The organism is Lysobacter sp. Root494, from assembly GCF_001427225.1.
In the GTDB taxonomy this organism is placed as follows: Bacteria; Pseudomonadota; Gammaproteobacteria; order Xanthomonadales; family Xanthomonadaceae; genus Agrilutibacter.
The window spans coordinates 110,388-166,680 of the sequence record NZ_LMFH01000005.1 but is presented as its reverse complement, the minus strand read 5'-3'; the positions used below and the strand labels follow the sequence as shown (position 1 = coordinate 166,680).

Genomic DNA, 56,293 nt, shown 5'->3' with positions numbered 1-56,293 from the left:
TGGTTCCATCGTCCGTTCCGCGCCGACGACTGGCTGCTGTATTCGATCGACAGCCCGAGCGCGCAGTCCTCGCGTGGCCTTGCGCGCGGAATGATCTACGACCGCGACGGCCATCTCGTCGCGAGCACCGCACAGGAAGGCCTCATCCGCGTCGTTCACGCGGATGAGGAAAAGAATGCCCGCGCCGTCCAGACTGAAGAAAAGAAGTAGGCGATGCGCCAGGTATTCAGCAGTCTGCGTCTCGAAAACGTCGAATCCGTCGCCAAGCTGCTGCGCGATGCGGGGATCGAGGTGCGCATCACCAACGGCCGCTCGTACAAGGGCGCAATGCGCAGCCGCGCCAGCTACAGCGACCAGGACGCGCCCAAGCCGGGCGTGTGGGTCGTGCATTCGGAAGACCACATCCGCGCGCGCGACGTCCTGCGCGAAAACGGCCTGCTCGAATCCACCCGCCCGACCGACAGCTTCCAGCCGCTGAGCTTCCGCCAGGAAGAAGCGGTATACGAGAAGTCGCCGGCGCAGAAGCGCATGTTCCGCCTGAAGATGGCGCTGCTCGCCGGCATGGCGGTGATCGCTGTGCTGTCGATGGTGCGCGGCTGCTACGCGCCGAAGCAGGTGGCCGTGCCTGCGGCGCCCGTCGTGTCCGACAAGGCCGCGCGCGAAGGCGGAACGCCGGAGTCGCTCGCGCTGGCGGTGTTCGCGAAGGAAGTCGCCAGGGAACAGCTCGTGCTCTGCCTGTCGGTCGACGACGCCGATGCGTCGGGCGCGGTGATCGCGGCGATGAAGCAGCCTTCCAATGAAGTGGTGCCAATCTCGCAATGCGTGCGCGACTTCGATCCCGCACGTGGCAGCTACCAGGCAGCGACGGGCAAGCCAGCGTTGCTGGTGACGGTGCGTTCGTTCAAGGCCACCGGCAAGGATGCAGCCACGGTCGAGTTCGAGTCCTTCCACCATGGCCAGTACGCGCACTACAAGACGCTCGAAGTGAAGCGTATCGGCGGCGCATGGGAGGTAACGAAGGTGCTGAAGCACGTCGCATCGTTCGGCACGGGCGGCTGAGTTTTCGTCCTGTAGAGCCGAGCTTGCTCGGCTGCTTTCAACAGAGATATGCATGGATGACCGCAGCGGACGGGCTGGGCTTCTAGCTCGCATCCCTGCGAACGCAGGGATCCAGTGACTTGGCTTTTTTGCTTCTTTGCTTCTTTGCGCCCAGCGAAAGACACTGGATTCCTGCTTTCGCAGGAATGACGAGCAAAAATCGACGCCGGACGCATGCTGCCCCGAGCAAGCGCCGTTCCACGCGGCCTTCATTCCCCGCACGCGGAGTTCAGCACGCGTCACCAACAAGCTCGCGATGTGTACGCACCAACCACGCATCCCGGCGCTATGCTGCCGCCATGGGCACCGACCCCGGCCAGCACGCAGACGACTTCCGCCTGTTCCAGACCACCGAGCACGCCTGCGGGTACTGGCCGGAGCGCGCCGCGCGCGACCTCGTCTTCGATCCGCGCGATCCGCGCATGAAACAGTGGTATCCGCTGGCGCTGGGATGGGGCTTCCGTCGTTCCGGCGACATCGTCTACCGCCCGCATTGCGCGCATTGCCGCGCCTGCGTCGCGGTGCGCATTCCGGTCGATCGCTTCCATCCCGACCGCAGCCAGCGCCGCTGCCTCGCGCGCAACGCCGATGTGGAAATGCGGGTGCGCCCGGCCGAACGCACCGAGGAACAGCTAGCCCTCTACCGCCGCTATCTCGCCTCGCGCCATCCCGGTGGCGGCATGGACGGGCATGGCGCGACCGAGTTCGACCAGTTCCTGGTCGGCAGCTGGAGCGAAGGCCGCTTCATCGAACTGCGCGAACATGCGGATAACGGCAGCGGCCGGCTGCTGGCCGTGGCCGTCACCGACGTCGTCGACTCGGCGATTTCAGCCGTCTACACCTTCTACGACCCCGATCTCGCAGATCGCGGCCTCGGCACGCTCGCCATCCTCAGGCAGATCGAATGGGCGCGCAGCACCGGGCGCTCGCACGTGTACCTGGGTTACTGGATCGGCGGTCACCAGAAGATGGACTACAAGCGTCGCTTCCATCCGCTCGAGGGTTTCGACGGACGCGAATGGCGCGAACTCGATTTTGCGGCACGAGGCATCGCCATCCCGGTGCCATGATCCGGTAACACGCGCGACGTGAAGTACGCGGCATTGCCGTAGTCCGCGGCCTGACGCGAATCGCCTGCATGAAACCCGAACTTCCGTTCCTCGGCACCGCCCTGCTCTGCCTTGGCCTGGCTGCGTGTTCGCAGGCTGAAAGCCGTAACGCCACCACCGCCGCGGACAACGTCGTCGGCATCCTCCAGTGCGACGACTACCTGGCCAAGGTGAACACCTGCATCCACGAGCGGGTGCCCGCGGACCGGCGCGCGGCGCTCGCCGCCGAAGCGCACCAGATGTTCGCGACATGGAAGGAAGCAGCCGCGGATCCCGAGCATCGGGCGACCCTGCCGCAGGCCTGCGGCATCACGCTCGAAGTCGCGAAGGAAGACCTCGCGCGTTACGGGTGCACGTTCTAGGGCGAGCACCGCAACCTGGCTGGCCACGTTTGACTGGTGGCCTTGTTCATCATTCCCGCCGGCTTCCCACAGGTGCAGGCGGGTCATCCCCTACGTCCCTGAAATCCCGCCGCGCGGGAATGACAACAAAAATCAGGAAGTCCTCACGGCCGTGTCGGCGTCTGCGTCGGCGCTTCCTCCGGGGTGTCCGAAGAAGCAGGCACCGATTGCGGCGCGGCCTGCGCGGGCGCCGCGGTCGGCCCGACTGGCGGCAACGTCTGCGTCGCAGTGGTGGCGACGCGCGGACGGAAACCGAACTCCTCGTCGTCGTGCGCCGACACGATCATGCGCACCATCGAGCCCGGCACCATCAGTTCGACCTGCACCGTCCTGCCGTCCTGCGTCTGCCCCGCCAGCGTCATCTCGATCAGTGCGCCCGCCGTGTCGACCTCGCGGCACAGGATGTGGCGGTTGTCGCCTTCGCCCAGCAGGTACGGCTGGATCGGCGCGCCCAATGCTTCGAGCGCCTGCGGGTGGAAAAAGACGAAGTAGCCGTGCGCTTCATTCATGGTCCGTGCTCCGTTCGATTCTCTGTTCGCTGCTGGCGGCGATGCGTCAGCGCAGTTCGATGGTGAGGGCCGCGGCGGCATCGCGGGCATAGCAGCGCGCGTGTTCGATGTCGCCGGCGAGCGCCAGCGTCACCGCCACGCGACGGTGCCCTTCAACGCGCGGCTTGCCGAACAACCGCAACTGGGTATCGGGGTGCACCAGCGCCGCATCGACGCCGCCGAACACCGGCACGCCGTATCCCTGCGCGAGCACCGCGCAGGAAGCCGCCGCACCCTGCTGCCGGATCACCGGTATCGGCAATCCAAGGATCGCGCGCGCATGCAGCGCGAATTCGCTCAGGTCCTGCGAGACCAGCGTAACCAGCCCCGTGTCGTGCGGCCGTGGCGAGACTTCACTGAACCAGACTTCATCGCCCTGCACGAACAGTTCGACCCCGAACACGCCCCAGCCGCCCAGATCGTCGGTGATCGCCTTCGCGACCTGCTGCGCCCGCTCCAGCGCCTTCGCCGACATCGGCTGCGGTTGCCAGCTCTCGCGGTAGTCGCCATCGCGCTGCAGGTGCCCGATCGGATCGCAGAAGCTCGTGCCGTCGCGATGGCGCACGGTCAGCAGGGTGATCTCGTAATCGAAGTGGATGAAGCCTTCGACGATCACGCGGCCCGCGCCAGCGCGGCCGCCGGTCTGCGCGTAATCCCACGCCACATCGATGTCGGCTTCGCTGCGTACCAGCGACTGGCCCTTGCCCGATGAAGACATCACCGGTTTCACCACGCATGGCAGGCCGATCGCCTTCACCGCCTCGCGGTAGTCATCCAGCGTGTCGACGAAGCGGTACTTTGATGTCGGCAGGCCCAGTGTTTCCGCGGCGAGACGGCGGATGCCTTCGCGGTCCATCGTCAGGCGCGCGGCGCGCGCAGTGGGAATCACGCGCGAATCGGTCCCACGTTCGGAGAACTCCTGTTCGAGTTCCACCAGTGTCTGCGTATGGATCGCTTCGATCTCCGGCACGATCAGGTGCGGCTTCTCTCGTTCGACCAGCGCGCGTATCGCGGCAGCATCGAGCATGTCGAGCACGTGGCTGCGATGCGCGACCTGCATCGCCGGCGCATCGGCATAGCGATCGGCAGCGATGACTTCAACGCCGTAACGCTGCAGTTCGATCGCGACTTCCTTGCCGAGTTCGCCCGATCCGAGCAGGAGCACGCGGAAGGCATGCGGTGACAGCGGCGTACCGAGCTGGGTCATGGGGGGCTGGAGGCGTGAGGGGCCGATAGTTTAACGGTCGAACCCGGCATGGCCGGATCGGCGGCCGCATGCGATCCTCTTTCCATGCCGCGCTACCGCCTGCTCACGCTGCTGCTCGTCTCCGCACTGTTCGCGTCGGGCTGTTCGCGCGATGCGCCTGCGGAGCCGGAACGTGAAGGCTCGCTGTCCGGTGTGATGCTGGACTCGCAGCTCGCGGAGATCAGCGGCCTCGCCGCTTCGCGGGCCCATCGCGGTGTGCTGTGGCTGCACGATGACGGCGGCAATCCGGCGCGCCTGTTCGCGATCAATACCAATGGCGACCGTCTCGCCACGCTGCGCATCGAAGGCGTGACCAAGACCGACTGGGAAGACATGGCGGCTTTCCGCCTCGACGGCCGCAACTACCTGCTGGTCGCCGATACGGGCGACAACGGCGGCTTGCGCAGGACGCTGCAGCTGCACGCGATCGAGGAACCGAAGAAGCTGGAGAACGCGCGCGTCAAACCCGCGTGGTCGATCGCCTTCCGCTGGCCCGACGGTGCGCGCGATTGCGAAGCCGTCGCCGTCGACGAACGCAGCAGGCAGATCCTGCTGATCTCGAAGAAGCGCCGGCCACCGGAAGTCTTCATGCTCCCGCTCGGCCCGCACAGCGGCGTGCTCATCGCACAACGCATCGGCACCCTCACCGGCATGCCCGAACCCAGTGCACAGGATCTGCGCGCCAACGAAAAACAGGCGCGCATCCTCAAGCAGGTCACCGCCGCCGACATCTCGCCCGACGACCGGACGCTCGCGGTGATGACCTACCGCGACCTGTTGCTCTACCGGCGCCGCGACAGCGGCTCATGGGCGCAGGCGATCGCCGCGAAACCGAAGCTCTCGGCACTGCCATGGTTGCCGCAAGCCGAAGCCCTGGGCTGGTCCGCCGACGGCAAGGCGCTTTACGCGACCGGCGAATTCATTCCGGCGCCGTTATATCGCGTGGAGCCGTAGCAGCTGCATCGCGCCGCTGCGTCGCGGCGACTCCACAGATCATCGAGACCTCTATTGCGCTTCTCTGCGTCGTCTCGTGAAACGCCACGCGAGCCACGTTATCAGCACCAGGACTGCAGGACAGACCCAGCCAAAAGCGCCGGCGATGGCCACGGATTCATGGGCGACAAAAGCCCATGCCACATTCATCGCCCAACCGGCTGCGACAGCAATGATTGACGCAACCACGCCGCTCAAGCGGGAGCGCGACCTTAGTAACCAGAACAGCACGACCGGCAGCGCGAGCGCCGTTATCAACAGAATGTTCGCCACGCACTTTCCCCTGGGTCCCGAGCTTGATGATGCCTAGCCGCGAAATGGCTTCGGCTTGGATGAATCACGCTTCGGCAGGCGGTTCCCACAATTCGACCTTGTTGCCTTCCGGGTCGATCACCCAACCGAACTTGCCCTGCTCGGATTCTTCCGTCCGTTCCACGACGTTGCAGCCTTCGCTTCTGAGCGCAGCGAGCAGCGCATGCAGGTCGGCGACGCGGAAGTTGATCATGAAGCTGGCGGTGCCTGGTTCCAGGTACGTCGTGTCGCTCTTGAACGGGCTCCAGATCGTCATGCCCTTCTCGCTGCCCGCCCCGCCCCACTCGAAAATCGCGCCGCCCCACTCGGTCACGTCCAGTCCGAGGTGATCGCGGTACCAGGCGCCAAGCGCCTGCGGATCTTTTGCCTTGAAGAAAATGCCGCCAATTCCCGTTACACGCTTCATGTGCTTCCCTGATTGATACGAAGGCTTCGGCTCGCGCCTGTCGTTGCAGATTGCACCGCGGTTCCGACAAAGAAAACCCCGCGCGCGCGGGACTTCCTTTACTGCTGCATCGGAAGTTTGTAATCGCGGCGGCGCGTTACGCGTTCACTGGTTTGGGGTCGGTGCGGCGGCTCCTGCTTCGAAGCGCTTGGCCAGTTCGCGGTTGACCTCGTCGAGGCCTTCGCCGCCGGCGGCCTGGATCCAGCCGGCTGGTTTCCGGATCCAGTCATTCCCCTTCAGAGGTCCCTCCAAGCCGCCCGCCGACCCGCCGTCCGTCGGCTACCGCTTGATCTGATATCAAATTGATATCAGTCTTCAAGCCCTCAACGGAGACGACCCATGAAAGAGAACCCGACCCAATCCCTCCCCGGCATCCCGGTCCTGCTCGTCCTGATCGTCGCGCTGCTGCTCGGGGCTTGGCTGGGGCTGAACGGCGTGCGCACGGCCGCGCCCGTTTCGGTCATTGCCGGCGTGCTGGTCATCGCGCTGGGCATCTTCGCCCTGGTCGGCCTGTACATGGTCGAGCCCAACCAGGCCGCGGTGCTGAGCCTGTTCGGCAAGTACGTGGGCACGGTCAAGGACAACGGGCTGCGCTGGAACAATCCCTTCTTCACCAAGCGCAAGGTCAGCCAGCGCGTGCGCAACTTCGAGAGCGGCAAGCTCAAGGTCAACGAACTGGACGGTTCGCCGATCGAGATCGCCGCGGTGATCGTGTGGCAGGTCGTCGACAGCGCAGAAGCGGTCTACAACGTGGACGACTACGAGAGCTTCGTGCACATCCAGTCCGAGTCGGCGCTGCGCACGATGGCGACCAGCTATCCGTACGACCAGCACGAGGAAGGCCAGGTGTCGCTGCGCAGCCACGCAGCGGAAATCAGCCAACACCTGCAGGACGCACTGGCCGAGCGCCTGGCGAACGCAGGCGTGCAGGTGCTCGACGCACGCATCAGCCATCTCGCCTACGCCCCGGAAATCGCGCAGGCGATGCTGCAGCGGCAGCAGGCGAACGCGATCATCGCGGCGCGCACGCGGATCGTCGCGGGCGCGGTCGGGATGGTCGAGATGGCACTGGCCGAGCTGCAGAAGAACGGCGTCGTTCACCTGGACGAAGAACGCAAGGCGCAGATGGTGAGCAACCTGCTCGTCGTGCTGTGCGGCGAGCGCGCGACGCAGCCGGTCGTCAACGCCGGCACGCTGTACTGAGGCGCGCGCGATGAACATCACCACGAGTGCCGCCGTTTTCGTCGTCATCCTGGTCATCGCCATCGCGGCGCGGCGCCGCCGGCAGCGGCGCAGGGACTGACGCGTGGCGGAGAAGAAGGCCTATCCGCTGCGCATCAGCGCCGACGTGCTGAACGCCGCGCAGCGCTGGGCCGACGACGAGTTGCGCAGCCTCAATGCGCAGATCGAGTACGTGTTGCGCGATGCGTTGCGCAAGGCGGGACGGTTGCCGAAATCGCCGCGGGAAGCACCAGAGGAGCACGACGAGTGACGTCCGGCGCCAGACAGGAAGACATGCAATGATCCGCGAATTCGCCGTCCCTGCTCCCGATGCACGCAAGATGTGGCTGCTGCTCGGACCGGTCCTGCTGGCTGCGGTCGTCGGCATCGGGATCGCAGCGCGCGAGCAGCCGCGTGCCATGTTCCTGTTCCCGCTGCTGCTGTTGCCGGCGCTGCTGCTGGTGGCGAAGTTCCGTCGCAGCCGCGTACTCCTGCGCGACGGCGAACTGGTCGTGCAGGCCGGGCTCAACTCCCATCGTGTCCCGCTGGATGCGCTGGACCTGGAGCATGCGCGCATCGTGGACCTCGCCGAACGCACCGAACTGCGGCCGATGCTCAAGACGTTCGGCACGTCGCTGCCGGGTTATCGCAGCGGCCACTTCCGCCTGCGCGACCTGAGCCGCGCTTTCGTGCTGCTGACGGGTGCGCGCCGGGTGCTGGTGCTTCCCGAACGCTCCGGGCGCCGGTTGCTGCTGGGTGTCGAGAAGCCGCAGGCGTTGCTGGATGCGTTGCTCGCGCAGCGGCGGCAGCTCCCGTCCGTGTAAGCGCGCTTGGTCCCTTTCGAAGCGGAGGACACCATGAAACCGTTCACGACGTTCGCCACCCTCCTGTTGTCCGCGATCTCGATCCTGCAACTGCTGCGCACCGTGATGGCCTGGCCGGTCACGGTGAACGGGTGGGAGGTGCCGGTCTGGACCAGCGGGATCGCCTGCGTTGTCGCCGGTGTCACGGCCGCGATGCTGTGGCGCGAATCCCGTCGCTGATCGCACCACGCGTGACCCGAGCAGCGCGCAAAGCTACCCTTCGCGCATGCGCCCCACTTCGCACCTGCTGCTGAATACGCCCGACATCGAGATCTGGCCGGGAGGCCTGCTGCGCGCGCGCAGCAATCACGACGCGCGCGCACTGTCGCGCGCACGCCATGTGTTGCGACGCAAGCGCGATGGCCAGTACCTCGCGGCGGAACTGCCTGAAGGGCTGCTGGCGATGGTGCCTCGGCTGCGGCACGAAGCGGGCGTCGAACTTGCGTTCGCGATGCTCGACCATCTCTCCGAACACCGGCGTGCGGGCGTCGATGCGATCGGTGAACTGCCGCTCGACCGCCTGCAGGACCGGCTCGCGGCACTCGGTCTGGACGACAGTTATGGCGAACGCACCGGACTGTCGCTGGTGCCCGAGCCCGCCGTGCTGACCTTCGCCGGCTTCGATCGTTTCCGGCGTGCGCTGTGGCTGGTATCGCCGGCCGCGCGGGCGTGGCGTTCGATGCAGACGGCGGCGTTGCGCGACGGCGTCGTGCTCGAAGCGATTTCCGGGTATCGCAGCCACGACTACCAGTTGGGCATTTTCGAGCGGAAGCTGGCGCGTGGACTCAGTGTCGAACACATCCTCACGGTCAACGCCGCACCGGGTTACAGCGAGCATCACTCCGGCTGCGCCCTCGACATTGGCACGCTGGACGAGCCTCCGGCGGAGGAATCGTTCGAGAATACCGCGGCATTTGCATGGCTGCGCGGGAACGCAGGCGGATACGGCTTCGTGATGAGTTATCCGCGCGACAATCCGCATGGGATCGTCCATGAACCGTGGCATTGGGCATGGCACCACGCCTAGCCGTGCCAGCATTGGCCGCGCCATGGCCGGCTTGCGCACCGGACACGGCGGACAGGCTGTAGCGTTCGCTGCGCACGCCGCAGGCATCGAACAGACTTCGCACGCATCACACAGGGAGATCGCGGCCCCTTCGTGCCGACAACACGCGGGGAAGCGCTACTCCTGCGACCGCTTCGTGGGCTCCTTCGCCTTCACGCCCGCATCGGCGATGCGCCACAGATACAGGCTCGCGTAAGTGCGGTACGGCCCCCAGCGCTCGCCGCGTTCCAGCAGCTCCCTGGGCTTGAGCATTTCTTCGCCCTTGTCGACCACCTGCGCGCCCTTGCGCACGCCCAGGTCGTCCACCGGCAATACGTCGGCGCGACCGAGCCGGAACATCAGCATCATCTCCACCGTCCACCGGCCGATGCCGCGGATGTGGGTGAGCGCGTCGATGATGGCGTCGTTGTCCATCGTGCTCATGCGGCGCAGGTCGGGGATCTCGCCGCGCTCCTCGCGCATCGCAAGATCCCGCAACGCGAGCGTCTTGTTGCCCGACACGCCGCAGGCACGCAGTCCGGCGTCGTCGATCTTCGCCAGGGTGTCGCAATGGAAACGGTTGCTGCTGATCGCGGCTTCCACGCGTCCCACGATCGTCGACGCCGCCTTGCCGCTGAGCTGCTGGTAGAGGATCGCGCGGGCAAGCGCGTCGACGGGATCGAAAGCCTTGCGCCAGCGCGGATCGGGGTCGATCGGGCCGAGCTTCTTCATCCAGGTGCCGAGCTTGCGGTCGCGCCGGGAAAGATGGTCGAAGGCGTCGGTGGTGTCGAAACCGCGGCGGTGTCGGGGCATGTCAGCGCCTCAGGGTGGCGGCGGCATGGAGCAGCCAGGAGAGGATCAGCACGCTGCCGCCGATCGCAGCGAACCGGACGGGCACCTCGAAGACGAAGCGCAGCGTGAGGCTGCCCAAGAACAGCACGGCGCCCAGCAGCAGGCCGCACAGCGCGATGAAATGGAATCGCCCGTTTGCCCGTGGCGCCAGCGCCGCGAGCGCGACGCCGTGGCCGAAGCCAAGCACAGCCGCGATGTACAGGAAATTCCGCGCTTCGCCGTGGGCGGCGTGCGTGGCATAGGCCGACAACGCGACGGCGGCGGCGGCGAGCACTGAACCAGCTGCGCCAAGCCATCGCGCAGTCGCGGGTATTTCGATTGGGGGTCTGGACATGCACGCACGATAAGGCGCGCCGCGCATGCTTTGTAGTGCCCGGTGCGGGCGGTGCGCAAAAAGCAGAACGCCGCGCGGTGCGCGGCGTTCTGCCTGAAGCAAATGGCGGTCGGATTACTTGATCGACCAGACCACGTCGTACTCGCCTTCCTGGCCCGCAGCAAAGCCCGCGTCGATGCCGTTCTTCCAGGACTCGTACGCACGGTCGGTCGTCTCGTAACCGCGGGTCATCGCCCAGGCACGCAGCGCGTCGCGCACGTTCTGCAGGTTCGACATGTGGCCCTTGAAGGGGACCATCGCGATCTTGCTCGGCGGGTTGTAAAGCAGTTCGACGTTGTTGCTGAGGTTGAGACCCTTCAGCTCGGCCGTCGCATCCGTGCCAGCCTTGCGGACCGGCTGCGCCACGTCGAACGAGTAGATCTGGCTGCCGTATTCGTTGGTGATGATGCGCACCGGGCCTGCGGCTTCGAGGCCATTGGCGGCCATGTTCTTCTTGATCCACTCGATGTTGGTCTTCATCTGGGTCTGGATCGTGATCTGGTTCAGCGGAACGGCGGCGTTCAGCACGAGCAGGTTCTCGCCCGGGCGATCGACGACGCGCGGCGCCATGGACGGATCGTCCTTGCCCAGCACGGTGTAGTCGATGTTCGGGATCGTGGCGAGCAGGTTGCTGAGGCTGGCGAGGCCGAGCTTCATCTTCTCGCCGATGTTGCTGGCGACATACAGGCCCGAATAGCGACCCAGCAGGTTCAGGCCGTAGTCGACGTCATAGCTCTGGGTGATCTGGATGTTGCGGCCGGCCTTGCCTGTCGGGGTGAAGGTGAACTCGGAGCGCTTGTTGCGGCCACGGTCGATGTCTTCGATCGCATAGGCGACGCGCTTGTTCGGCTCGCTCTCGGAGATGGTCCAGCTGCCCGCGCCCAGCGCCTTTTCTTCCGACGACCAGCTCACCTTGGCACCCGCGCCCGAATCCGGGCCCGAAAGGTTGATCCGGATGTTGGGATCGCCTGCAACGGAAGGATTCCAATCCTTGAAGTGACGCACGCTGTTCAACGTATCGAAGACGATCGTTACTTTGCGGTTGGTCTCAACCGAGTGTTCCAGGTGGCGGCTCGACGGCAGGATGAAGCCGACGATGGTGAACAGCAGGGCGACGATCGCCAGGGAAATCAGGATCTCGAGCAGACGGGTCATTCAGGTTCTCCAGGGCCCGGTCTCGGCAATCGGCCGGGGCGCAAGTCGGCAATCGTAACCCAGCCGGTGGCTGCCCCGCAGCACCGCGCCGCCACAAACTTGGGCGGCAACACAGTTTCAGCGCGCCGCAGCGCGGGGGGAAACAGGCATGCGAGCCTTGCCTTCATGACTCCATGCTCGCTGCCTTCCGGGGGCAGGACCGCGCCGCCAAAAAAATTCAGGCGGCGACGCAGTCCAATGCCCGCGCAAAACGCGCCGGCCTGTCGACTCCGGCAGCCGCCTTACCGGGCCGGTTCCCTTTCGAACGCAAGGTCTGACAACTCCAGGCGCGCCCCTCGCGCTGCGGCGGGCCGGCCCTCGGCTATCAGACCAGCTGCAGTTCGAAAGCCTTGAGCACCGCGCGCGTCCGATCGCGCACGCCCAGTTTCGACAGGATGTTGGACACGTGGTTCTTGATCGTGCCTTCGGCAACGCCGAGGGAATTGGCGATTTCCTTGTTCGAGAAACCGCCCGCCATCAGCCGCAGGATTTCAGTCTCGCGCTCGGTCAACGGATCAGGACGATCGAGGCTGACGAAATCGTTGCGCATGTGCTCCAGCCCCGACAACAGGCGCTGGGTCATCGCCGGCTGCACCAGCGAGCCCCCGTTGGCCACTGTCTGGATCGCGCCGACCAGTTGCTCCAGCGATACGTCCTTGAGCAGGTAGCCCTTGGCGCCGGCCTTCAGGCCCGCGAGCACGAGCTGGTCGTCGTCGAAGGTGGTGAGGATGATGGTCGGTGGCAGCGAATTGGTGCGGGCGAGCGCCTGCAGTGCTTCCAGCCCGGACATCACCGGCATGCGCATGTCCATCAGGACGACATCCGGCTGGATCTGCGGAATCACGTCCACCGCCTGCTTGCCGTCGCTGGCTTCGGCCACCACTTCGATGCCGTCGGCCAGGGCCAGCAGGGAACGCACGCCCTGGCGCACCAGGGTCTGGTCGTCCACCAGCAGCACACGGATGCTTTTTTCGGTCATGCAATCGCTCCTTCGCTTGCGGCCAGGGTGGCCGAGGCCGGCAGCGTGAGCCGCAGGCGGAATCCCGCTTCAGGATGAGGTCGGGGTTGGGTTTCTATACGCAGGTCGCCGCCGTACTGGGCCAGGCGCTCGCGCATGCCACGCAGGCCATTGCCGGCGACGAGCAGGTCGGCGCCGCGGCCGTCGTCACGCGCGTCCACGACGATGTTGCGCCCTTCGCGGCCCACGCTGATCCACAGGTTGTGCGCATTCGCGTGGCGAACGGCATTGGTGATGATTTCCTGCGTGCAGCGCAACAGGACGTGGGCGCGTTCGGGATCGTCGATGGTCAACGGCGCCTCGATGTCCATGTGGATGTCGATGGCGGGCACGTTCTCGGACAACGGCTGCAGTGCAGCGGCCAGGTCGATCGCACCGCCCTCGCGGAGCTGGCTGACGGCTTCGCGCACGTCGGTCAGCAGCAGCTTGGCCAGGGTATGGGCCTGCTGGACGTGCTCGCGCGCGCGGCCATCAGGGGTGAGGTGCCCCGCCACCTCGAGGTTGAGGCTGAGCGCGGTGAGGTGGTGGCCGAGCAGGTCATGCAGTTCGCGCGAGATACGGGTGCGCTCGTTCACGCGCACGCTCTCGCCCAGCAGGGCGCGGGTGGCACGCAATTCGGCGTTGAGGCGGCGCTGCTCTTCGCGGGCTTCGGCCTGTTGCCGGGCGACCAGTGCGGTGACGAAGACGAAGCTGGAAAAACCCATGTAGCCCAGTGCCTGCACCACGGCCAGCAGCGGGGTGAAGTCCAGTCCCACGAACAACGGAATCGTCGCCAGATTGCTGCCGATCAACCAGGGCACGGCGACCCGCAGCGAGAGCAACCAGGGCAGCAGCCCGGCCAGGACCATCAGCAGGATGCTGCCCAGGCCCGTGCCGGAAAAATACGTGACGCCGATGGCGCAGGCGGTCAGTACCAGGAGGAGCGCGTGATCGGCGAACGCCGGACGCCGCTGCCCGAGCGAACGGGTGATCCACCAATAGACGATGCCGAACGCGAGATACACCACCGACCAGCGCAGGATTCGCCATGTCAGGGTTTCGCCGGGCTCCGGAGGCAGGAACGCAGGATCGAGCCAGACGTTCAGCAACCACAGCCCGACCGCGCCCCAGGTGAAAAGACCGGCGTAGCGCAGCAGTTGCGAGTGGTTGAGTCGGGAAAGCATGAATCCATGCTAACCACTACCTGCTGTAGCCGAGCCGTCCGAAAGTCATGCCAACGCGTCTTTTGACGGCCTGATCGGTGTCGTTCGCGCACCAAGGACGAGATGAATCCATGCTCGCCCCACCCTGCCGCCCATGCGATAATCGCCCGGCCAACGGCACTGGGCCGCTGCTGGCCCGAAACCATGGAGTTACGACGAAATGTCGATCGTTGTCCGCGACGTGCGTGAGCACGAGCTGGATTCCGTCCTCGCTCTCAACAACGCCGCCGGGCCTGCCATCCTGCCGCTGGACGCGACGCGACTGCGCTACTTCTTTGAACACGCCGAGTATTTCCGTGTCGCCGAACGCGACGGAACGCTGGCGGGTTTCCTGATCGGCATGGGCTCGGGCGCGGAACACGACAGCAGCAACTTCTGCTGGTTCCGCGAGCGCTATCCGGAATTCTTCTACATCGACCGGATCGTCGTGGCGAGCCGCCGTCGCGGTGGTGGCGTCGGCCGCGCGTTCTATGCCGACGCGCAGAGTTATGCGGAACTTCGCTACCCGCACATGGCGTGCGAAGTGTTCCTCGACGGCACCAACGATCCGGTGCTGCTTTTCCATGGCAGCTTCGGTTTCCGCGAGGTCGGCCAGCACGTCATGTCCGAAACCGGCGTGCGCGCCGCGATGCTGATGAAGCCGCTGTGCAGCTATCCGTGGGTGTACGAAACCTATGGTGGTGCATTGCCGGAGGTTTCCTGGCTGCTGCGACCGCGCACGGCACTCGCCCACGTCGCGCCGCGCGCGACCGGGACCTGCCCATGAGCGTGGCGGTCGACTACGAACTGGCCGGCGATCTCAAGATCGGCCAGGTCGGCATAGCCAATCTCCGCATCCGCAGCCTCGACGTCGCGCGTCTCGTCGAAGAAATGCGCGGCCGCGTGCAGCGCGCGCCCAAGCTCTTCGCGCGCGCCGCGATCGTTATCGATTTCGGCGGGTTGACGCAGACGCCCGATGTCGCGACCGCGCGACAGCTCATCGAAGGCCTGCGCGACGCCGGCGTGCTGCCGGTCGCGCTCGCCTACGGCACCAGCGAGATCGAGCGCCTGTCCGAGCAACTCGGCCTGCCGCTGCTCGCGAAATTCCGTGCCTCGTACGAGCGCGATGGCGAAGCGGAGCCGGCACTGGCTGCGCCTGCGCCGCGTGCAAAGGCACAGCCGGCAAAAACCGAAGCCGCCCCGGCATCCGCGACACCTGCCCTCGCCGCGCCCACGATGCCCGGCCTGATCCACTCCACGCCCGTGCGCTCCGGCCAGCAGGTCTACGCCGCCAACCGCGACCTCAGCGTGCTCACCACCATCGGCGCGGGCGCGGAAGTGATGGCGGACGGCTCGATCCACATCTACGGCCCGCTGCGCGGCCGCGCGCTCGCCGGCGCGCAAGGCTGGGAGCAGGCGCGCATCTTCTGCCGCGAATTCCACGCCGAACTGGTCGCGATCGCCGGCCGCTACAAGGTGCTCGAAGACATTCCAAAGGAATTGCGCGGCAAGGCCGTGCAGATCTGGCTCGAAGGCGAGGAACTGAAGATCGCCGCGCTCGAGTGATTTCACCCACGATGCTTCCTGGCGCGCAGCAGGCGCCTTTTTTGCTGTAAATAGTGCTTTGAACAAATCACGGGCCATATGCCCGGCATTAAAAGAAGAACGGCGGCTCCTCGACTAAGTGATCCGCCGTCGCACAGGACTTGGGAGAAAAAACTTGGCAGAAATCATCGTAGTCACCTCGGGCAAGGGCGGCGTGGGCAAGACCACGACCAGCGCCAGCGTCGCCTGCGGACTCGCCCGTCGCGGCCACAAGGTCGCCGTCATCGACTTCGACGTCGGCCTGCGCAACCTCGACCTGATCATGGGCTGCGAGCGTCGCGTGGTGTACGACTTCGTCAACGTCATCAGCGGCGAGGCGTCGCTCAAGCAGGCGCTGATCAAGGACAAGCGTTTTGACAACCTCCACGTGCTCGCCGCGTCGCAGACGCGCGACAAGGACGCCTTGACCAAGGAAGGCGTGGAAAAGGTGCTGAACGACCTGTCGAACGAGGGCTTCGACTACGTCGTGTGCGACTCGCCGGCCGGCATCGAGAAGGGTGCGTTCCTCGCCATGTATTTCGCCGACCAGGCGGTCGTGGTGGTGAACCCGGAAGTGTCCTCGGTGCGCGACTCCGATCGCATCCTCGGCCTGCTCGCTTCCAAGACCCGCCGCGCCGAGAACGGCGAGCGCGTGAAGGAGTTCCTGCTGCTCACCCGCTACAGCCCCAAGCGCGTGGAAACCGGCGAGATGCTGAGTGTTGGCGACGTCGAGGAAATCCTCGGCCTCAAGACGATCGGCGTCATTCCCGAATCCGGCGACGTGCTCAATGCCTCGAACAAGGGCGAGCCCGTCATCCTCGAAACCGAATCCGACGCTGCGCAAGCGTACGACGATGCGGTTGCACGACTGCTGGGCGAGGACCGCCCCATGCGTTTCACGCAGGTCGAGAAGAAGGGCTTCTTCAGCAAGATCTTTGGAGCCTGACCATGGGTTTGTTCGATTTCCTGACCGTCAAGAAGCCCACCGCCTCGATCGCCAAGGATCGCCTCCGCATCATCGTCGCGCACGAACGCAGCGGCCGCGGTACCAGCCCCGACTACCTGCCGATGCTGCAGCGCGAATTGCTGGAAGTGATCCGTAAGTACGTCAAGGTCGAAGATGAAGCCGTCAAGGTCGACCTGATCGGCGAAGGCGACAACAAGGTGCTCGACATCTCCGTCGCGCTGCCGGAAAACCCCGCCCAAGCCTGATGTTTTCTCCCCTGCGCATTCGCGCAGGGGAGTTCGCCGCTTCCCGTGATCACCCTCGCCGACATCAATCCGGCCGACGTCGCGGCCCTGCTCGCGCGACACGAGCTCCAGTTGCAGATCGTTCCGGACGGCGAAGCCATTCCCGGCAGTTACTGGGGCGAACGCGAAGCGGGCCTGATCGGCAGCACCGTCTACGCGCGTTCCGACACACCGGTGCATTCGCTGCTGCACGAAGCCGCGCACCTGATCGTGCTTCCACCCGAACGTCGTGCGCAGGTCCACACCGACGCCACCGATTCGGTCGAGGAAGAAGATGCCGTGTGCGTGTTGCAGGCGCTGCTCGGCGATGAGATTCCTGGCGTCGGCCGCGACCGCATCCTCGCGGACATGGATGAGTGGGGCTACACATTCCGCCTCGGCTCGGCACGCGCCTATTTCGAACACGATGCCGACGCCGCGTGGCAATGGCTGATTGTCCGCGGGCTTGCGCATAGGCCATAAGGCTGCACTCAGGCACGCAGGAAAAACGAAAGACGGCCCGGGATCCACTTGCGTTTGAACCGGCGCGTCTAACGAAAGACGACAGTCATTCCGCTTGCGTTTGCGCACGCGCGTTCCGCACGGCACTGTGCGATCCGACTGCGCCCTACGCCGCTGGCCGGTGTAGTACGCATCCGTCCGCTGCAGAGCAATCGCCACATCGGACAATTCGGTCGCATCACGCAGCCACCGCGAGAACGCCATGGTTTCCGAACGACGCCGCCATTTCCTCAAGCTTTCCGCCGCCGCGGCAGCCGGCGCCGTCGGCGTGCAACTGCTGCCGAAGGTGATCCGCGACGCACTGGCCGTTGAACCGGCGATCGTCACCGGAACGATCCGGGACGTGCAGCACGTGGTGATCCTGATGCAGGAGAACCGCTCGTTCGACCACTACCTGGGCACCTTGCGTGGCGTGCGCGGCTTCGACGATCCGCGTCCGATCCCGCTGCCCGGCGGCAAGGCGGTCTGGTACCAGCCCAACCGCATCGGTGGTTCGAAGTACACGCTGCCGTTCCACCTGGACACCGACAAAACCGCAGCGCAATGCCTGGCGGACATCGACCACAACTGGAAAGGCTCGCACGCGTTGTGGAAGAACTACGACGCGTGGGTGCAGGTGAAGGGGCCGTTCGCGATGGGTCACTTCACCCGCGCAGACCTGCCGTTCTACTACGCGCTCGCCGACGCATTCACCGTGTGCGACGCGTACTACTGCTCCATCTTCGGGCCGACCAACCCCAACCGCATGCACATGTTCACCGGCACGAGCGGCCTGACCGTCGGAAACACCGGGACGCAGGCGGTGAACAACAAGGACGATGGCAACTGGACGGCGGACATGTCCAAGGACGATCCCGGCTTCGACGCCTACACCTGGACCACCTACGCCGAACGCCTGCAGGCCGCGGGCGTGAGCTGGAAGGTCTACCAGGAATACGACAACTACGGCGACAACTCGCTGCCGTGGTTCCGCAACTTCCGCAATCTCGACACTTCCTCGCCGCTGTACCAGCGCGGCCGAGCATGGGTCGCGGGTTCCAATGCCGGCAATGCGGCCGCTTCGCGCGGCGAACACATGGCCGATGCCTTCCGGCGCGACGTCGAGGCCGGCACGCTGCCGCAGGTGTCGTGGCTGGTCGCGCCCTACATCATGAGCGAGCATCCCGCAGCGACGCCGGCGTACGGCGAATCGCTGACCGCGCGCTTCCTCGAAGTGCTCGCAGCCAATCCCGAGGTGTGGTCGAAGACGGTGTTCATCGTCAACTACGACGAGAACGGCGGCTTCTTCGACCACGTGCCCGCGCCGCTGCCCGCGATCGACCGCAGCATGGGCCTGAGCACGGTCGACACCAGCACCGAAAACTACAACGGCGTGCCGGTGGGACTGGGAGCGCGCACGCCGATGTTCGTGATCTCGCCGTGGAGCAAGGGTGGCTGGGTGAATTCGCAGGTGTTCGACCACACCTCGCTGATCCGCTTCCTCGAGCAACGCTTCGGCGTGATCGATCCCAACATCAGCGCGTGGCGCCGCGAGGTATGCGGCGATCTCACATCGACACTGGAATTCGCCGATCCCGACAACAACTGGCCTGCACTGCCGGACACGACGGGCAACATCGGCGAAGCCGACGCGACCTGCGCATTCAAGCCGCCGCGCGTGCCAAACAGGCAGACCCTGCCGCGGCAGGAAACCGGACAACGTCCCGCGTGCGCGTTGCCCTACGAACTGCATGCCGATGGCCGCGTCGATCCCGTCGCGGGCCGTTTCTGGGTCGACTTCGCGAATACCGGCAGCGCGGGCGCGGCCTTCAACGTGTACTCGCAGAACCGCAGCGACGGTCCGTGGTTCTACACCGTCGGCGCCGGCAAGGAAGTGTCCGACTACTGGAGCGCGGTTTCCTACACCTCGGGTCGGTATGACCTGCGCGCTTACGGGCCCAACGGCTTCCTGCGCGAATTCGTCGGCGACGTGCTGCTCGCCGGCACGAGCAAGGCGCAGCCGGAAGTCGAGACGATCTACGATCGCGCAGGCGGGAGCATCATCCTGCGCCTGCGCAACAACGGCAGCGCGCCCTGCACGCTGACGGTCAGGCCAAACCGTTACAACACCGCGGCCCCACGCACGCACACCCTGGCCGCGGGCGCGAACGTCGACGATGCCTGGGCGATCGCGGGCAACGGCCACTGGTACGACCTGAGCATCACGTCCAGTTCCGACGCGAACTTTCTGCGCCGCCTTGCCGGCCATATGGAAACGGGAGCGGCGAGCGTGAGCGACCCCGCCATCGGCGCCTGACCGGCCGGACATGCGCGATGGCCGTCATTTCCGGCCGCCATCACTTGCAGGCCCCCGCTTCCACCCACTAGCCTCGCGGTTCTCCGCGCCCCGCCGGGCGCCCGCAGAGGATCCATCGTGAATCATCGTCATGCCCTGCTCGCGCTCGCGGTTGCCGCGGGCCTCACCTTGTCGGCCTGCAAGAAGGACCAGGCCCCCGCGACCGACGCGGCGAAGGCACCGGAGGGCGAGACCGCCGACCAGTTCGTCGCGCGCGTCAACGAGGAAATGCGCAAGATCTACCCCGAGCTCAACGCGGCGCAGTGGACGTCGGCGACCTACATCAACAGCGATACCGAGCTGCTGACCGCCAAGGCCAACGAGCGCTTCCTGTCGCAACTCAACAAGTGGATCGAGGAATCGCGCAAGTTCGAGGGGCAGAAGATGTCGCCCGAAAGCGCGCGCGCGATCCGCCTGCTCAAGCTCTCGGTCGCGATGCCGCCACCGAAGGATCCGAAGAAGCTCGAAGAGCTGACCGGCATCGCCACCAAGATGGAAGGCATGTACGGCTCGGGTGAGTACTGCAAGGGCGAAGGCAGCGCGCGCAAATGCCGCCAGCTCGGCGAACTCGAGGACGTGCTGCGCGATCCCGCCGCAAGCTATGAAGAGCAGCTCGACGCGTGGCAGGGCTGGCACACGATTTCGCAACCGATGCGCAAGGACTACACGCGCTTCGTCGAACTGATCAACACCGGCGCGAAGGACCTGGGCTACGCCGACACCGGCGAACTCTGGCGTTCGGGCTACGACATGACGCCGGCCGAAATCGCCGCCGAAACCGATCGCCTGTGGCTGCAGGTGAAGCCGCTGTACGAACAGCTGCACTGCTACACCCGCACGCAGCTGGAAAAGAAGTACGGCGACAAGGGCGAGGTCACGGGCGGCATGCTGCCCGCGCACCTGCTCGGCAACATGTGGCAGCAGGACTGGGGCAACCTCTGGCCGATCCTGCAGCCGTACGGCAACGACCAGGCCGGCAGCCTCGATATCACCGGCACGCTCAAGGCAGCGCGCGACGCGAAGGAAGCCGAGCTGCTGCGCGCGCTGGACCACGAAGCGACCTACCAGGAACGCGCCGACATCGCCCAGGAAGCCGACCTGGCCGAAGCCAGGGAAATGACCGAGCGCGCACAGGATTTCTACGCCTCGCTCGGCATGCCCAAGCTGCCCGAGAGCTACTGGACGAAGACGCAGTTCATCAAGCCGCGCGATCGCGACGTCGTCTGCCACGCCAGCGCGTGGGACATCGACATGAAGGGCGACGTGCGCACCAAGATGTGCATCAAGCCGAACGAGGAAGACTTCACCACGGTCTACCACGAGCTCGGCCACGTCTATTACTACATGGCCTACAACGACCAGCCGCCGATCTTCCAGCAGGGCGCGCACGATGGCTTCCACGAAGCCATTGGCGACACCATCGTGCTTTCGATGACGCCCAGCTACCTGCAGTCGATCGGCCTGGTGAGCGCGCAGATGCCGAGCAATGAAGCGGTGATCAACGCGCAGATGCGCATGGCGCTGGCGAAGGTGGCGTTCCTGCCCTTCGGCCTGATGATCGATCGCTGGCGCTGGGGCGTGTTCGATGGCTCGATCACACCGGCGAACTACAACAAGGCATGGTGGGACCTGAAGGCGAAATACCAGGGCGTCGCCCCGGTCAGCGCGCGCGGCGAGGACTTCTTCGATCCGGGCGCCAAGTACCACGTGCCGGGCAACACGCCGTACACGCGCTACTTCCTCTCGCACGTGCTGCAGTTCCAGTTCTACAAGGCGCTGTGCGATGCGTCGGGCTACAAGGGCCCGCTGCACGAGTGCAGCTTCTATGGCAACAAGGCCGCCGGTGCGAAGTACCAGGCAATGCTGAGCAAGGGCGCGAGCCAGCCGTGGCAGCAGACCATGAAGGAACTCACCGGTGGCGGGAAGATGGACGCCTCCGCGATCCTCGAATACTTCTCGCCGCTGCAGGCGTGGCTGAAGCAGCAGAATGAAGGCAAGACCTGCGGCTGGAATGCCGAAGCCGGCAAGACAACCGCCGTACCGGAGACAAAACAGGCTGGCGCCTGATTTCGCGCGAGGTTTGAGATTGCAAAGAAAAGGCCGGCGATTGCCGGCCTTTTCTTATTGCGGTTGCGCATCAATGGTTACCGTTCCGCGTTGCCTACGAAGTCCCTCTCCCCGCTTGCGGGGAGAGGGTGCCCGAAGGGCGGGTGAGGGTGGCGAGCGCAGCGAGCTACTTTTGTTTTTGCTGTTGGATGAAGCAGGCAGAGCAAATGAAGTTCGCTGCGCTGCCCCCTCATCTGTCCTTCGGGCATCTTCTCCCCGCAAGCGGGGAGAAGAGTTAATCGGACGGCCCGATAACTATTTGACGTTCGCCGCCGTCTGTCCGAACAGGATGCGGCGCTCTTCCTCGGAGATGTTGTTGCGTCCCGCATACGGCGGCGCCACGCCCTCGTAGGCGCGGATGGTGGCAGGACGCGCCTTGATCGTTTCGAACCAGCGCTTCAGGCTGGGGAAGTCGTCGAGGTTCTGGCCGTGCGGCTCGTGCGGAACGATCCACGGATAGCACGCCATGTCCGCGATCGAATATTCGCCCGCGATGAATTCCCGATCGGCCAGGCGTTTGTCGAGTACTCCGTAAAGACGGTTGGTTTCCTTTAGGTAACGCTCGATCGCATACGGCACCTTCTCCGGCGCATACACGGTGAAGTGCCCGTTCTGCCCCGCCATCGGCCCAAGGCCGCCGACCTGCCAGAACAGCCACTGCAGCACTTCGGCACGGCCACGCACGCCGGCGGGAATGAAGCGGCCGGTTTTCTCCGCGAGATACAGCAGCATCGCGCCCGATTCGAACAGCGAAATCGGCGCACCACCGTCGGCAGGATCGAGGTCGACCAGCGCCGGAATCTTGTTGTTCGGCGACACCTTCAGGAACTCCGGCTCGAACTGCGCACCCGCGCCGATGTCCACCGGAATGGTCCGGTGCGGCAGTCCGCTCTCCTCCATGAAGAGCCTGAGCTTGAGGCCATTGGGCGTGCCCCAGTAATACAGGTCGATCATCGCGTGCTCCTTGTTGGCATGCAGAACCAGGTACGCATGGTCGCGCACCCCGTGCCGTGAAGACATCAACATGCGAAGAACACTTTGGCCCGCAGTCGTCATGCAGGAGGATCCAGATGCCGGGCAAGCAACCGGACCAGTTGGATGAGGCCGCCGTGGATCGACCCGCCCGGCCCGGGTGCATACTCTTTGCATGAACAGAGCCGACGCTCCCGCCGACCTCGCGCCGCAGCCGCTGGACCACGCCACGGCATTGCCGGCGCGTTTTTACTTCGAGCCCTCGATGGTGGCCGCCGATCGCCGCCTGATCTTCGATCGAAGCTGGCAACTGCTCGCGCATGTGTGCCAGCTGCAAAACCCGGGTGACCACGTGATCGGCGATTTCGCCGGCCTGCCGGTCATCGCCGTACGCGGCGCGGACGGAGAAATCCGCGTCTTCCACAACGTCTGCCGCCATCGCGCCGGGCCGATCGCGCAATGCGACGGGCTCGCGGCGAAGTCGCTGCGCTGCCGCTACCACGGCTGGACCTACGCGCTCGACGGCACGCTGCGTTCGGCGCCGGAGATGGGCACCGCGCCCGACTTCGACGTGAGCCAGGTGAAGTTGCCGCAGCTCGCGGTGCGCGTATGGCAGGGCATGGTGTTCGCGGCGGTGGACGAAGCGAATGCGCCGTCGTTCGAAGCCTTCGTGAAGGGCATCGACGAGCGCCTCGGCGCGGACCGGCACCTCGAGCAATACGGCCACCATCACCGCGTCGGTTACGACGTCGCCTGCAACTGGAAGGTGTACGTCGATAACTACCTCGAGGGCTACCACGTCCCGCACATCCATCCGGGATTGAACAAGCTGCTCGACTACCGCAGCTACATCACCGATACCGCCGAGTGGTACTCCTATCAGTTCAGTCCATTGGAAAGCGGCGACGGCCTCTACGGCGCCGGCGACGCGCTGTACTACTGGATGTGGCCCAACACGATGCTCAACATCCTGCCCGGCCGCCTGCAGACCAATCGCGTGATTCCGAAAGGCGTGGACCGCTGCAGGGTCGAATTCGACTTCTACTACAGCCTCGACGAATCGGAAGAAGCCGCGCAACGCCGCCTCAACGACCTCAGCTTCAGCGACGAAGTGCAGTTCGAGGACCTGACGATCTGCGAAGACGTGCAGCGCGGGCTGTCGTCTGGTTCCTACGAGCCTGGCCGGTTGAATCCATTACGCGAAAACGCCTTGCATCATTTCCATGAGCTGCTGCGCGGTGTTTACCGCAACGCAGGCGGCGCCTGACCACTTCGATCGCACATTCCCCGAGGCCTGCATGAGCGCGAACCGCCCCCTTGGCCTCTGGTCCGCAACGGCCCTTGTCGTCGGCAGCATCATCGGCAGCGGCGTATTCCTGTTGCCCGCGTCGCTGGCACTGTATGGCGCCACTAGCCTGATCGGCTGGGCCATCACGCTGTTCGGCGCAGTGATGCTGGCGCTGACGTTCGCGAAGCTGTCGTCGCGCTGGCCACAGACCGGCGGTCCGTACACGTACGCGCGCGTGGGCTTCGGCGACCTGGCCGGCTTCGTGATCGCGTGGAGTTACTGGATTTCGACATGGACGACGAATGCCGCGATCGCAGTAGCGTTTGCGGGCAGCATGGGCTCGATCTTCCCTGGCCTGACCGCGACACCGCTCCGTTCCGCCGCGTGCGCGCTCGTTGCCCTGTGGACGTGCATCGCGATCAACCTGGCCGGCGTGCGCGAAGTCGGACGCGCGCAGGTCGTGCTCACGGTGCTGAAGTTCTTACCGCTGCTGGTGTTCGGTGGGATCGCGATCTGGTTCGTCGACGGCAGCTACTACCGACCGCTGAATCCAAGCGCGCAACCGCTGCCACACGCGGTGAACGCCACGGTCGCGCTCACGTTGTGGGCCCTCCTCGGCCTTGAAGCCGCGACCGTGCCCGCCGGCTCCATCGACAATCCGGAACGCACGGTGCCGCGCGCGACGGTGCTCGGCACCTGCCTCGCGGGCCTCGCCACGATCCTGGCCTGCAGCGCCGTGCTCGGCCTGTTGCCCGCCCAACAACTCGCGACCTCTTCGGCGCCGATGGCCGATGCCGCGCGTTCGTTGTGGGGACCGGTGGCCGGCATCGGCATAGCCGCAGTTGCCGCCATCTCGTGTCTTGGCGCGTTGAATGGCTGGGTGCTGATCTCGGCGCAGGTCCCGATGGCGGCCGCGCGGGACGGCGTGATGCCGTCGGTGTTCGCGCGACTGGATCCGCGCGGAACGCCCGCTACCGGCGTGCTGATCGCGGGCACGCTGGCGACGCTGCTGGTGTTCGCAAACTTCAGCAAGTCGCTGGTGCAGTTGTTCACCTTCGCGATCCTGCTGTCGACTGCGGCGACGTTACTGCCGTATCTCGTCAGCAGCGCGGCGTGGCTGCGCCGCGGCGATCGCAGCGGCCGCGTGGTCGCCTTGCTCGCGTTGCTCTACAGCGCGTATGCATTGGCCGGAATCGGTACCGAATCGCTGCTGTGGGGCATCGTGCTGGTGGCGGCCGGCCTGCCGGTCTATTGGCTCGTCAGGCGCAGGCGCGCGTAAGCAGCGTCCGTCCCCTTAGAGGGTTTCGCCCGGCACCGTTTCGGTTTCGCTCGCGGGTGCCAACAGCGGCTGCGACACCCGTCGCTCCCAGGTCCACAGGCCGAACGCGATCGCCAGGAACACCATCGCGACGCCCACCATCCACAACACGTGCGCGCTGACCAGTGGCGACAGCACGCCCGCGATAACCGCGTTGAGCACCAGGCTGGTGAACGCCTGCAGCGACGAAGCCGACCCGCGTTGGCGCGGATACATGTCCAGGATCGCCAGGGTGACGATCGGGAACACCAGCGCGATGCCGAACGCGTTGAGCGAGATCGGCAGCACCGCCCAGGGCACCGTCGGCACGTCGACCAGCAACGTGTAGGCGAGATTGAGCAGCATCGCGATCGCGCTGGCGATGAAGCCGAAATGCACCAGCCTTTCGCCGCTGATTTTCCCTGCCGTGCGTCCGGACACGAACGCACCCGTCACCATGCCGGTGATCATCGGCACGAAGAACCAGCCGAAGTCGCCTTCGCCCAGCCTGAGATGGTCGACGACGAACGCGGGCGCCGAGGCGATGAACAACCACAACGCGGCGAAGTTGAAGGCGCTTGCACCCGCCAGGCGCTGGAAGCGCGGATTGGCGAAGATGGAAACGTAATCGCGCACCAGCGACTTCGCCCGCAGCGGCAGGCGTGCTTCCTTCGCATGGGTTTCCGGCAGGCCCACCCATGTCACGACGAGCAGCAGCACCGAGAACGCGGCAAGGAACCAGAAGATCACCGGCCACGCGGTCCATCCGAGGATCCACCCGCCGATGATCGGCGCGATCGCCGGCGCGATGCCGAAGATCATCGACACCTGGCTCATCAGGCGTTGCGCCGCTTCGCCCTGCAGCACGTCGCGGATCACCGCACGGCCAACGATCAGCCCGACGCCCGAGGACAATCCCTGCAATGCGCGGAAGGCCAGCAGCATCGGCAGGTCGCGCGACAACGCACAGCCGATCGATGCGAAGGTGAAGACGATCAGCCCCCCGAGGATCACCCGCTTGCGTCCGATCGCATCCGAGAGCGGTCCGTGCACCAGGCTCATCAGCGCGTAGGCGACGAGATAGGCGCTGATCGTCTGCTGGATCTCGATCTTGTCCGCCTCCAGTTGCGCACCCATCGCCGGGAACGCGGGGAAGATCGTGTCGATCGAGAACGGCCCGAACATCGCCAGGCCACCGAGCAGCAGGGCAAGGCGGCGGAACGGCAATCGGGATGACGCGGCGTCGGCCATGGCGTGGGGAATTCCAGTAGCGTGCGCCAGGCGCACGTTGTTGCGGTTGCGATGATTGCGTCGACTTGCTTGGCCGGCGAATGGTACGCGTGCGCGGCGCGATTACGGCGACGGCGGTCCCTTCAGCTCGATGAGGTTGCCCTCCGGATCGAACAGGTACTGCGATGGCCCCTCGCCCTCCGCGCCGTAACGCGATCCGAATTCGCCGATACGCACGCCATGCGCCTGCAGGTGCGCGACGATCGCATCGCGATCGAAAGGCTCCACACGCAGGCAGAGGTGATCCATGTTGCGGCCCTGGACGCCAGGCGCTGCCCCACCCATCTGCCCGAGCTTTCCATCGACCGGCACCAGGTCGATCAACGACTGTCCCGCGCGCAACTGGATGAGCCCGATCGCTTCCTGCCGGCGCTCCACGCTGCAGCCGAGCACGTTGCAATAGAAGTCGACCATGGGGCCTGCATTGCCCACGCGCAGCACGACATGATCGATCTGTCGCAAAGCAAAGGGCGGCGGCTGGATCATGGCTCTCTCCCGAGCGCGGCTTCGACGAGCGCGATGCGTAAAAGGATAGCGATCCGCCCGACAGCAGACCCGTGCCATCCGGCATCTGCAACCCGTGAAACGGCGGCATTTGCGAGGCAAGCGGCTGGGCGTTATTCCCCGCGAATTCCGGGGGATATCGCCCACGGCGATGACCGCTCGCCAACCGTTGATCGCAAACGCGCACTGCTTCGCAATGCTTCTGCAACTCGCGTCACGAAACGGCGCCAGATCGTCATTGATGCTCCACACCCCCGTGGCTACCTTGCCTCCCATGCCTGTCCAGCGTCGTCGCGCCCGCCGGCTGATCGCAGAACTGCGCATCCTGCGTACTGCAATGAACGAGCTGTCGGCGTTCGTCTATGCGAAGGACCTGGCAGGCAGATACATCTTTGCCAACCGTGCCATGCACGCGTTGTACCGAGCGGCGCCCAACGAGGTGATCGGCGCCGATGATTCCCGGTTCTGGGACATACCGGGTTCGCGTGCCATCTGGCGCAACGACCGTCGAGTGATCGAAGGCGGCGTGCGCCTGGAAACTGAGGAACACCTGGCAATGCCGGGAGCAGATACGAGAACCTACTTCAGCGTGAAGACACCCGTACGCGATGCGCGCGGCCGCATCACCGGCGTTGCTGGGATCTCCACCGACATCACCCACTTCAAGCGCCTGGAATCCGAGTTGCGCGAGAAGAATGCGCTCCTGGAATCGGTGCTGGAAAACGTCGACGCCTGCATCTACACGAAAGACCGTGCGCGTCGCTACACCTACGCCAACGCGAAGATGGCCGCGGTCGTCGGCCGCACGCCCGGTGAACTGATCGGCCGCACCGACGAGGAACTGGTCTCGGCCGAAGTCGCCGCGGACTGGCGCGTGCTCGACGATGCCGTCTTCGAAACGGGCGAGACACAATCGGGCGAAGAGATCTCCACCACGCCCGAAGGCGAGCGCCGCCACTTCTGGGTCGTGCAGATTCCCCAGCGCAACGCGCAGGGCGACGTCGTTTCCCTTTTGGGCATCTCCACCGACTTCACCGAGTTCTACCGACTCAAGGAAGAACTCGCGCGACAGGCGACCACCGACGAGCTGACCGGCGTGCGCAACCGCCGCAGCCTGCTGGAAACCGCGCGCCAGGAATTTTCGCGAGCCAACCGCTATGGCCTTCCGATGGCGATGCTCATGCTCGACATCGATTACTTCAAGCGCATCAACGATGGCTTTGGCCACGACGTCGGCGACAAGGTGTTGAAGGCCGTCGCCGAGGCCTGCCGCCGCGAACTGCGCGACAGCGACGTGCTCGGCCGTATCGGCGGCGAGGAATTCGGCGTGCTGCTGCCCAATACCGACATCGAAGGCGCGGCCGCGGTCGCCGAACGCCTGCGCGTTCGTATCGATGGCCTGGTGCTGTCCGGCGATTGGGGCGAGGACATCCGGCCGAAGGTCAGCGTCGGCGTCGCCTGCATGCAAGGCGCGGGACGCGTCGAGACCGTGCTCAAGCACGCCGATGAGGCGATGTATGCCGCGAAGGCGGCTGGCCGCAATCGCGTGCACGTGGCGCGTGGCGAGGAATGCCGTCCGACGCAGTTGCAGGATGGCTGATCCTGCGGAAGCCAGGGACCTGTCGTAACGTGCACGGCGCGCACGAAGATCCCTGAAAAAAAAACGTGCGTACAGCGCACGCACATCCGTCCAGCAGCCCCGTGGAAGGCGATCGGCGTTCGCCGACCCCGTTTCCCGGCGGCCACGGGACGACCGGCGGCCTGAACGGCGCCCTGAAACCCCTCGGTGAAAGGCCACCCGCTATAATTCCCGCTTCCACGCACACGGTGGGAGAAGCAGGCCGGCCGGCGTCATCGGCAAGGTCCGCTGCCGAAGGCGCAACCGCCCGGAATCGCTCAGGCCCACGTACTTCCGTGTCGCGAAACACTCTGGAGAGACCGGCTCGCACGTTGTGGTAGCGAGAACCGGCGCCGAAGGGGCAAGAAGCACGGTCGGGATTCCTCCCCTCCCGCCCGCTTCCCAAACTCTCAGGCAGAAGGACAGAGGGGCACGAACGGAAGCTTCGGCTTCTGCCCGTCGTTCCCGCGAAGGCGGGAACCCAGCGACTTCCGTCCCGTCGCGGCAATCCGCGCGAACGACAAGGGCACTGGATTTCCCTCCGCGGGAATGACGGCAGGAGAGACGCTCCCCTCATCCCTGCTGACGGATGCCCGCCATGACCCAGTCCTCCCTGCGCGACCTTGAACACCACGACGCGTTCCTCGAGCGTCACATCGGCCCCAACGACGCCGAGATCGCGCACATGCTGCGCGCCGTCGGCCATGACTCGCTCGATGCATTGACCAACGCGATCGTCCCCGCCTCGATCAAGTCCGCCGCGCCGCTGGCGCTGCCAGATCCGGTGACCGAAGTCGAAGCCATCGCCAAGATCCGCGCGATCGCCTCGAAGAACCACGTCTTCCGCTCCTTCATCGGCCAGGGCTACTACGGCACGCACACGCCGAACGTCATCCTGCGCAACATCCTCGAGAACCCCGCGTGGTACACGGCCTACACGCCGTACCAGGCGGAGATCTCGCAGGGCCGCATGGAAGCGCTGATCAACTTCCAGCAGATGTGCGCCGACCTCACCGGCATGGAGATCGCCAACGCCTCGCTGCTCGATGAAGCCACCGCGGCGGCCGAAGCGATGACGTTGGCCAAGCGTTCGTGCAAGTCGAAGTCGAACGTGTTCTTCGTCTCGAACGGCGTGCACCCGCAGTCGCTCGAAGTCATCCGTACCCGCGCCGAACCGCTCGACATCGAAATCGTCGTCGGCAACGACGCCGATGCGCTGAACATCGACGCCTTCGGCGTGATGCTGCAGTACCCCAACACCTTCGGCCAGATCGGCGACTACAAGGCCGTGGCCGATGCCGTGCATGCGCGCGGGGGCCTGGTCGCCGTCGCCACCGACCTGCTCGCACTCACGCTCATTGCCGCGCCCGGCGAATGGGGCGCCGACATCGTCGTCGGCAATTCGCAGCGTTTCGGCGTGCCGTTCGGCTTCGGTGGCCCGCATGCCGCGTTCATGGCCTGCCGCGATGCGTACAAGCGCTCGATGCCGGGCCGCCTGATCGGCGTGTCGATCGATGCCGAAGGCAAGCCGGCCTACCGCCTGACCCTGCAGACGCGCGAACAGCACATCCGCCGCGAAAAGGCCACGTCCAACATCTGCACCGCGCAGGTGCTGCTCGCGGTGATGGCCTCGATGTACGCCGTCTACCACGGCCCGGAGGGCCTCGCCCGCATCGCACGGCGCACGCACCGCCTCGCCGCGATCCTCGCCGCCGCGCTGGGCAAGGCCGGCGTGAACGTCGGCCCGGACTTCTTCGACACGCTGCATGTCACCGGCATCGACGCGGCTTCCATCCATGCGAAGGCGAAGGCCGCGAAGATCAACCTCCGCGCGATCGACTCCGGCAGCATCAGCATCAGCCTCGACGAAACCACCACGCGCGAAGACGTCGCCGCCCTCGCATCGTTGTTCGGCGCCGATGCATCGAACATCGACGTGCTCGACAAGGCCGCTGCCGACGCGATCCCCACCGGCTTGCGTCGCACGTCCGCGTTCCTCACCCACCCCGTCTTCAACACGCACCACAGCGAGCACGAACTGCTGCGCTACATGCGCGCGCTGGCCGACAAGGACCTGGCGATGGATCGCACGATGATCCCGCTGGGCTCGTGCACGATGAAGCTCAACGCCACCGCGGAAATGATCCCGGTGACGTGGCCGGAATTCGGCAACCTCCACCCGCTCGCACCGGCCGAACAGGCACAGGGTTACAGGGAGTTGATCGAAGGCCTCGAAGCCATGTTGGTCGAATGCACCGGCTACGACGCGGTAAGCCTGCAACCGAACTCCGGCGCGCAGGGCGAATACGCAGGCCTGCTCGCGATCCGCGCCTACCACCGCTCGCGCGGTGAAGCACACCGCGACATCTGCCTGATCCCCGATTCCGCACACGGCACCAATCCGGCATCGGCGCAGATGTGCGGCATGACCGTCGTCGTCACCAAGACCGACAGCAACGGCAACGTCGATATCGAGGACATCCGCCGCAACGCGGAGAAGTACAGCGGCCGCCTCGCCGCGATCATGATGACCTACCCCTCGACGCATGGCGTGTTCGAGGAAGACGTCGTCGAGATCTGCGAGATCGTGCACAAGCACGGCGGCCAGGTGTATACCGACGGCGCCAACATGAATGCCCTCGTCGGCGTGGCAAAGCCGGGCAAGTGGGGTTCGGACGTTTCGCACCTCAACCTGCACAAGACGTTCTGCATTCCGCACGGCGGCGGTGGCCCCGGTGTCGGTCCGTGCGCGGTGAAGTCGCACCTCGCGCCATTCCTGCCGCGCGCACTGGGCAATGACGGCCTGCGTACGCAGGGCGTGGGCAATGGCGACGTCGGCATGGTGAGCGCGGCGAGCTTCGGCTCCGCCTCGATCCTGCCGATCAGCTGGATGTACGTGACGATGATGGGCGCCGAAGGCCTGCGCAAGGCGACCCAGGTCGCGCTGCTCAACGCCAACTACATCGCCAAGCGCCTGGCGCCGCACTACGAAACGCTCTACACCGGCCGCAATGGCCTGGTCGCGCACGAGTGCATCCTCGACCTGCGTCCGCTCAAGGACGCCACCGGCATCAGCGCCGAAGACGTGGCCAAGCGCCTCATCGACTTCGGCTTCCACGCGCCGACGTTGAGCTTCCCGGTCGCCGGCACGCTGATGGTCGAGCCGACCGAATCCGAATCGCAGCACGAACTTGACCGCTTCATCGACGCGATGATCCAGATCCGCGACGAGATCCGCGCCATCGAGGAAGGCAAGCTCGACCGCGAGGACAACCCGCTCAAGCACGCCCCGCACACCGCGACGGCCGTGTCCGCGAGCGAGTGGATGCACGCCTACCCGCGCGAACTCGCCGCCTTCCCGCTACCTTCGTTGAAGCAGCAGAAGTACTGGCCGCCGGTCGCGCGTGTCGACAACGTCTACGGCGACAAGAACGTCATGTGCGCGTGCATTCCGGTGGATGCGTACAGGGATGAAGTCGAGGCGTAACTCCGCGCCCCGCGACAGAGTGAAAAAGCCCCGCATCGCGGGGCTTTTTTGCTTGGCGGCGTTCATGCTGGCGACGAAGTCCTGGTCGATGTTCCGTTGGTGCATGTCGGCCACCATTATTCAAGGGTGACGACTAGTGCCGGGCGCGGACCGGCGACGACCCGCGCGGTGCCCATGCAACGACGTACGCATCCGCCGTAGCGGCGCCTTCATGGGCAAGGCGAAACGGCGGTAGAAATAAGACAACACGCGGCGGGATGCGGGAATGCGATGCGCCAGTCCCTCCTCGATCGTGTAAACGCACGGCGCACAGATTCCGCATGGTTTTCCATGCGACGGCCTGTGGCAGAACCATGTCATCTCCATGATCGCGTCCCAGCCTTCGGCTGTCGCCTGCCGGCCGATTCCCACCTTGTCGATGTGGAACAGCGGAAAGCTGAAGTAACCGAACAACGTGAATTCCGGGGAGCCTGAGTGCCTCGGGTCGACGCGGATGCTGTGGAAGCCGGCAGGATGCTCGAACTCCATCGCGAACGAACGCAGCAGTGCCTGCACCTTGTCGTCGACATGCACGCCCAGTTCCATGTTCCCTATCGCGCCGTGCTTGCAATACGCCGGAAGCCATGAGTACTGGCTGCCGATGAACACCTTCTCCCGGATGTCCTGCAACGCACGGTCGATCTCCGCGTCCTCGGCTACGTTGCCGACCGATGCGATGCGCAGCGGCTGCAGCAGCCCGCGCGTGTGCGGGTAGGCAATGCGGAGGCAATCGCGGATGCGGGCCATCGTCTCCAGCTCGATCTGCGTCGATGGTCGGGTCGGGTCTTCCAGGTAGTGGGGAACGACCGGAACGCGATGCCGCAGCAACAGCTGCAGCAAGCGGAATGTCGAGTCCCAGCCGCCGGTCCAGAGCAGATTCACGCAGATGTTTTTTTCCGGACGTTGCGTGTTCATGTAGCGGGCTTACCTCGAGCATTCGATGCTGCCGGCTTGCACCGGGCAGCGCAGGCGTTGCAGTTTCGATCATGGAAGATGAATTGGCTGCATGGGGCATGCATATCCCTGCAGCGAACACACGCAATCCGCTGCCGCTTCCGTGAACTGAGACATACGCGTCGACAAGGCGTGAAAACCGTGGCGCGCGCCCACGAAATCTTGTTCATCCCTGCACATTCGATTGTCGACACTAGGGCTGCGGGGGGGTTGCTCGCAGGATGAACGCATGTCATTTCAAAAGAAGCTAACTACGCCAGCAGCACCCTTCATTCATTCCATCGCCCTGCAGTCGGGCGAATTGGATCGGAAAAGCTTCTGGGAATTCGCCGACGAGGCGAAAGAGGCAACGGAAGCACTCGCCGACGAGAAGATGAAGGTGCTTCCGCATCTTCCCGTCGATGCGCTGCAGCGGTTCTGCACGCAATACCGCTTCTTCACCATCGACTACATCAGCGACCTCGCGGTGCTCGTGGCCAAGCTGCCCTTCGGTGGCCTGCGCAGCCTGTTGAGCCAGATCCTCGCCGAGGAACTGGGTGAAGGGCATGCACACCGGGCGCATCCGGAAATCTATGACCGCTTCCTTGCAAGCATCGGCGTGGAACGGCAGCAGCTTGAGCGTCCCCTGCCCGCCAACCACGTGATCCTCGGCGAACTGACGGACGAACTGTCGCGCCGCAGCCCGGCATTCGGCGTGGGCCTGCGCGGAATGGGCGGTGAGTGCCTGTGCCAGACCTACCTTTCGGTCATGTTCGAGCACCTGCAGGAACATCCGTACATGCGCGATCCCTCGAACGGCATCGACTGGGAATTCTGGACGATCCACGCAGGCGAGCAGGACATCATCCATGGCGAACTGACGCGCCAGGCCATCGACGACTACATACGCGAGGAACCCGCCGCCTTGCCGGAACTTGCGCAAGGTTACGAGCGCAGCATCACCGCGTGGAATCTGTTCTGGCAGAACATCTTCGATGCCTGTATCGAACGGCCGGCGGCGTTGTCATGAGCGGAGCGGCGACGAGCGAACCCATGACTGTCGAGTCTTTGGCCAGCGTGCCCGCAAAAGGCAGGATCACGCAGTTCCATCTCGCCTTTCCCGTGCGCGACCTCGACGAGGCGCGGCACTTCTATGGCGATGTGATCGGTTGTCCGAAAGGCCGAAGCGACATCACGTACCAGGACTTCGACTTCTTCGGCCACCACCTCGTCGCGCATGTCTCCGCGGAATGCCAGCCGTTGCAGGGCGGACGCTTCGACGGCGAAGCCGTGCCGATTCCGCACTTCGGCATGAACCTCGACCGCTCGTCGTGGGAATCGCTTGCCAGGCGGCTGAAAGCCGCGAACGTCGCCTTCCATGAAGAACCGCATCTGCGGCTGAGGGGGAAACCGGGACAGCATGTGACGATGTTCCTGTTCGACCCGTCGGGCAACGCGCTGGAGTTCAAGTCGTTCGACGATCCCGAACAGACCTTCATTCCCTGATCGCGGCGATCGCAATGTCCGATCCCACCCTCGAGAGTGTCCGCGATGAAGCGGCGGCGGCTGCAAGGAGCGCGGAATCGTCGGCCGCCCGCGATAGCGATCGCAGGCATGTGCTGCATCCCTGGTCGTCGCACGCCATGCTGGAACCGACCGTCGTCACCGGATCGGCGGGTGCGCATTTCTGGGACGACAACGGACAACGCTGGCTCGATTTTTCCAGCCAGCTGGTCAATGTCAACGTTGGCCACCAGCATCCGAAGATGATTGCCGCGATCAAGGCGCAGGCCGGAAAGCTGTGCACGATCGCGCCGTACCACGCCAACGAGGTCACCAGCGAAGCGGCGCGCCTGATCTGCGAGATCGCGCCAGGCAACCTGGACCGCGTGTTCTTCACCAATGGAGGTGCGGAAGCGATCGAGAACGCGATCCGCATGGCGCGCCTGCATACCGCGCGACACAAGATCCTGACCGCGTACCGCAGCTACCACGGTGCGACCGCGGGTGCGATCAGCGCCACCGGCGATCCACGACGCTGGGCCTCGGAGCCGGCTGCTCCCGGCTTCGTGAAATTCTGGGGACCCTATCCGTATCGCTCCGCGTTCCATTCCGCCAGCGCCGCGGAGGAATGCGAACGGGCACTGTCACATCTCGCGGACACGATCGCGGCCGAAGGCCGGCACACCATTGCCGCGATCCTGCTGGAGACCGTGGTCGGCGCCAACGGCATTCTCGTGCCGCCCGACGGCTACCTGCAGGGCGTGCGTTCGCTGTGCGACGAACACGGCATCATGATGATCGCCGATGAAGTGATGTGCGGCTTTGGCCGCTGTGGCGAATGGTTCGCGATCGATCGCTGGAATGTCGTTCCGGATCTCATCACCTTCGCCAAGGGCGTCAACTCGGGCTACGTTCCCTTGGGCGGCGTGATCATGAGCGAAGCGATTTCCGCCGGCTTCGCCACGCGCGCCTATCCCGGTGGATTGACCTACTCCGGCCACCCACTGGCCTGCGCGGCGGCAGTCGCATGCATCGGCATCTACAGGGAAGAGGACCTCATCTCCCGCGCCCGCTCGTTGGGCGAAGACGTGATTGCGCCGGCACTGGGAGCGATACAGGAGCGGCATCCCTGTGTAGGCGACGTGCGCGGGCTCGGTGCGTTCTGGGCGATCGAACTTGTCCGCGACCGCCGCACCCGCGAGCCACTGGTGCCGTTCAATGCCGCCGGCGCCGCCGAGGCGCCGATGACCGAGCTCGCCGCCGCCTGCAAACGGCGCGGGCTATGGCCCTTCGTGGCATCTAACCGCTTGCACATCGTGCCGCCACTCACCATCGACGAGCCGTCGTTGCGCGAAGGTCTATCGATTGTCGACGAGGCGCTCCACGTGGCGGATCGCCACTGCACGGGATAGCCAGCGTGGGCGGGTGCATCCAGTCGGGACCCGCGCCGAGGAGCAACAACGCCGCGAACACCATGGGAGAAGGGCGGATCCCGCGCGGCACTCGAGCGCCATCTATCATTTGCAGCCAGGCCTCGGACGCTTCCCTTCATGACCCCAGTGGACTTCACCCCGGACGCCGTGCTGTTCGACATGGACGGACTGATGATCGAAAGCGAGCGCGCGTTGTTGCAGTGCTGGCGCGAGGCTTCGCATGGATTGGGGCTGCACCATCTCGACGACGCGTTGTGGCTGTCGTTCGTCGGCCTGTCCGACCGCGTCTGCGTGGAGCTGCTGCGCGAGCGCCTCGATGAAACACAACTGCAAGCGCTGCTGCAGGACGTGCACGATCGCTACGACCGGCACGTGGAAGCCGGACTTCCGCTCAAGGCCGGCGTGCTCGAATTACTTGCGGAACTCGGGCAGCGAGGCATTCCCCGCGCGGTGGTGACCTCGACCCGTCGCGAGCGCGCCATGCAGAAGCTGGAGCGCTGCGGGTTGTTGCCGCACTTCGACACGGTGGTCAGCGGCAGCGACGTAGTGCACGCGAAACCCGCGCCAGACATCTACCTGCTCGCGGCGGAGCGACTCCATGTTTCACCGTCGCGCTGCGTTGTGCTGGAGGATTCCGTGCCCGGCGTGCGTGCCGCACTCGCCGCCGGCATGACGCCGATCCAGGTGCCCGATCTCGTCATTCCGGATGAAGCCGCTCGCGTGCTGGGACATCGGATCGTGGATTCACTGGCACACGCGCATGAGTTGATTGCGGCCGCGCTGTAGCGGGACGTCCGCGACGATGCCGTAGCGCACGCCGCGGCCCTGACTCCGATCCGCAGCTGCAGTTGCAGCTACGCGCCTTCCGCGAACCGTTCCGCACAGTGGCCGGAATCCGCACTCCAGACCGTTCACGCCAATACAGCGCTACCGTGCCCACGAGGGCCGCATGGACCTGGTCGCCGACGAAATCACCGAGTTGCTCAGGCGCTCCGGAGCCGGCGACGGAGAGGCGGCCGCGCGCCTGCTCGACAGCATTTATGCCGACCTCCGGCAGATCGCACGCTCACGCCTGCGCGGCGAGCGCCATGACACCCTCAACACCACCGCCCTGGTGCATGAAGCGTGGCTGGCGATGGCGCACCGCCAGCAGGTCAGCTTCGAAAGCCGCCGGCATTACTTCGCGTATGCCGCGAAGGCGATGCGGAACATCCTCATCGACCGCGTTCGACAGCGCTTCGCGGACAAGCGCCAGGCCGAGCCGGAACTGCTCATGCAACAGGACGAGGATTCACTCGAACTGGTCGCCCTCGACCAGGCGCTTGCCCGGCTCGCATCGCTCAGCGGGCGGCTCGCGCAGGTCGTGGAATTGCGACTGGTCGCGGGGCTTTCCAACAACGAGATCGCGGCGCAATTGGGATTGAACGAGCGCACCGTCGCGCGCGACTGGCTCAAGGCGCGCGCCCTGCTGGGGCAATGGCTGGAAGCCGCGCTATGAACAACGGCGTCGTCGCCCGCTGGGCCGACATCGACGCGCTGCTCGATGAACTCTTCGAGCAGCCCGAAGAACTTCGCCGCAGCTGGCTGGACGAGCATTGCGAAGATGCCGAACTGCGCGCGATGGTGCTGTCGCTGCTGGCCGCCGATTCGGTGCATGCGGCCGACCTCGAAGCACGCGCGGCAGCCGCACATGAATGGCTGAGTGCGCATGCGGCCGAGCTTCCGCAGATTCCCGGCTACCGCGTGATCGAGCTGATCGGCGAAGGCGGCATGGCGAGCGTGTTCCTTGCCGAACGCATGCTCGGCGAAACCGTGCAACGCGTCGCGCTCAAGCGCCTGCGCCTGAATGTCTACGATCCCGTCGAGCGGCGGCGTTTCGAGCACGAGCACCGCGTGCTTGCGCGCCTCGAACATCCCAACATCGCGCATCTGCTCGACGCCGGAATCGCACCTGATGGCGTGCCGTGGTTCGCGATGGAATATGTCGAAGGCCAGGCCCTGGTGGCGTGGTGCGATTCGCGCCGGCTCGGCATCAACGCGCGTCTCGCCCTGTTCACCGACATCTGCGCAGCGGTGCAGCACGCGCACCAGCACCTGGTCATCCATCGCGACCTCAAGCCGTCGAACATCCACGTCGACAACGACGGCAACGTGAAGCTGCTCGACTTCGGCATCGCCAGGTTGCTCGAGCCCGATACCGACCGGCCGGAGGGAACACGCACCGAACTGCGCCGGCTCACGCCGGGTTACGCGGCGCCGGAGCAATACGCAGGCCGTACCACGACGGCGACCGACGTCTACGCGCTCGGTGTGATCCTGATGGAGCTGCTGAGCGGGCAGAAGCCCGCAGGCGCACAGGCAACGAATTCGGATCCGCTGCGCAACGTGACGATCACGCGCGACGCCGCGGATGCACGTGACTCTTCCCGGCGTGCGCTCGAGCGCCTGCTCGCCGGCGAGATGGGCATGATCGCGCGCAAGGCCATGCGCAGCGAACCGGCGCAGCGCTACGGCACGGCACAGGCTCTGGCCGAGGATCTGGCCGCGTTGCGCAGCGGGCGTCCCGTGACGGCACGGCGCGGTGACTGGCGATATCGGGCGGCGTGTTTCATCCATCGCAACAGGACCGTGGTGGCCGCGAGCGTGGTGATCGCGGCGACATTGGTCGTCGCTACCACGATCAGCCTGCAGCAGGCTCGCGAGGCACGCGCACAGGCTGCGCGTGCACAGGCGGTCCAGGCATTCGTCGAGGACATGCTTGCGCCTTTGCGATCGGGTGTGCCCGCCATCCGCATCCCCAAACTGGACGAAGTGCTGGCTCGCGGAGTGCGTGATCTCGAAAGCCGGCGCCGGCACGATCCGGCGGTCTATGCCGAACTGTTGATGATGTTTGCCGATACCTACGGCCGCATGGGCGATATACCGACTTCTCAGGCGCTAGCCCAGCGTGCACACGCTTTCAGCCTGGAAAGGTTCGGAGACAGGAACCTGCTGACGATCAGGGCGCTGGCATTGCGAGGACAAACGCGGCTCGACAGCGTCGCCGGCATCGCTGATATGAAAGCCGCGCATTCCCAGATGCGTGCGCTTGGAGTCGGGGGCATTCCGCTTGCCAAGGTGCTCGACGATCTCGGTTCCATCGAACTCATGTCCGGCCGTCCGCAGAAGGCGGCAGCGTTGTATGCGCAAGCCCAGCGGCACCGTGAGCTGGCGCTGGGGCCACATCACCCGGATATCGCGCAGGGATACGCCAATCTGGGGATGGCAGAGGACAGCCTGGGACATCTGCCGCGTGCGCTGGCCTTGTTTGAACAGGCCTACCGGCACAGCCTCAGGTACGAAGGCCCGGAAACGCGGCAGGCGGCAAATCATCTCAGGCTCGTGGCAGCGCTCGAAAGCCAGCTCCGCGGATGGCGCAGTGCCGACCGCGACTACTCAACGGTTCTTGATCTCTTCGAACGAATCGATCCGGATGGCAGTCCCGATCGCGTCGATTTGTTGATCGACGTGTGCAACCGGAAGCTGATCGAGGACGATATGGAAGCGGCAGAGAAACATTGCAATGCCGCAGTTTCAATGGCTGCAAGAATGTGGGGCGAAGGCAGCCGGATGCATCAGGTCACGGGCCGCTATCGGGTTGCCCTGCTAATCGCCCAAGGCCGGCTGGACGCTGCGCGCGCGGAAATCTCGCGCATGCGCTCTGCATTGCAAGCCATTCCCGGCGAAACAGCCCGGGTTTCCCTCGATATGTTGTATTCCCCCCTCAGTGATCTCGAGGGTGTCGAAGGGAACTACGCCGGCATGCGCGATGGTCTGCTCCGGATCGAGCAAAGCGGTACCGGAATGCAGTGGCCTGCCTTCCGCGCCGGAGTGCTGGCGCGTCTCGCCCTGGCCTGCGCCCATGCACCCGACGCAGCTTGTCCTGCATCCGACGACGCGAGCGTCGATGCGATGCTCGCTCGACGTCCCCTTGCCAGCGATCCTGTGCGGATCAAGTCCGAACTGTCATTGGCCCGGCTGGCGCTCCTGCGGCGCGATCCCGCCGGCGCCCACCGGCACCTGGATAGCATCGAGTCGATCGCGGCATTACCGCAGAATCGCTTCCCTGCCACCCACCGCTGGCTGACCGAAGCGCGGATGCTGCGCGGCGAAGCATTCGCCGCGCAGGGCGACCGCGATGCTGCCACGCGCGAATGGCGTGCGGCCGAAACGATCTTCGCCGCTCGCTATGCGCCGCAACATCCCTTCCGGCGCCAGCTCAAGGCACACCTGGAAACAGGCGTCGCTGCGCGCTGATCAGCCGGCATGGTGGCTGAAGTCCGATGCCGATCGTTCGTGGAAAAGCGTGCAGCCCTGCGAAGACCTGACATCAATCCTCTTCACGTATTGGTGTAGCTCGCATTCCCAAGCCCGGTACCGATCGTCAGCACGCCCCAGCGTTTTGCCTTGCGCATCAGGTTGCGCGCACTCAGCCCCTGTACCACCGCGTCGTTGTGCAGCACGACCGCCACCCTTCGCCCATCGACGCGGTCCAGCCGCTTGCGCAACTCGCGTGGCAGATTGAACGGATACTCCCAATCCCCCGGAAGGTTCTGCGCGCCCTGCCGGATGCTGCCATCGGCCTTGATCTGCCCGGGGCATGCAATGCCTGCGAAGGGCGCAAGCCGGATATCGAGCGTGCGTGCCTGCGCAGCAAGTCCATTGAGCATGCCGGCAAGCCGCGCGATCGCTTCGCCGCGATCGGGATCGTCGTCGGCGTGCCGCCATTGCATGTGTTCGAGCAGGCGCGCTTTCGAACCATCCTTCTTCTGCCTTAGTCGATGTTCGACGATGCCGCAGCGCAGATTGGTGCCGCCCACATCGACTGCGAGGAAAGCGTCGTGGTGCGCGCGAACATCTTCCGGCAACAGGTGCACCCAGCCGAGCAGGCCGCCCTCGTCGGGATCGTGGTGCAACACCTGGAGATCCACGCCGACGCGCGCTTCCTTCAGCTCCCGCGTCGCGCGCCGGATCGCGAGTCCACCGAACTTGCTTTCGGGAAGTCCCCCTCCGAGCACGATGCCCTCCACGCCCTCCCATTCGGGCTGCGCGAGAAAACAGCGCACCACGCCGGCGAGTCGTTGCGCGTATTCCTCGACGGCGACGTGCACGAGGTGCGCGGCATCCGGATCGCCGCCGACCATGACGAGATCGATCGTCTTCTTGTTGATCTCGATGCTCGCCTTCCTGCCGAAGGGATCCTTGCAGGTGCGCCTGCGCTTGCGGCCATGGTCCAGCAGTGCCCGGAAAGCGGTCTGGCTGGCGCGGTCGCCGACGAATCCTTCACCATCGGGCTCTCGGATCGCGAGGTTGTAGCTGTCGACCGATAGGCCGGGCAGTCGCATGGCGCCATGGCGGCCGCGCGGGTCGGACGATTTCGGTGTGGCTTGCTTCGCCATGGCGCCTGTTCCTGGATACAGGCGCCATGCTCGCGCAACGAGCGGCTAGCGCGCGTTAACGGGTTCCCTCATGCGCTACGGCACGTAACGCGTGATATGTCCGCGGATCTCGCCCGAAGGAAACATCGCCGTATGGACATTCGCGTTTACGAAACTGGCCCCGTTCTCCGGGGCCATTATTTCATTCGTCAGCGGCAGTGGTCCTGCGCGCCGGCTTTTAACCGTTGTGCTTCCGAAGCCATGCATCGATATCCGGAAGGCGTTCCGCTCGCACCTTCATCCTGTACTCGATATTGGCCACGGCCGTATCGGTCGCACGACGCGAACTGCTGGCGATGTATTTCTCCGCGAACGTCCTGAGCTTGCCGATCGTCGCCGCGTCGAGCGAACTGCTGGCAAGTCCCGGGTAGTAGCGGCTGAGCGAAGTCGTGTCGACCTTGCCGTTCACCTGTTCGCGATGCGCGGCGGCGAAGTCGAATGCAAGCTCGGGATGGCGGCCCGCCACCGTCGAAATCATCTTCGCGCTGTTGGTCTCGCCCGGCTCCGGCGTCAATGCCAGTTCCAGCGCACGTTGCGCCAATGCCGGATCTTCCGCGGACGACAGCAGCGAGTAGTACTGATCCTTCACCAGCGGCGTGGTTTCCGCCTTCCCCGCTGCATGCAGGCGATCCCAGGTCGCGGCGTCCGCATGCGTCGCAACGACGCCGAGGATGGTCTTGCGCAGCGGGGCTGGCATGGCGTTCGCTTCATAACGGCGCCGCGATTCGTTCACCACGTCGGCATCGCCGAGCGCACCGAGCGTACCGATCAACTGCGTACGCAGGATTGCAATCGGATCGGCCTCTCCTGCCTTCGCTTCCCAACCAACGCGTTCGAACACCGGCGATAGCGTGCGGACCGCGAAGGCGCGGAATTTCGCTCGGCGTGCCGCATCGCCACGGTAGTACTCGTCGAGCCCTTCGAGCGTCTGCGCGATGTTGCCCCAGACCTTCGGATCGGCATCGATCGGCGTGGCCGTGGCGAGTTCGAGGTAATCCGTCACCGGCCGCAGTCCCGACAGGCCCAATGCCCACGCGTCGCCCATCAGCCCGAGCTGGTCGATGGGCGCGAGTTTCGCGAAACCGTCGCGGATCGCAGCGAACTGCGGCTGCGCATACAGCGAGCGGTAGTAGCCGCTCTGGCCTGCGTTGACGATCACCGGGCCGCACCCGGGCAGATCGAGCGTCGCGGTGCCTTCGACCACGGCACGCACCGGTTCGCCACCGGCCTGTGCAATCACCGGCACGCGCCAGTGCAGCGGCTGCTTGCCGGCACGGTCCTTGGTGAATTCGTCCTGCGTGAGCTTGACCGTGGTCTTCCCGTTCGCGCACGTCGCCGAATCCACGCGGATAAGCGGCACGCCCGGTTGCAGGGTGAAATCGTGCGCAATGTCGAGGATGGGTTTGCCCGCGGCGGTTTCGACTTCGCGCCAGAGATCATCCGACACGGTGTTGCCGTATGCGTGCGCCTTCATGTATTTACGCACGCCTTCGCGCCACGCCTCTTCGCCGACGAACCCTTCAAGCATGCGGATCACCGCCCCGCCCTTCTGGTAGGTGATCGCGTCGAAGGCCTGGCTCGCCTGCTCCACGGTCTCCACGTGCTGGACGACAGGGTGCGTCGAGGCGACGGCGTCACGCGACATCGCGCTTTCACGGCCTTCGACGGTGTTCAACTTCGTGTTCCATTCGGGATGCAGCTTCGCCGTGGTACGGCCGGCCATCCAGGTTGCAAACCCTTCGTTGAGCCACAGGTCGTCCCACCAGCTCATGGTCACGAGATCACCGAACCACTGGTGCGCGATCTCGTGCGCGGCGACGGAATACACGCGCTGCTTGTCGGATTGGGTGGAAATCGTCGGATCGAGCAGCAACGTGTGCTCGAAGGTGAAGATGGCACCCCAATTCTCCATCGCGCCGAAGAACTGGCTGCTGCCGGGCGAGGCGACGTTGTCGAGCTTCGGCAGCGGATACGGGGTACCGAAGTAGTCGTTGTATTCGCGCAGCACGTCGGCGGAGGAATCGAGGGCGAACTTCGCCTGGTCGATCAGTCCGGATTGCGTCACGACCCCGACTTCGGTGTCACCCAGCCTGGTTGTTGCGCGCTCGAAATCGCCGAGCGCGAAAAAGAGCAGGTAGGTCGACATCCGCGGCGATTTCGCGAAGGTGACCTGTTTGTTGCCGTTGCCCAGGTCCCTGGTCTCGCCCGCGGGCATGTTGCTGACGGCGAGCTGGTTCGCAGGTACCATCGCGGTCAGCGAGAAGGTGGCCTTGTAGTTCGGTTCGTCCCAGGAGGGAACGAACTTGCGCGCATCGGAGTTTTCGAACTGCGTGTACAGCGCGCGCTGCTTGCCCTGCCTGGTGTCGTAGTCGATCGCGAACAGGCCATTGGCCTGCGTGCCGATCTTTCCGGTGTAGTCCGTTGTCAGCGTGTAGCGGCCGGCCGCCAGCGGCTTGTCGAACATGAAGGTGGCGGTCTGCGCATCGGCGTCGACCGACACCTTCGGTGCGAGCGGCTTGCCGCGCGATCCCATCAACGTGGGGTTGCTGAAGACCATGTCGACCGCGTTGAGCGTGATCGACGTCGTGGGTTCCAGCACGTCCACTGCGATGGCGACATGGCCATTGAAGGTCAGCGAATCCGCATGCGGTACGACGGTGATGTCGTAATGCGCCGGGCGCACGGTGCGCGGCAGCTGCGTGGTGGCGTTCCTTACTTCCGGTGCGGAAACCGGGGAAGCGTCCGCACGTGCCGGCATGGCGAATGCGGAACCGGTGCTGGCAAGCGCCAGCGCGACTGCGGTGACCAGGGTACGACGCATGCGGATCCCTCATGGTGGGGCAGCGCGACCATAAGCCGGTGCGCGCATGCCGGGTGTGAGCCAAAGGCCCGATGGTGAAGGCTGGCCGGCCACGGGCTACCGCCAGAAGTCATGGATCGGATGACGTGCCTTGCCTTTTGGCGCACGCTCGCGCGAAAGCGCTGCTTCGGCATGCTTCCGGCGCCGGCCTGGCTCAGTTCATCGTGGCGGCGGCGGCTTTCATCCCCGGCTCCGCGGGTTCCGTCGCACGCCGCTTTTCGCCGGTCTTCCCGCCGCTATTCTTCGCCGCAACCACGACGTCCCGGACAAGCCAACGTGATCCGAACCTTCTTCTTCGTCGCCCGCATCGTCATCGCCTGGGGGCTCGCATGCCTGCTGATCGCGGCGCTTTGGTCGGGCATTCCCTTCATCGGCAATTTCGAATTGCCGGTCGTGTTGCTCACTTTCACGACGCTGGGGCTGGTGATTACCAGTGCGGTTTCCCATCTGCGCCGGGTTCGCCTGATAGCGGGTTCGGAAAGCGAAGCGCTCGGCAACCGCCAGCGCCGCCAAATCGAAATTCCGTTCGAAGCCGGCGAAGCCTTTGACCTTCTCGATGCAGCAATCCGTGAGTTGCCGCGCGCGCAGCAAGTCGAAAGCGCGCGCGACAGCCTGCAGGTGCGCGCGAAGGTGGAACGGCCTGCGACATACGGCGACCAGCCACTGGGACGCCTGCATCCGATGCACTGGTTCGGCAACACGCGCAACCAGATCCTCGCCACGGTCACGCCGACGAACGGAACCGGCAGCGTGGCGCTGATCTGCGAGCCTGAAGCGGGCGCGTGGAGCGACTGGTTTCGCGTCGACGACGGTACCAACCTCGAGAATGCGAACGCGATCACCCGCGCGATTGCCCGCCGTGTCGCCGAACGCCGGCGCAACGAACGTGCGATGGCTGCGCAGACCGCGACCGAGAAGGAGCTGACGGTCGCTCGCCTCAACCTGCTGCATGCGCAGGTCGAGCCGCACTTCCTCTACAACACGCTGGCGAGTGCGCAGTACCTCACCCGTACCGACCCGTCGCGGGCCGACGAGATGCTGGGCCACCTGATCCAGTACCTGCGCCATTCGTTACCGCGTACGCAGGACGAACTGGCGACTCTCGGCGACGAACTCGAACGCGCCCTCGCCTACCTCGAAATCCTCAAGATCCGCATGGGGCAGCGTCTGTCCGTGCAGATCGATATTCCCGAAAACCTGCGCGGTACGAAGTTGCCTCCGATGATGCTGCAGACGCTGGTCGAAAATGCGATCAAACACGGGCTTGAACCGCGTACCACAGGCGGCACCGTGTGGATCCGTGCACGCCAGTCCGACGATGTGGTCTCGATCACGGTGGCCGACGATGGCGAAGGCTTCAACTCACAGAACACCGGTACCGGTATCGGCCTGAAGAATGTGCGCGAGCGCTTGCAGCTGGTGTTCGGCGGCAAGGCGTCCCTCGCGGTCGTGGCCAACTTCCCTTCTGGCGTCGCGGCGACGATCAACGTGCCGGGAACACCGCAGGCGAGCGTACCTGCCGCTGCGGCTTCGGTGGCAGTTGCGGAGGACGCCGACAATGCCTAAAGCCAGGGTCACCGCTGTCATCGCGGAAGACGAAGCGCTGTTGCGCAGCGCGTTGCTGGAACAGCTGCAGCAGGCATGGCCGCAACTGCATGTCGTCGCCGAATGCGAAGACGGCGCCAGCGCACTGGAAGCAATCGACGAACACCAGCCGGATGTAGCGTTCCTCGATATCCGCATGCCGGGTCTGACGGGACTCGAAGTGGCAGCTGCGACAACGCAGGCGAGCCCGGGTACGCAGATCGTCTTCGTTACGGCTTATGACCAGTATGCGATCGATGCATTCGATCGCGGCGCGATCGACTACCTGCTCAAGCCGATCGCTGCCGAACGCCTCGCGGCGACGGTGCAGCGCCTGAAACTGCGTGCCGCCTCTGGCGCAACCGACGCTGCGGCACTGAGCGAAGTACTGGCGCGGCTCGCCACATTGCCGGGCACTCCTTCGCGCCCACCGCTGACCTGGCTTACCGCCAGCGCCGGGCGCGAAACGCGGCTGATCCTGGTCGACGACGTCGCCTATTTCCGCGCGGACAACAAATACACGACCGTCATGACCCGCGAGGGCGAAGCGCTCCTGCGCACACCGATCCGCGAACTGCTGGCAGTGCTGGATCCGGGCACGTTCAAGCAGATCCACCGCTCCACGATCGTCAACCTGAAAGCGATCGCTTCGATCATTCGCGATGACACCGGCCGTGGCATCGTGCGGCTGAAGGATCGAGCGGAGACGCTGACAGTCAGCCAGCCCTTCATGCACTTGTTCCGGCATATGTGACGTCGACGCGCGACTGCGCGTCCGTCGATTGATTCCGTCCGTCTTCGCGGCAACGCCGCGTCATTGCAAGGTGACAGCCATGCGCAACTTGTTCGCTGCCGTCTATTTTCTGCTCGCCCTCTTCGGATGCGAGAGCGGCGGCACTACGATGATCACGCACTCCATCAGCAACGGCGTCGACCTGCTCCATGCCAAGACCCGCATCAAGGCCGGCGTCGCGCGCTTCGAATGCTTCGCCAGCGTGAGTGGTGAATGCCACTACACGCTGCTTCCGGCCAAGTGCGCATCGACTCATGCTCCTTGCATCGAGAAGCCGATCGACCGCTTCACCATGAAGACGGGGGAGTCGCGGGAAGTGGTCGGCCTGCCGCAGTTCAGCGCCTGCGTTTCGCAGGATGTTTCAATGGGGAGCTGCGCGACGCTCGCTCATTGAATCGTGCGCTGCAGCGCAAACTGCGCGCGTCAGAATGTCGATGCGATCGCCAACGGAGCGTCGCCTCTTCCAGGAGCCACGAAATTGCCCGAATCGGCACGGTGCATGGCGACGGCCGTAGGCATCATGTTTGCCTCACCCTCTATCCTGCCTGCATGACTGCCCAGCCCCTCTCACCCGAATTCGCCGCTGGCCAACTCTGGCGCTGCAAAGGCCGCAACCCGGCCGAAGCTCCTCTCGTGCTGATCAACCGCGTCGACCAGCACCCGTTGGGTGGCGAGATCTACCACGTCTCCATCACCGGCGTGCAGATCAGGAGCCCCGCTGCTCCAGGCGGCTTCGTTACCGCCCTGCCCCACATTCCCGTCATTCGCCAGACATTCGAACGCAGCGAAGCGGAGTTCGTCCGCCTGCAGGAACCCGATTCCGCCTACCTGGAGGGCTATGCGCAGTGGAAGAGCGAATTTGAGGCTGGGACTGCGGGGTCCTTCGGTGTCGCGATTTCAGAAGTATTGGATTTTATTGAAAGCGCTTTGGCGTCGCGTTCGGCTTAACAAGACTTGGCGCGTATCCGCCGAGTTGGTGCTTGCGTGATCGGCAGCAACGACTCAAGACTCCGCCAAAGCCCGCTTGGCCCATGTCTTTGCGGCAAACCTAAGGCCGCATTCCGATACTCAACCCAGCCCGATGCTCCGTGTGTTGCATCTGCGCGTTCTGCGCATTCTGCTGCTGGAGATTCCCCGAATGCTCAGCCAACCGGAGAGTACTCTGCTCGATCGATTGGCTCGCGGCCTGAGCCTTGTCAACCACTGCGAGATTTCTTGCTGGGTCCTGGAGACTTCCTTGCACGGCTATTACGCCGTCGCCACGAGTGTTAATGAGCACGTGGTCGACGCGAGAGAACCCGCTCTCCTTGGCCTTCTGCGTCAGAGTCGCGGCGGTGTTGTTCAATTCTTCCGCATTTCGGAACGTCCCTTCCGGCAGTCGCCGGAGCTCTTGCAGGGTCTGGTGAAATAGCGGATAGCTCGGGTGGTTCTTTTCGGACAACAACGGCATGCGCTCGGCTTTTCCCAGCGCCTCGCGTGTGTCCTTTCCGACGACTCCATCAACATGCAGGCCGTGGGAATGCTGGAAGGCACGCACAGCGTAATTTGTGTTGCAGCCGAAATCGCCGTCGATTTTCAGCGCGTGGCCTTTTGAGTCCGTATAACCCAGGTGGCGAAGTTGTTGTTGGAGGTGGCTTACAGATTGGCCCTTATCGCCTTGGTCCAGAATTGCTTCATTTACACGCAAAGCCGACGGCGGCAATGTGGCGTTTGCTCGAGAGGTTACTTGCGTGTTATCCCCATGTAGTGGCGCGCGGACCTGAAACTCGGGTTTTGCGCGCAGCGCGCCAACGATGTGAGTGGTTGCGCCATCCCAATACCCGCCGGGCTGGATGGTGACTTGCTTGGGACCGGTACTGCCTTGGGACCCGATGAACTGTATGTTCCCATCGGCGTCATAACCCTTGAATATGCCCACGTGCTGCCCACCACTGCTGGCGAACATGAGAATGTCGCCTTGTTTTAGACCACCTCCCGGCTTGCGTGCCTCAGCGGCCGGCACGGCATCGAAGTGCTGTCTTGCATAAGCAGTGGTGGTTGACCCGTTGAATAGGGTTTGTGTCGTAAAGCCGGCTGCGCTCTCCCCAGGTATGTCAAACCCCGCGTCCTTCAGGCCTCGCCATACGAATGCGGAGCAATCAACGCCTAAGCGGCCATCACCGTCCATGTCACTCTCAAGCCGACTAGCGTCCCGTCCCGGCTTGGGTAAATCAGGACGTCCGTACTCATAGCTTCGGCCTTCCGCAAAGAAATGTAGGTAGGCTTCGGAATAGATGGCAACGCTGGAGTTGCCCGTGATCTGCACCTCAGCTCGAACGCCAGGCTGCGTCGTAGCATGCTGAACGCGTGTCTCGCCAACGCGCCATCCTTCGAAGCCTTTGATCCCATCGGCTACTGCTGCGAGCTCACTCGCGTTCATAGCGCCAATCGTCTTGGAACGAAGATCGAAGCCCCGCCGATCTCCTTCACGAAAGATGTAATCGGCTTGTGCTCGGTGATTGGTCTGTCCGGAGTAGTCGGGCGTTGAATAGCTGCGAAGCAGCTCTTCAACGGTCCTCTCGCCGTATTTACGCTCTAGTAATTGAATCTTTGCGGCACGCCCCGCTTCGTAGCTCTCAAAGACAGCATTGCCCCACTGATCAAGTCCGATTACACCCTGGTAGCGCTTCCGCGCATCCGCTAATGCCTGCTCCCTTGTACGAACTGCATGATCTGACCTGTCCGCACTACCCGCATAAGCAAACTTTAGATTTCCAGGATTGTTGTTCCTCCATGAAACACTACCGCCCTCACGCTGGACAGTACTTCCATCCTCCATCTCCAGCGTTCTGCTCGTTCCTTCCGAACGCACAAGCTTCCTGATCTTTTCGTCGCTCATTTTGACCTCCATGTCAGTTTTTTAGGAGTTCCTACTCGCCGTCTTCTCCGTGCAGGCCGAGAGAAAACTCCTCCAAATTCTCTTCGCTCGTCCATCCGGATGCACAGTCCCCGCTCAGCACGGAGGAGTCCAGGCGACAAGGAGCGACCGGCTGGGCGGCGAATCGAATACTCCTGTCGCCGTATACGCGGCACAAGGCGTTATTCCTGCATCCCACAACAACTGCAGAAACGGGCACTGCGGTCACGTAGTAACGGGAAATAGATTGTCCAATCCTGGCTATCGCGCGAATGCAAACGAACTGTCCCTTGGACAGGGTTGCACTGATTTTTGTGTCCTTGGGCGGAAGTCTGTTCGCGAGGTCAGCGCCTTCGGCTGCAACCACTCCGCCATACAAACCACTCTCATCGCAGTCGGGATGCAATTCGACGTCGAAATAGTCTGCCGCGTTTGGGTCTTCATCATCCTGCGCTACACAACCTTCGCCTTTATCGCTGTCTCGGCATTGCACGCCAACTTTCTGGGCGAGATCACGAAACGAAGCATGATTCGTCGTCGTTGTCGCCAGGCTTTGAATTCTCTTGGAATCACCCGCCTGACAGGACGTAGCATTCAAACTGACCATCGCCACCACAAGACCAAGCTTCCAGCCATAGTGCATTTAACGCTCTCCTTGTAATCACGGACATTCCTAGGCCCATCCTGCCACGCTGCGATAACGGTGTCTGTCAGACAGTTCTGACATAAAAAGCCCCGCAATGCGGGGCTTTTGCGGCCTTCCGGCCTTCAGCGGCGTTCTGCAATCAAGCCCAAGGATCCCTGAGCACAATATTCGCATCACGATCCGGGCCAGTAGACACGATGGCCAGCTGGCAACCCGAGAGCTCTTCCAGCGCGCGCAGGTAGGCACGTGCGGCCGGCGGGAGTTTGTCCCACTCCGTGATTCCAGCGGTGGATTCTTCCCAACCCGGGAATTCGAGGTAGACGGGCGTGCATTCTTCCCAGCCCGCGGCGTCGAGTGGGGCGTATTCGCTGCGCTTGCCGTGGTACTCGTACGCGATGCAGACCTTGAGAGTCTTCATGCCGTCGAGGATGTCGAGCTTGGTGATGCACAGGCCGGTGATGCCGTTGATCGCGACCGCGCGCTTGAGCGCGACGATGTCGATCCAGCCGCAGCGGCGCGGGCGGCCCGTGGTCGCGCCGTATTCCTGGCCGAGGTCGCGGATGCGTTGGCCGATCTCGTCATTCAGTTCGGTCGGGAACGGGCCGCCACCGACGCGCGTGGCATACGCCTTCGCAATGCCGAGCACATAATCGATCGCATCGGCGCCGACGCCGGTGCCTGCGTACGCGCCACCCACCGTGGTGTTCGAGGAAGTGACGTACGGATACGTGCCGTGGTCGATGTCGAGCAACGAGCCCTGCGCGCCTTCGAACAGCACGCGCTTGCCCTGCTTGCGCAGGTCGTGAAGGATGCCAGCGACGTCGGACTTCATCGGTTCGATGTATTCGCCGAAGGCGAGCGCGTCGTCGAGCGTCTTCTGGAAATCGACGGCTTCCACGCCGAGATACTTGGTCAGCACGAAGTTGTGGTAGTCCATCGTCGCGCGCAACTTTTCGGCCAGTTCGGCTGGATAGCGCAGGTCGGCGACACGGATACCGCGGCGCGCGACCTTGTCTTCGTACGCAGGACCGATGCCGCGGCCGGTGGTGCCGATCGCGCCCTTGCCGGCGGCCTTTTCGCGCGCCTGATCCAGCGCGATGTGGTACGGCATGATGATCGGCGTGGCGGGGCTGATCTTCAGGCGCGAGCGGACTTCGACGCCGTTGGCCTCGAGCTCGCCGATTTCTTTCTGCAGCGCGCCGGGATGCAGCACGACACCGTTGCCGATCAGGCACAGCGCGTCGTCGCGCAGGATGCCCGAGGGAATCAGATGCAGGACGGTCTTCTTGCCGCCGATGACGAGGGTGTGGCCGGCGTTGTGGCCGCCCTGGAAGCGCACGACGGCGCCGATGTCCTGCGTCAGCAGGTCGACGATCTTGCCCTTGCCTTCGTCGCCCCACTGGGCGCCCAACACCACGACTGACTGACCCATTTCTAGCTCCTGAACTTGAGGTCCCGCTCGGCGGGATCGCTGCGCGCTGCGGTTGCCGGCTGAAATTTCCGACCGCGCGACACGGAAAAAGCCGGAGGGGAGGACCCCATCCGGCTTTTGCGCATTATCCGGGTTTCCGGGGGGTGGGGCTACCCTTTCCGCGCCCCTGCTTCATCGCTGTTGCACATTGACGGCAGCCGCCGGGCTAGAACCGCCTGATCAGGAACAGCGAGACCAGGCCGATGGCGATGAAGATCCCGCCGAGGAGCCGCAGGCCGATGTCCGGCAGCTGGTGCAGCTGCTCGACCGCCTGCCGCCAGCGGCGGGGCGCGACGAAGAGGAATAGCCCCTCGATCACGGCGACCAGGCACAGCGCCGACATCAGTTCCAGGGTCATGGTTCCAGGGTCTGTCCGCCGGCTCAGCGATCCGATTTCATGTACTGGAGGAACGGATCGTCGCGGTCCAGCACGATCACGCTCTGCCCGTCGGAGAACGACGCGCGATACGCCTCGAGGCTGCGCTGGAACGCGTAGAACGACGGATCCTTGTTGGCCGCCTGCGCGTACAGGCGCGTGGCTTCGGCATCGCCTTCACCGCGAAGCTTCTGCGCATCGCGTTCGGCTTCGGCAAGGATGACCGCGCGTTCGCGGTCGGCCTGCGCGCGGATCGTCTGCGCCTGTTCGACGCCTTCGGCGCGCAGCTGGCTGGCGACCTGCTTGCGCTGCGAACGCATCTGGTCGTAGACCGAGCCCACCACGTTGCTGTCCTGCGGCAGTTCGATGCGCTTGATGCGGATGTCGACGATCTTGATGCCCAAGGTCTGAGCGCCCTGGTTGATCGCCTTCAGCTGCCTGCCGATCACCGTGGTGCGATCACCGGAAACGACTTCCTGCAGCGTGCGCGCATTGATCTCGTTGCGCAGCGAATCGCGGATGATCGGCGCTACGCGCTGCACCGCGACGTCCTCGCTGCCACCGGTGGCGCGGAAAAAGGCCTGCAGGTTCTCGATCTGGCCCAGCGCGAAGAAGTCGACGCTGACGTCCTGCTTGTCCTGGGTGAGGTAACGCTCGGACTCGGCCGGCAGCACCAGGAGGCGCCGGTCGAAAACGCGCGCGCTTTCGACCAGCGGAACCTTGAAGTGCAGGCCCGGGCCGACGTCGGTACGCACGATCGTGCCGAGACGGAAAACAATCGCGCTATGGCCTTCGCGCACGACGAATACCGAACCAAGGAAGGCCAGCAGCACGCTGACGGCAATGGCGATCCAGAGGGAAAATCTCATCGGCGGTCCTCCTCGCGGGTCGGGCGCGGGGTGCGCGAGGGACGCGCGGGGTCATTGGAGTCGGCGCTTACGGCTGGCGAGAGGACGTCAGGCGTCAGCAGCGGGGGGTTCGACGGGCCTTGGGTGCCGTGCTTGTCTCCCATCGGCACGTAGATCAGCTGGCGTGAATCGCCGCCGACGATCGTGCGATTGTCGGCGAGCACGCCCTGCACGGTTTCCAGCCACAGGCGCTTGCGCGTGACGTCAGGCGCAGCCTTGTACTGGTCGACGAGCAGCGAGAAGCGCGTGGCGTCGCCGGTCGCGCGAGCGATGCTCGAGGTCTTGTAACCTTCGGCGACCGTGCGCGTGCGCGCGGCTTCACCGCGGGCTTCCGGCACGATGCGCTTCGCGTACGCCTGCGCTTCGTTGATGGCGGTGTTCTTTTCCGCGCGTGCGCGCTGCACCTCGTCGAACGCGTCTTTCACGTCGTCGGGCGGGCGCGCGTTGGGCAGGTTGAGTTCGGTCAGCACCAGGCCGGTGCGATACGCCTGCAGCGCCTTCTGCAGGTGGTCGCGCACCGCAACGGTCAATTCGCCACGGGCGTTGAGAACCGTGTCGAGATCGGAACGGCCGACCTGTTCGCGCACGGCGCTCTGCGCGGCTTCCTTCAGCGTTTCATCGGCGTCGCGCGTGCCGAACTTGTACAGCAGCGGATCGCCGATGCGGTACTGGACGTTGATTTCCACGTTCACCATGTTGCCGTCGCGGGTGAACACGGGAACGTTTTCGCTGTACGCGTTGCTCTGCGTGGCGTTGACCTTTTCCACGGTTTCGATCGGCCACGGCGCCTTGAAGTGCGGGCCAGGCTGGAGGATGCGCGCGTAGCTGCCGAAGCGCAGGACGACGCCGCGCTCCTGCTCGGTCACCAGGACGAATGTGCTGAAGACCAGCCACAGGCCAAAGACGATCGCGACCCAGCGCCAGACCGAGGAACTGCCGCCGTCGCCGCCAAAGAGCCCACGCAACGAATCGAAGAGGGTGTCGAGCGTGCCGCCCGGCTTGCGGGGACGCTGGGGGCGGCGGCCATCGGGGCCTGAAGGGGTGTTGCTACTGCCGGGGGTGTTCCAGGCCATGCCTGCTCCAAAGGGGACGTTCACGCCCGTCGGCGTGCATCGATTCTAGGTGAGGGCCGACAAGGCCTCAAACAAGGCGTGCTACCAGCCTGCCGTTTCGTCTTCCAGCGCGCCGGCCGCCTCGAGCAGTGGCCGCAGGGCTTCGCCATGGGCCTGCACATAGAGTTTCTGCGCGTCCGCGATAGCCATGTCGACCTGCAACAGCCAACCCTGCTCGTCGTGCTTCTCCCCGCGGATCGCCCCGATAGCGTGCAGGCGCGCGTGCAGGCGCGCCGCCTGCGAGGGCAGCCGCACTTCGCCGGCGACGTGGCGCAGTTCGAGCACTTCGGCGAGCGCCTTGCGCAGCAGGTCCAGGCCGAGGCCGAGTTGGGCCGAAACCCAGACGCGCTGTCGACCTTCGGCGGGATGGTCATGGCGCGGTTCCGGGGCGGACCACCCTTCGCCGGAATCGCCTTCGCGTTCGAGCCGGTCGATCTTGTTGAAGACGAGCAGCTGCGGCAGGTCGCCCGCGCCGATGTCGGCGAGCACGTCGTCGACCTGGCGGATGCGCTCCTCGCGCAGCGGATCGGCGGCGTCGACGACATGCAGGAGCAGGTCCGCTTCGCGCGCTTCCGAAAGGGTCGAACGGAATGCAGCCACCAGCTCGTGCGGAAGATCGCGGACGAAGCCGACCGTATCCGCAAGCACGGCACCACCACCCGGCAACGCAATGCGGCGCACCGTCGGGTCCAGCGTGGCGAACAACTGGTCGGCCGCATAGGCCGCCGCGCCGGTGAGTGCGTTGAACAACGTCGATTTACCGGCATTGGTATAGCCGACCAGTGCGATGCGCGGGAGTTCGCTGCGCATGCGCGCGCGGCGCATCTGCGTGCGCTGCACTTCGACCTTGTCGAGACGCTTCTGCAACTGCTCGAGCCGCTTCTGCAACAGGCGGCGGTCGGTTTCAAGCTGTGTCTCACCGGGACCACGCAGGCCAATGGCGCCGCCGCGCTGGCGCTCGAGATGGGTCCAGCCACGCACCAGGCGCGTGGCCATGTGCTTGAGCTGCGCAAGTTCGACCTGCAGCTTGCCTTCGGCGCTCTGCGCGCGCTGGGAAAAGATGTCGAGGATCAGGCCGGTGCGGTCGACGACGCGCCGCTGCAACGCCTTCTCGAGATTGCGTTCCTGGCCCGGCGACAGCGCGAAGTTGACGAGGATGAGATCGGCACCGCTGGCATCGGCGGCTGCCTTCATTTCCTCCAGCTTGCCGCTGCCGACCAGCGTCGCGGGATTGGGGCGGTCGATGCGCGCGGTGAGCAGCGCGGCGACGGTAGCGCCGGCCGAGCGGGCGAGATCCGCGAACTCCTCCATCAGGCCTTCGTCCGGCGGACCGCCGGCATGGGGCTGGATCAGAAGCGCGTGTTCGCCCTTGCGGGAACGTTCAAACATTCGGCCTTTCTACTCCTTCCCCAGAGCGGGGAAGGATGGATGGGGGTGCGCGAGTCCGGCTTCAATGCCGCCGGGCCAACGCCACGAAGCCGGCTTACTCGGCTTCGTCGCCCTCTTCACCGGATTCACCCGGCTGGACATGGCCGCCACCCGGCCCCACGCGCACGTTGCGCGCCGGCACGACGGTGGAAATCGCATGCTTGTAGACCATCTGGCTGACCGTATTGCGCAGCAGGACCACGAACTGGTCGAACGACTCGATCGTGCCCTGCAGCTTGATGCCGTTGACCAGGTAGACCGACACCGGCACGCGCTCGCGCCGCAAAGCATTCAGGAATGGGTCCTGCAAGGATTGCCCCTTCGACATGTTTTCCCCACTTTCTTTCTAGTTATAGGTCGCGTGCGGCGCGGCCGCATCGCATCGTCGGTGCTGTCCCCGCACGAACGACCGTCCGATGGTAACTCAGCCGGGCGCGAAGCGAGCGGTACCAGTATCGCGTTTTAGCAGCTGCCACGCGGGAACGGGCGTGAAGATCGGGGAACGGCGGCAAACGCCGGCATTACGTGGGCAGGCACGCCGGTAAAAACAGGCGCAGGGCTTCTTCCAGTGCGTCGCGCTGCTGCTGGGGATCGAACCAGCGCGCGTCGAGCTCCCCCCGTAGCCAGGTGAGCTGGCGCTTGGCGAGCTGGCGCGTGGCGAAGATGGCGCGATCGCGGAATTCGCGGGCGTCGGTGGCTCCG

General features: G+C 64.8%; 56 protein-coding genes and 1 riboswitch (2 of these 57 only partly in view). Of the genes, 31 read left to right on the top strand and 25 right to left on the bottom strand.

Annotated elements, in window-relative coordinates; translation table 11 throughout:
• From ASD14_RS04075 to ASD14_RS04060, 4 genes are all read left to right on the top strand, one after another.
• Positions 1 to 210, top strand: partial view of an acyl-CoA thioesterase II gene (locus ASD14_RS04075; protein ID WP_056129396.1) — the 3' portion only. The gene continues 708 nt to the left of window position 1, outside the view; 210 of the gene's 918 nt are visible here — the last part of the coding sequence; the start codon falls outside the window, past its left edge; its stop codon occupies positions 208 to 210.
• Positions 211 to 213: 3 nt separating this feature from the next.
• Positions 214 to 1,059, top strand: a complete 846-nt coding sequence (locus ASD14_RS04070) for a hypothetical protein (RefSeq protein WP_056129394.1) — start codon at positions 214 to 216, stop codon at positions 1,057 to 1,059.
• A gap of 338 nt (positions 1,060 to 1,397) precedes the next feature.
• On the top strand, positions 1,398 to 2,168 hold the full coding sequence (locus tag ASD14_RS04065) for an arginyltransferase (RefSeq protein ID WP_056129392.1): 771 nt from the start codon (positions 1,398 to 1,400) through the stop codon (positions 2,166 to 2,168).
• A 68-nt stretch (positions 2,169 to 2,236) separates the two neighbouring features.
• On the top strand, positions 2,237 to 2,569 hold the full coding sequence (locus ASD14_RS04060; protein WP_056129379.1) for a hypothetical protein: 333 nt from the start codon (positions 2,237 to 2,239) through the stop codon (positions 2,567 to 2,569).
• Positions 2,570 to 2,712: 143 nt separating this feature from the next.
• Here ASD14_RS04060 and ASD14_RS04055 read toward each other — a convergent pair whose 3' ends face one another.
• Together ASD14_RS04055 and purT are read right to left on the bottom strand one after the other, a co-directional pair.
• Positions 2,713 to 3,117, bottom strand: a complete 405-nt coding sequence (locus tag ASD14_RS04055) for a hypothetical protein (RefSeq protein ID WP_056129376.1) — start codon at positions 3,115 to 3,117, stop codon at positions 2,713 to 2,715.
• A gap of 46 nt (positions 3,118 to 3,163) precedes the next feature.
• Positions 3,164 to 4,363, bottom strand: coding sequence for a formate-dependent phosphoribosylglycinamide formyltransferase (gene purT / locus ASD14_RS04050; RefSeq protein WP_056129373.1), 1,200 nt, complete (start codon positions 4,361 to 4,363; stop codon positions 3,164 to 3,166).
• 84 nt (positions 4,364 to 4,447) lie between these two features.
• On the opposite strand from purT, the gene ASD14_RS04045 reads away from it, so the two are divergent.
• Positions 4,448 to 5,356, top strand: coding sequence for a hypothetical protein (locus tag ASD14_RS04045; protein WP_056129370.1), 909 nt, complete (start codon positions 4,448 to 4,450; stop codon positions 5,354 to 5,356).
• Between the two features lie 51 nt (positions 5,357 to 5,407).
• Here ASD14_RS04045 and ASD14_RS15925 read toward each other — a convergent pair whose 3' ends face one another.
• The 3 genes from ASD14_RS15925 to ASD14_RS15920 form a co-directional block, all read right to left on the bottom strand.
• Positions 5,408 to 5,668 (bottom strand): hypothetical protein, encoded by a 261-nt coding sequence (locus ASD14_RS15925; protein WP_157475063.1) that lies wholly within the window; start codon positions 5,666 to 5,668, stop codon positions 5,408 to 5,410.
• A gap of 64 nt (positions 5,669 to 5,732) precedes the next feature.
• Complete coding sequence (locus tag ASD14_RS04040; protein WP_056129368.1) at positions 5,733 to 6,113, bottom strand: VOC family protein; 381 nt, start codon at positions 6,111 to 6,113, stop codon at positions 5,733 to 5,735.
• A gap of 144 nt (positions 6,114 to 6,257) precedes the next feature.
• The gene (locus ASD14_RS15920) at positions 6,258 to 6,404 is read right to left on the bottom strand and encodes a hypothetical protein (RefSeq protein WP_157475061.1); all 147 of its coding nucleotides are present in this window, start codon (positions 6,402 to 6,404) and stop codon (positions 6,258 to 6,260) included.
• Positions 6,405 to 6,491: 87 nt separating this feature from the next.
• Here ASD14_RS15920 and ASD14_RS04035 point away from each other — a divergent pair, with 87 nt between their 5' ends.
• From ASD14_RS04035 to ASD14_RS04015, 5 genes are all read left to right on the top strand, one after another.
• Positions 6,492 to 7,355 (top strand): SPFH domain-containing protein, encoded by an 864-nt coding sequence (locus tag ASD14_RS04035; protein ID WP_056129366.1) that lies wholly within the window; start codon positions 6,492 to 6,494, stop codon positions 7,353 to 7,355.
• A 103-nt stretch (positions 7,356 to 7,458) separates the two neighbouring features.
• Complete coding sequence (locus ASD14_RS04030) at positions 7,459 to 7,644, top strand: hypothetical protein (protein ID WP_056129365.1); 186 nt, start codon at positions 7,459 to 7,461, stop codon at positions 7,642 to 7,644.
• A 28-nt stretch (positions 7,645 to 7,672) separates the two neighbouring features.
• A complete protein-coding gene (locus ASD14_RS04025; protein ID WP_056129363.1) occupies positions 7,673 to 8,197 on the top strand; it encodes a PH domain-containing protein in 525 nt (174 codons plus the stop codon).
• Between the two features lie 33 nt (positions 8,198 to 8,230).
• On the top strand, positions 8,231 to 8,416 hold the full coding sequence (locus ASD14_RS04020) for a hypothetical protein (protein WP_056129360.1): 186 nt from the start codon (positions 8,231 to 8,233) through the stop codon (positions 8,414 to 8,416).
• A gap of 46 nt (positions 8,417 to 8,462) precedes the next feature.
• Positions 8,463 to 9,263, top strand: coding sequence for a M15 family metallopeptidase (locus ASD14_RS04015; RefSeq protein WP_056129357.1), 801 nt, complete (start codon positions 8,463 to 8,465; stop codon positions 9,261 to 9,263).
• A gap of 156 nt (positions 9,264 to 9,419) precedes the next feature.
• Here ASD14_RS04015 and ASD14_RS04010 read toward each other — a convergent pair whose 3' ends face one another.
• The 5 genes from ASD14_RS04010 to ASD14_RS03990 form a co-directional block, all read right to left on the bottom strand.
• The gene (locus tag ASD14_RS04010) at positions 9,420 to 10,094 is read right to left on the bottom strand and encodes a DNA-3-methyladenine glycosylase (protein WP_056129355.1); all 675 of its coding nucleotides are present in this window, start codon (positions 10,092 to 10,094) and stop codon (positions 9,420 to 9,422) included.
• 1 nt (position 10,095) lies between these two features.
• Entirely contained in the window at positions 10,096 to 10,407 is a 312-nt protein-coding gene (locus tag ASD14_RS04005) for a hypothetical protein (protein ID WP_056129352.1), read from the bottom strand.
• A gap of 174 nt (positions 10,408 to 10,581) precedes the next feature.
• Positions 10,582 to 11,661, bottom strand: coding sequence for an SRPBCC family protein (locus tag ASD14_RS04000; RefSeq protein WP_056129350.1), 1,080 nt, complete (start codon positions 11,659 to 11,661; stop codon positions 10,582 to 10,584).
• Positions 11,662 to 12,025: 364 nt separating this feature from the next.
• Entirely contained in the window at positions 12,026 to 12,679 is a 654-nt protein-coding gene (locus ASD14_RS03995) for a response regulator transcription factor (RefSeq protein ID WP_056129347.1), read from the bottom strand.
• Positions 12,676 to 13,881, bottom strand: a complete 1,206-nt coding sequence (locus ASD14_RS03990) for a sensor histidine kinase (RefSeq protein ID WP_056129344.1) — start codon at positions 13,879 to 13,881, stop codon at positions 12,676 to 12,678. The genes ASD14_RS03995 and ASD14_RS03990 overlap by 4 nt, the downstream gene beginning before the upstream one ends.
• Positions 13,882 to 14,080: 199 nt before the next feature.
• Here ASD14_RS03990 and ASD14_RS03985 point away from each other — a divergent pair, with 199 nt between their 5' ends.
• The 7 genes from ASD14_RS03985 (at position 14,081) to ASD14_RS03955 (ending at position 21,637) form a co-directional block, all read left to right on the top strand.
• A complete protein-coding gene (locus tag ASD14_RS03985; protein WP_056129340.1) occupies positions 14,081 to 14,686 on the top strand; it encodes a GNAT family N-acetyltransferase in 606 nt (201 codons plus the stop codon).
• A complete protein-coding gene (minC, locus tag ASD14_RS03980; RefSeq protein ID WP_056129338.1) occupies positions 14,683 to 15,465 on the top strand; it encodes a septum site-determining protein MinC in 783 nt (260 codons plus the stop codon). Before ASD14_RS03985 ends, minC begins: the two co-directional genes overlap by 4 nt.
• 154 nt (positions 15,466 to 15,619) lie before the next feature.
• Positions 15,620 to 16,429, top strand: a complete 810-nt coding sequence (gene minD, locus ASD14_RS03975; RefSeq protein ID WP_056129335.1) for a septum site-determining protein MinD — start codon at positions 15,620 to 15,622, stop codon at positions 16,427 to 16,429.
• Positions 16,430 to 16,431: 2 nt separating this feature from the next.
• Entirely contained in the window at positions 16,432 to 16,695 is a 264-nt protein-coding gene (minE, locus tag ASD14_RS03970; RefSeq protein WP_056129331.1) for a cell division topological specificity factor MinE, read from the top strand.
• 45 nt (positions 16,696 to 16,740) lie between these two features.
• Positions 16,741 to 17,196, top strand: coding sequence for a hypothetical protein (locus tag ASD14_RS03965; RefSeq protein ID WP_056129328.1), 456 nt, complete (start codon positions 16,741 to 16,743; stop codon positions 17,194 to 17,196).
• 241 nt (positions 17,197 to 17,437) lie between these two features.
• Positions 17,438 to 19,531, top strand: coding sequence for a phospholipase C, phosphocholine-specific (locus ASD14_RS03960; protein WP_082538729.1), 2,094 nt, complete (start codon positions 17,438 to 17,440; stop codon positions 19,529 to 19,531).
• A gap of 117 nt (positions 19,532 to 19,648) precedes the next feature.
• Entirely contained in the window at positions 19,649 to 21,637 is a 1,989-nt protein-coding gene (locus tag ASD14_RS03955; RefSeq protein WP_056129324.1) for a M2 family metallopeptidase, read from the top strand.
• Between the two features lie 294 nt (positions 21,638 to 21,931).
• Here ASD14_RS03955 and ASD14_RS03950 read toward each other — a convergent pair whose 3' ends face one another.
• Positions 21,932 to 22,630 (bottom strand): glutathione binding-like protein, encoded by a 699-nt coding sequence (locus ASD14_RS03950; protein WP_056132060.1) that lies wholly within the window; start codon positions 22,628 to 22,630, stop codon positions 21,932 to 21,934.
• A gap of 193 nt (positions 22,631 to 22,823) precedes the next feature.
• Between ASD14_RS03950 and ASD14_RS03945 the strand changes: the two genes are divergently transcribed.
• Together ASD14_RS03945 and ASD14_RS03940 are read left to right on the top strand one after the other, a co-directional pair.
• Positions 22,824 to 23,915, top strand: a complete 1,092-nt coding sequence (locus ASD14_RS03945; RefSeq protein WP_056129322.1) for an aromatic ring-hydroxylating dioxygenase subunit alpha — start codon at positions 22,824 to 22,826, stop codon at positions 23,913 to 23,915.
• Positions 23,916 to 23,946: 31 nt separating this feature from the next.
• Complete coding sequence (locus tag ASD14_RS03940; protein ID WP_056132056.1) at positions 23,947 to 25,215, top strand: amino acid permease; 1,269 nt, start codon at positions 23,947 to 23,949, stop codon at positions 25,213 to 25,215.
• Between the two features lie 15 nt (positions 25,216 to 25,230).
• Here the strand turns inward: ASD14_RS03940 and ASD14_RS03935 are convergent, their stop codons facing one another.
• Both ASD14_RS03935 and ASD14_RS03930 read right to left on the bottom strand, forming a co-directional pair.
• Entirely contained in the window at positions 25,231 to 26,484 is a 1,254-nt protein-coding gene (locus tag ASD14_RS03935) for a multidrug effflux MFS transporter (protein ID WP_056129319.1), read from the bottom strand.
• Between the two features lie 102 nt (positions 26,485 to 26,586).
• Positions 26,587 to 27,009, bottom strand: coding sequence for a VOC family protein (locus ASD14_RS03930; RefSeq protein WP_056129314.1), 423 nt, complete (start codon positions 27,007 to 27,009; stop codon positions 26,587 to 26,589).
• A gap of 292 nt (positions 27,010 to 27,301) precedes the next feature.
• Between ASD14_RS03930 and ASD14_RS03925 the strand changes: the two genes are divergently transcribed.
• Positions 27,302 to 28,627 carry a sensor domain-containing diguanylate cyclase gene (locus ASD14_RS03925; protein ID WP_162247670.1) on the top strand — a complete coding sequence of 442 codons (1,326 nt, stop codon included), beginning with the start codon at positions 27,302 to 27,304 and terminating at the stop codon, positions 28,625 to 28,627.
• 319 nt (positions 28,628 to 28,946) lie between these two features.
• Positions 28,947 to 29,081, top strand: a riboswitch (glycine riboswitch).
• A 153-nt stretch (positions 29,082 to 29,234) separates the two neighbouring features.
• On the top strand, positions 29,235 to 32,132 hold the full coding sequence (gene gcvP / locus ASD14_RS03920; RefSeq protein ID WP_200947015.1) for an aminomethyl-transferring glycine dehydrogenase: 2,898 nt from the start codon (positions 29,235 to 29,237) through the stop codon (positions 32,130 to 32,132).
• A gap of 120 nt (positions 32,133 to 32,252) precedes the next feature.
• Here gcvP and ASD14_RS03915 read toward each other — a convergent pair whose 3' ends face one another.
• Entirely contained in the window at positions 32,253 to 33,086 is an 834-nt protein-coding gene (locus ASD14_RS03915) for a hypothetical protein (protein ID WP_056129306.1), read from the bottom strand.
• A 268-nt stretch (positions 33,087 to 33,354) separates the two neighbouring features.
• Between ASD14_RS03915 and ASD14_RS03910 the strand changes: the two genes are divergently transcribed.
• The 6 genes from ASD14_RS03910 to ASD14_RS03885 all read left to right on the top strand — a co-directional run bounded on the left by ASD14_RS03910 (position 33,355) and on the right by ASD14_RS03885 (position 40,336).
• Positions 33,355 to 34,134 carry an iron-containing redox enzyme family protein gene (locus ASD14_RS03910; RefSeq protein WP_082538727.1) on the top strand — a complete coding sequence of 260 codons (780 nt, stop codon included), beginning with the start codon at positions 33,355 to 33,357 and terminating at the stop codon, positions 34,132 to 34,134.
• 23 nt (positions 34,135 to 34,157) lie between these two features.
• Positions 34,158 to 34,610 (top strand): VOC family protein, encoded by a 453-nt coding sequence (locus ASD14_RS03905; protein ID WP_056132054.1) that lies wholly within the window; start codon positions 34,158 to 34,160, stop codon positions 34,608 to 34,610.
• A 14-nt stretch (positions 34,611 to 34,624) separates the two neighbouring features.
• Positions 34,625 to 36,019 (top strand): aspartate aminotransferase family protein, encoded by a 1,395-nt coding sequence (locus ASD14_RS03900; protein ID WP_056129301.1) that lies wholly within the window; start codon positions 34,625 to 34,627, stop codon positions 36,017 to 36,019.
• 138 nt (positions 36,020 to 36,157) lie between these two features.
• A complete protein-coding gene (locus ASD14_RS03895; RefSeq protein ID WP_056129298.1) occupies positions 36,158 to 36,826 on the top strand; it encodes an HAD family phosphatase in 669 nt (222 codons plus the stop codon).
• 163 nt (positions 36,827 to 36,989) lie between these two features.
• The gene (locus ASD14_RS03890; RefSeq protein ID WP_056129295.1) at positions 36,990 to 37,538 is read left to right on the top strand and encodes an ECF-type sigma factor; all 549 of its coding nucleotides are present in this window, start codon (positions 36,990 to 36,992) and stop codon (positions 37,536 to 37,538) included.
• A complete protein-coding gene (locus ASD14_RS03885) occupies positions 37,535 to 40,336 on the top strand; it encodes a serine/threonine-protein kinase (RefSeq protein WP_056129293.1) in 2,802 nt (933 codons plus the stop codon). Before ASD14_RS03890 ends, ASD14_RS03885 begins: the two co-directional genes overlap by 4 nt.
• A gap of 83 nt (positions 40,337 to 40,419) precedes the next feature.
• On the opposite strand, the gene ASD14_RS03880 is transcribed toward ASD14_RS03885, so the two are convergent.
• On the bottom strand, positions 40,420 to 41,478 hold the full coding sequence (locus ASD14_RS03880) for an ROK family protein (protein WP_056129290.1): 1,059 nt from the start codon (positions 41,476 to 41,478) through the stop codon (positions 40,420 to 40,422).
• A gap of 217 nt (positions 41,479 to 41,695) precedes the next feature.
• Positions 41,696 to 44,338 (bottom strand): M1 family metallopeptidase, encoded by a 2,643-nt coding sequence (locus tag ASD14_RS03875; RefSeq protein WP_056129288.1) that lies wholly within the window; start codon positions 44,336 to 44,338, stop codon positions 41,696 to 41,698.
• Between the two features lie 315 nt (positions 44,339 to 44,653).
• On the opposite strand from ASD14_RS03875, the gene ASD14_RS03870 reads away from it, so the two are divergent.
• The 4 genes from ASD14_RS03870 to ASD14_RS03855 all read left to right on the top strand — a co-directional run bounded on the left by ASD14_RS03870 (position 44,654) and on the right by ASD14_RS03855 (position 47,702).
• Positions 44,654 to 45,943, top strand: coding sequence for a histidine kinase (locus tag ASD14_RS03870; RefSeq protein ID WP_056129285.1), 1,290 nt, complete (start codon positions 44,654 to 44,656; stop codon positions 45,941 to 45,943).
• Positions 45,936 to 46,715: a LytTR family DNA-binding domain-containing protein gene (locus ASD14_RS03865; RefSeq protein ID WP_056129283.1), complete on the top strand. Its 780-nt coding sequence runs from the start codon at positions 45,936 to 45,938 to the stop codon at positions 46,713 to 46,715. Before ASD14_RS03870 ends, ASD14_RS03865 begins: the two co-directional genes overlap by 8 nt.
• 79 nt (positions 46,716 to 46,794) lie before the next feature.
• Complete coding sequence (locus tag ASD14_RS03860) at positions 46,795 to 47,148, top strand: hypothetical protein (protein WP_056129279.1); 354 nt, start codon at positions 46,795 to 46,797, stop codon at positions 47,146 to 47,148.
• A gap of 155 nt (positions 47,149 to 47,303) precedes the next feature.
• Positions 47,304 to 47,702, top strand: coding sequence for a hypothetical protein (locus tag ASD14_RS03855; RefSeq protein ID WP_056129278.1), 399 nt, complete (start codon positions 47,304 to 47,306; stop codon positions 47,700 to 47,702).
• Between the two features lie 100 nt (positions 47,703 to 47,802).
• Here ASD14_RS03855 and ASD14_RS03850 read toward each other — a convergent pair whose 3' ends face one another.
• The 9 genes from ASD14_RS03850 to miaA form a co-directional block, all read right to left on the bottom strand.
• A complete protein-coding gene (locus ASD14_RS03850; protein WP_082538848.1) occupies positions 47,803 to 49,632 on the bottom strand; it encodes an XVIPCD domain-containing protein in 1,830 nt (609 codons plus the stop codon).
• A 31-nt stretch (positions 49,633 to 49,663) separates the two neighbouring features.
• The gene (locus tag ASD14_RS15915) at positions 49,664 to 50,293 is read right to left on the bottom strand and encodes a hypothetical protein (protein WP_157475059.1); all 630 of its coding nucleotides are present in this window, start codon (positions 50,291 to 50,293) and stop codon (positions 49,664 to 49,666) included.
• Between the two features lie 142 nt (positions 50,294 to 50,435).
• Positions 50,436 to 51,728: an adenylosuccinate synthase gene (locus tag ASD14_RS03845; protein ID WP_056129273.1), complete on the bottom strand. Its 1,293-nt coding sequence runs from the start codon at positions 51,726 to 51,728 to the stop codon at positions 50,436 to 50,438.
• Positions 51,729 to 51,933: 205 nt separating this feature from the next.
• Positions 51,934 to 52,125, bottom strand: a complete 192-nt coding sequence (locus ASD14_RS03840; RefSeq protein WP_056129270.1) for a DUF2065 family protein — start codon at positions 52,123 to 52,125, stop codon at positions 51,934 to 51,936.
• Between the two features lie 23 nt (positions 52,126 to 52,148).
• Entirely contained in the window at positions 52,149 to 53,012 is an 864-nt protein-coding gene (gene hflC, locus ASD14_RS03835; protein WP_056129268.1) for a protease modulator HflC, read from the bottom strand.
• Positions 53,009 to 54,124, bottom strand: a complete 1,116-nt coding sequence (gene hflK / locus ASD14_RS03830) for an FtsH protease activity modulator HflK (RefSeq protein WP_056129266.1) — start codon at positions 54,122 to 54,124, stop codon at positions 53,009 to 53,011. The genes hflC and hflK overlap by 4 nt, the downstream gene beginning before the upstream one ends.
• Before the next feature lie 81 nt (positions 54,125 to 54,205).
• Positions 54,206 to 55,552 (bottom strand): ribosome rescue GTPase HflX, encoded by a 1,347-nt coding sequence (gene hflX, locus ASD14_RS03825; RefSeq protein ID WP_056129263.1) that lies wholly within the window; start codon positions 55,550 to 55,552, stop codon positions 54,206 to 54,208.
• Between the two features lie 94 nt (positions 55,553 to 55,646).
• Complete coding sequence (gene hfq / locus ASD14_RS03820) at positions 55,647 to 55,919, bottom strand: RNA chaperone Hfq (protein WP_056129260.1); 273 nt, start codon at positions 55,917 to 55,919, stop codon at positions 55,647 to 55,649.
• A gap of 193 nt (positions 55,920 to 56,112) precedes the next feature.
• Positions 56,113 to 56,293: the 3' end of a tRNA (adenosine(37)-N6)-dimethylallyltransferase MiaA gene (gene miaA, locus ASD14_RS03815; RefSeq protein ID WP_056129257.1), read on the bottom strand. It continues 788 nt past the right edge of the window; the window shows 181 of its 969 coding nt (coding positions 789–969); the start codon falls outside the window, past its right edge — the gene reads right to left on this strand; it ends in the stop codon at positions 56,113 to 56,115.

Bases quoted from the DNA above. Each gene is read 5' to 3' on its own strand.
- ASD14_RS03845 (WP_056129273.1), bottom strand. From the start codon at position 51,728: ATGGGTCAGTCAGTCGTGGTGTTGGGCGCCCAGTGGGGCGACGAAGGC.
- ASD14_RS03950 (WP_056132060.1), bottom strand. From the start codon at position 22,630: ATGATCGACCTGTATTACTGGGGCACGCCCAATGGCCTCAAGCTCAGG.
- ASD14_RS04060 (WP_056129379.1), top strand. From the start codon at position 2,237: ATGAAACCCGAACTTCCGTTCCTCGGCACCGCCCTGCTCTGCCTTGGC.
- ASD14_RS04035 (WP_056129366.1), top strand. From the start codon at position 6,492: ATGAAAGAGAACCCGACCCAATCCCTCCCCGGCATCCCGGTCCTGCTC.
- ASD14_RS03925 (WP_162247670.1), top strand. From the start codon at position 27,302: ATGCCTGTCCAGCGTCGTCGCGCCCGCCGGCTGATCGCAGAACTGCGC.
- ASD14_RS03840 (WP_056129270.1), bottom strand. From the start codon at position 52,125: ATGACCCTGGAACTGATGTCGGCGCTGTGCCTGGTCGCCGTGATCGAG.
- ASD14_RS03885 (WP_056129293.1), top strand. From the start codon at position 37,535: ATGAACAACGGCGTCGTCGCCCGCTGGGCCGACATCGACGCGCTGCTC.
- ASD14_RS04010 (WP_056129355.1), bottom strand. From the start codon at position 10,094: ATGCCCCGACACCGCCGCGGTTTCGACACCACCGACGCCTTCGACCAT.
- ASD14_RS03850 (WP_082538848.1), bottom strand. From the start codon at position 49,632: ATGAGCGACGAAAAGATCAGGAAGCTTGTGCGTTCGGAAGGAACGAGC.
- ASD14_RS03865 (WP_056129283.1), top strand. From the start codon at position 45,936: ATGCCTAAAGCCAGGGTCACCGCTGTCATCGCGGAAGACGAAGCGCTG.
- ASD14_RS04065 (WP_056129392.1), top strand. From the start codon at position 1,398: ATGGGCACCGACCCCGGCCAGCACGCAGACGACTTCCGCCTGTTCCAG.
- ASD14_RS15915 (WP_157475059.1), bottom strand. From the start codon at position 50,293: ATGCACTATGGCTGGAAGCTTGGTCTTGTGGTGGCGATGGTCAGTTTG.
- ASD14_RS03875 (WP_056129288.1), bottom strand. From the start codon at position 44,338: ATGCGTCGTACCCTGGTCACCGCAGTCGCGCTGGCGCTTGCCAGCACC.
- ASD14_RS03990 (WP_056129344.1), bottom strand. From the start codon at position 13,881: ATGCTTTCCCGACTCAACCACTCGCAACTGCTGCGCTACGCCGGTCTT.
- ASD14_RS03890 (WP_056129295.1), top strand. From the start codon at position 36,990: ATGGACCTGGTCGCCGACGAAATCACCGAGTTGCTCAGGCGCTCCGGA.
- ASD14_RS04000 (WP_056129350.1), bottom strand. From the start codon at position 11,661: ATGACCCGTCTGCTCGAGATCCTGATTTCCCTGGCGATCGTCGCCCTG.
- ASD14_RS04015 (WP_056129357.1), top strand. From the start codon at position 8,463: ATGCGCCCCACTTCGCACCTGCTGCTGAATACGCCCGACATCGAGATC.
- ASD14_RS03985 (WP_056129340.1), top strand. From the start codon at position 14,081: ATGTCGATCGTTGTCCGCGACGTGCGTGAGCACGAGCTGGATTCCGTC.
- hflK (WP_056129266.1), bottom strand. From the start codon at position 54,124: ATGGCCTGGAACACCCCCGGCAGTAGCAACACCCCTTCAGGCCCCGAT.
- ASD14_RS03910 (WP_082538727.1), top strand. From the start codon at position 33,355: ATGTCATTTCAAAAGAAGCTAACTACGCCAGCAGCACCCTTCATTCAT.
- ASD14_RS04070 (WP_056129394.1), top strand. From the start codon at position 214: ATGCGCCAGGTATTCAGCAGTCTGCGTCTCGAAAACGTCGAATCCGTC.
- ASD14_RS03915 (WP_056129306.1), bottom strand. From the start codon at position 33,086: ATGAACACGCAACGTCCGGAAAAAAACATCTGCGTGAATCTGCTCTGG.
- minC (WP_056129338.1), top strand. From the start codon at position 14,683: ATGAGCGTGGCGGTCGACTACGAACTGGCCGGCGATCTCAAGATCGGC.
- ASD14_RS04025 (WP_056129363.1), top strand. From the start codon at position 7,673: ATGATCCGCGAATTCGCCGTCCCTGCTCCCGATGCACGCAAGATGTGG.
- ASD14_RS03900 (WP_056129301.1), top strand. From the start codon at position 34,625: ATGTCCGATCCCACCCTCGAGAGTGTCCGCGATGAAGCGGCGGCGGCT.
- hfq (WP_056129260.1), bottom strand. From the start codon at position 55,919: ATGTCGAAGGGGCAATCCTTGCAGGACCCATTCCTGAATGCTTTGCGG.
- gcvP (WP_200947015.1), top strand. From the start codon at position 29,235: ATGCCCGCCATGACCCAGTCCTCCCTGCGCGACCTTGAACACCACGAC.
- minE (WP_056129331.1), top strand. From the start codon at position 16,432: ATGGGTTTGTTCGATTTCCTGACCGTCAAGAAGCCCACCGCCTCGATC.
- ASD14_RS03930 (WP_056129314.1), bottom strand. From the start codon at position 27,009: ATGATCCAGCCGCCGCCCTTTGCTTTGCGACAGATCGATCATGTCGTG.
- ASD14_RS03905 (WP_056132054.1), top strand. From the start codon at position 34,158: ATGACTGTCGAGTCTTTGGCCAGCGTGCCCGCAAAAGGCAGGATCACG.
- purT (WP_056129373.1), bottom strand. From the start codon at position 4,363: ATGACCCAGCTCGGTACGCCGCTGTCACCGCATGCCTTCCGCGTGCTC.
- hflX (WP_056129263.1), bottom strand. From the start codon at position 55,552: ATGTTTGAACGTTCCCGCAAGGGCGAACACGCGCTTCTGATCCAGCCC.
- ASD14_RS03860 (WP_056129279.1), top strand. From the start codon at position 46,795: ATGCGCAACTTGTTCGCTGCCGTCTATTTTCTGCTCGCCCTCTTCGGA.
- ASD14_RS03880 (WP_056129290.1), bottom strand. From the start codon at position 41,478: ATGGCGAAGCAAGCCACACCGAAATCGTCCGACCCGCGCGGCCGCCAT.
- hflC (WP_056129268.1), bottom strand. From the start codon at position 53,012: ATGAGATTTTCCCTCTGGATCGCCATTGCCGTCAGCGTGCTGCTGGCC.
- ASD14_RS03855 (WP_056129278.1), top strand. From the start codon at position 47,304: ATGACTGCCCAGCCCCTCTCACCCGAATTCGCCGCTGGCCAACTCTGG.
- ASD14_RS03960 (WP_082538729.1), top strand. From the start codon at position 17,438: ATGGTTTCCGAACGACGCCGCCATTTCCTCAAGCTTTCCGCCGCCGCG.
- ASD14_RS03945 (WP_056129322.1), top strand. From the start codon at position 22,824: ATGAACAGAGCCGACGCTCCCGCCGACCTCGCGCCGCAGCCGCTGGAC.
- ASD14_RS03995 (WP_056129347.1), bottom strand. From the start codon at position 12,679: ATGACCGAAAAAAGCATCCGTGTGCTGCTGGTGGACGACCAGACCCTG.
- ASD14_RS04055 (WP_056129376.1), bottom strand. From the start codon at position 3,117: ATGAATGAAGCGCACGGCTACTTCGTCTTTTTCCACCCGCAGGCGCTC.
- ASD14_RS04045 (WP_056129370.1), top strand. From the start codon at position 4,448: ATGCCGCGCTACCGCCTGCTCACGCTGCTGCTCGTCTCCGCACTGTTC.
- ASD14_RS04040 (WP_056129368.1), bottom strand. From the start codon at position 6,113: ATGAAGCGTGTAACGGGAATTGGCGGCATTTTCTTCAAGGCAAAAGAT.
- ASD14_RS03940 (WP_056132056.1), top strand. From the start codon at position 23,947: ATGAGCGCGAACCGCCCCCTTGGCCTCTGGTCCGCAACGGCCCTTGTC.
- ASD14_RS03895 (WP_056129298.1), top strand. From the start codon at position 36,158: ATGACCCCAGTGGACTTCACCCCGGACGCCGTGCTGTTCGACATGGAC.
- ASD14_RS03935 (WP_056129319.1), bottom strand. From the start codon at position 26,484: ATGGCCGACGCCGCGTCATCCCGATTGCCGTTCCGCCGCCTTGCCCTG.
- ASD14_RS04020 (WP_056129360.1), top strand. From the start codon at position 8,231: ATGAAACCGTTCACGACGTTCGCCACCCTCCTGTTGTCCGCGATCTCG.